Annotated in this window: 52 protein-coding genes and 1 riboswitch (2 of these 53 cut by a window edge); of the genes, 14 read left to right on the forward strand and 38 right to left on the reverse strand. The window is 70.5% G+C overall.

Annotation, left to right across the window (positions count from 1 at the left end; genetic code table 11):
* A protein-coding gene (locus ACIBK0_RS06105) for an amidohydrolase (RefSeq protein ID WP_399076155.1) crosses the window boundary here: on the reverse strand, positions 1-392 show its 5' portion. The gene continues 1,225 nt to the left of window position 1, outside the view; 392 of the gene's 1,617 nt are visible here — the first part of the coding sequence; its start codon is at positions 390-392; its stop codon lies off the left edge, out of view.
* Positions 393-552: 160 nt separating this feature from the next.
* Positions 553-993 carry an Lrp/AsnC family transcriptional regulator gene (locus tag ACIBK0_RS06110; RefSeq protein ID WP_399076157.1) on the reverse strand — a complete coding sequence of 147 codons (441 nt, stop codon included), beginning with the start codon at positions 991-993 and terminating at the stop codon, positions 553-555.
* Between the two features lie 267 nt (positions 994-1,260).
* Here ACIBK0_RS06110 and ACIBK0_RS06115 point away from each other — a divergent pair, with 267 nt between their 5' ends.
* The gene (locus tag ACIBK0_RS06115; protein ID WP_399076159.1) at positions 1,261-1,698 is read left to right on the forward strand and encodes a hypothetical protein; all 438 of its coding nucleotides are present in this window, start codon (positions 1,261-1,263) and stop codon (positions 1,696-1,698) included.
* Positions 1,699-1,711: 13 nt separating this feature from the next.
* On the opposite strand, the gene ACIBK0_RS06120 is transcribed toward ACIBK0_RS06115, so the two are convergent.
* The 3 genes from ACIBK0_RS06120 to ACIBK0_RS06130 form a co-directional block, all read right to left on the reverse strand.
* Positions 1,712-2,824, reverse strand: coding sequence for a phosphotransferase family protein (locus ACIBK0_RS06120; RefSeq protein ID WP_399076161.1), 1,113 nt, complete (start codon positions 2,822-2,824; stop codon positions 1,712-1,714).
* Between the two features lie 49 nt (positions 2,825-2,873).
* Positions 2,874-3,986 (reverse strand): hypothetical protein, encoded by a 1,113-nt coding sequence (locus ACIBK0_RS06125; RefSeq protein ID WP_399076163.1) that lies wholly within the window; start codon positions 3,984-3,986, stop codon positions 2,874-2,876.
* 524 nt (positions 3,987-4,510) lie between these two features.
* A complete protein-coding gene (locus tag ACIBK0_RS06130; RefSeq protein WP_399076165.1) occupies positions 4,511-5,683 on the reverse strand; it encodes an acyl-CoA dehydrogenase family protein in 1,173 nt (390 codons plus the stop codon).
* A gap of 309 nt (positions 5,684-5,992) precedes the next feature.
* On the opposite strand from ACIBK0_RS06130, the gene ACIBK0_RS06135 reads away from it, so the two are divergent.
* Positions 5,993-7,237 (forward strand): glycoside hydrolase family 18 protein, encoded by a 1,245-nt coding sequence (locus ACIBK0_RS06135; protein ID WP_399076167.1) that lies wholly within the window; start codon positions 5,993-5,995, stop codon positions 7,235-7,237.
* Between the two features lie 53 nt (positions 7,238-7,290).
* On the opposite strand, the gene ACIBK0_RS06140 is transcribed toward ACIBK0_RS06135, so the two are convergent.
* Together ACIBK0_RS06140 and ACIBK0_RS06145 are read right to left on the reverse strand one after the other, a co-directional pair.
* Positions 7,291-7,950 (reverse strand): TetR/AcrR family transcriptional regulator, encoded by a 660-nt coding sequence (locus ACIBK0_RS06140; RefSeq protein WP_399076169.1) that lies wholly within the window; start codon positions 7,948-7,950, stop codon positions 7,291-7,293.
* Between the two features lie 135 nt (positions 7,951-8,085).
* On the reverse strand, positions 8,086-8,232 hold the full coding sequence (locus tag ACIBK0_RS06145; protein ID WP_189188089.1) for an SCO1431 family membrane protein: 147 nt from the start codon (positions 8,230-8,232) through the stop codon (positions 8,086-8,088).
* Positions 8,233-8,458: 226 nt separating this feature from the next.
* Between ACIBK0_RS06145 and ACIBK0_RS06150 the strand changes: the two genes are divergently transcribed.
* Positions 8,459-9,955 (forward strand): M1 family metallopeptidase, encoded by a 1,497-nt coding sequence (locus ACIBK0_RS06150; protein ID WP_399076172.1) that lies wholly within the window; start codon positions 8,459-8,461, stop codon positions 9,953-9,955.
* A gap of 40 nt (positions 9,956-9,995) precedes the next feature.
* Here ACIBK0_RS06150 and ACIBK0_RS06155 read toward each other — a convergent pair whose 3' ends face one another.
* The 3 genes from ACIBK0_RS06155 to ACIBK0_RS06165 all read right to left on the reverse strand — a co-directional run bounded on the left by ACIBK0_RS06155 (position 9,996) and on the right by ACIBK0_RS06165 (position 14,166).
* Positions 9,996-11,348: a peptidase C39 family protein gene (locus ACIBK0_RS06155; protein ID WP_399076174.1), complete on the reverse strand. Its 1,353-nt coding sequence runs from the start codon at positions 11,346-11,348 to the stop codon at positions 9,996-9,998.
* Between the two features lie 235 nt (positions 11,349-11,583).
* A complete protein-coding gene (locus tag ACIBK0_RS06160; protein ID WP_399076176.1) occupies positions 11,584-13,125 on the reverse strand; it encodes an amino acid permease in 1,542 nt (513 codons plus the stop codon).
* A gap of 84 nt (positions 13,126-13,209) precedes the next feature.
* On the reverse strand, positions 13,210-14,166 hold the full coding sequence (locus ACIBK0_RS06165) for a hypothetical protein (RefSeq protein ID WP_399076178.1): 957 nt from the start codon (positions 14,164-14,166) through the stop codon (positions 13,210-13,212).
* Positions 14,167-14,396: 230 nt separating this feature from the next.
* Here ACIBK0_RS06165 and ACIBK0_RS06170 point away from each other — a divergent pair, with 230 nt between their 5' ends.
* Both ACIBK0_RS06170 and ACIBK0_RS06175 read left to right on the forward strand, forming a co-directional pair.
* Positions 14,397-15,050 (forward strand): uridine kinase, encoded by a 654-nt coding sequence (locus ACIBK0_RS06170; protein ID WP_399076180.1) that lies wholly within the window; start codon positions 14,397-14,399, stop codon positions 15,048-15,050.
* Positions 15,051-15,515: 465 nt separating this feature from the next.
* Complete coding sequence (locus ACIBK0_RS06175; RefSeq protein WP_399076182.1) at positions 15,516-17,381, forward strand: AAA family ATPase; 1,866 nt, start codon at positions 15,516-15,518, stop codon at positions 17,379-17,381.
* A 139-nt stretch (positions 17,382-17,520) separates the two neighbouring features.
* Here ACIBK0_RS06175 and ACIBK0_RS06180 read toward each other — a convergent pair whose 3' ends face one another.
* The 10 genes from ACIBK0_RS06180 to ACIBK0_RS06225 form a co-directional block, all read right to left on the reverse strand.
* Positions 17,521-18,606, reverse strand: coding sequence for a hemolysin family protein (locus ACIBK0_RS06180; protein WP_399076184.1), 1,086 nt, complete (start codon positions 18,604-18,606; stop codon positions 17,521-17,523).
* The gene (locus ACIBK0_RS06185) at positions 18,603-19,928 is read right to left on the reverse strand and encodes a hemolysin family protein (protein WP_399076186.1); all 1,326 of its coding nucleotides are present in this window, start codon (positions 19,926-19,928) and stop codon (positions 18,603-18,605) included. The genes ACIBK0_RS06180 and ACIBK0_RS06185 overlap by 4 nt, the downstream gene beginning before the upstream one ends.
* A gap of 199 nt (positions 19,929-20,127) precedes the next feature.
* On the reverse strand, positions 20,128-20,583 hold the full coding sequence (locus ACIBK0_RS06190; protein ID WP_399076188.1) for a PH domain-containing protein: 456 nt from the start codon (positions 20,581-20,583) through the stop codon (positions 20,128-20,130).
* Positions 20,584-20,597: 14 nt separating this feature from the next.
* Positions 20,598-21,455 carry an ATP phosphoribosyltransferase gene (gene hisG / locus ACIBK0_RS06195; RefSeq protein WP_399076190.1) on the reverse strand — a complete coding sequence of 286 codons (858 nt, stop codon included), beginning with the start codon at positions 21,453-21,455 and terminating at the stop codon, positions 20,598-20,600.
* A gap of 45 nt (positions 21,456-21,500) precedes the next feature.
* Complete coding sequence (locus ACIBK0_RS06200) at positions 21,501-21,773, reverse strand: phosphoribosyl-ATP diphosphatase (RefSeq protein WP_028803646.1); 273 nt, start codon at positions 21,771-21,773, stop codon at positions 21,501-21,503.
* A gap of 33 nt (positions 21,774-21,806) precedes the next feature.
* On the reverse strand, positions 21,807-22,292 hold the full coding sequence (ribH, locus tag ACIBK0_RS06205; protein ID WP_028803647.1) for a 6,7-dimethyl-8-ribityllumazine synthase: 486 nt from the start codon (positions 22,290-22,292) through the stop codon (positions 21,807-21,809).
* 80 nt (positions 22,293-22,372) lie between these two features.
* Entirely contained in the window at positions 22,373-23,662 is a 1,290-nt protein-coding gene (locus ACIBK0_RS06210; RefSeq protein WP_399076193.1) for a bifunctional 3,4-dihydroxy-2-butanone-4-phosphate synthase/GTP cyclohydrolase II, read from the reverse strand.
* Positions 23,659-24,303 (reverse strand): nicotinamide riboside transporter PnuC, encoded by a 645-nt coding sequence (locus tag ACIBK0_RS06215; RefSeq protein WP_399076195.1) that lies wholly within the window; start codon positions 24,301-24,303, stop codon positions 23,659-23,661. Before ACIBK0_RS06215 ends, ACIBK0_RS06210 begins: the two co-directional genes overlap by 4 nt.
* Positions 24,300-24,902, reverse strand: coding sequence for a riboflavin synthase (locus tag ACIBK0_RS06220; RefSeq protein ID WP_399076197.1), 603 nt, complete (start codon positions 24,900-24,902; stop codon positions 24,300-24,302). The genes ACIBK0_RS06215 and ACIBK0_RS06220 overlap by 4 nt, the downstream gene beginning before the upstream one ends.
* A 152-nt stretch (positions 24,903-25,054) precedes the next feature.
* Positions 25,055-25,185: riboswitch (FMN riboswitch) on the reverse strand.
* Between the two features lie 464 nt (positions 25,186-25,649).
* Entirely contained in the window at positions 25,650-26,837 is a 1,188-nt protein-coding gene (locus ACIBK0_RS06225) for an ROK family transcriptional regulator (RefSeq protein WP_399076199.1), read from the reverse strand.
* A 486-nt stretch (positions 26,838-27,323) separates the two neighbouring features.
* Here ACIBK0_RS06225 and ACIBK0_RS06230 point away from each other — a divergent pair, with 486 nt between their 5' ends.
* Positions 27,324-28,535 (forward strand): MFS transporter, encoded by a 1,212-nt coding sequence (locus tag ACIBK0_RS06230; protein ID WP_399076201.1) that lies wholly within the window; start codon positions 27,324-27,326, stop codon positions 28,533-28,535.
* On the opposite strand, the gene ACIBK0_RS06235 is transcribed toward ACIBK0_RS06230, so the two are convergent.
* Complete coding sequence (locus ACIBK0_RS06235) at positions 28,495-28,956, reverse strand: acyl-CoA thioesterase (protein ID WP_399076203.1); 462 nt, start codon at positions 28,954-28,956, stop codon at positions 28,495-28,497. The genes ACIBK0_RS06230 and ACIBK0_RS06235 overlap by 41 nt on opposite strands.
* Before the next feature lie 123 nt (positions 28,957-29,079).
* Positions 29,080-30,345 carry an alginate lyase family protein gene (locus tag ACIBK0_RS06240; protein WP_399076205.1) on the reverse strand — a complete coding sequence of 422 codons (1,266 nt, stop codon included), beginning with the start codon at positions 30,343-30,345 and terminating at the stop codon, positions 29,080-29,082.
* 121 nt (positions 30,346-30,466) lie between these two features.
* Between ACIBK0_RS06240 and ACIBK0_RS06245 the strand changes: the two genes are divergently transcribed.
* A complete protein-coding gene (locus tag ACIBK0_RS06245) occupies positions 30,467-31,861 on the forward strand; it encodes a uracil-xanthine permease family protein (RefSeq protein ID WP_399076207.1) in 1,395 nt (464 codons plus the stop codon).
* On the opposite strand, the gene ACIBK0_RS06250 is transcribed toward ACIBK0_RS06245, so the two are convergent.
* Entirely contained in the window at positions 31,843-32,958 is a 1,116-nt protein-coding gene (locus ACIBK0_RS06250; protein WP_399076725.1) for a glycoside hydrolase family 6 protein, read from the reverse strand. The two genes, ACIBK0_RS06245 and ACIBK0_RS06250, sit on opposite strands and share 19 nt — an antisense overlap.
* A gap of 171 nt (positions 32,959-33,129) precedes the next feature.
* Here ACIBK0_RS06250 and ACIBK0_RS06255 point away from each other — a divergent pair, with 171 nt between their 5' ends.
* Both ACIBK0_RS06255 and ACIBK0_RS06260 read left to right on the forward strand, forming a co-directional pair.
* On the forward strand, positions 33,130-33,804 hold the full coding sequence (locus tag ACIBK0_RS06255) for a DUF5995 family protein (protein ID WP_399076209.1): 675 nt from the start codon (positions 33,130-33,132) through the stop codon (positions 33,802-33,804).
* 88 nt (positions 33,805-33,892) lie between these two features.
* Positions 33,893-34,822, forward strand: coding sequence for an LLM class F420-dependent oxidoreductase (locus ACIBK0_RS06260; RefSeq protein WP_399076211.1), 930 nt, complete (start codon positions 33,893-33,895; stop codon positions 34,820-34,822).
* Between the two features lie 27 nt (positions 34,823-34,849).
* On the opposite strand, the gene ACIBK0_RS06265 is transcribed toward ACIBK0_RS06260, so the two are convergent.
* A complete protein-coding gene (locus ACIBK0_RS06265) occupies positions 34,850-36,559 on the reverse strand; it encodes a flavin monoamine oxidase family protein (RefSeq protein ID WP_399076213.1) in 1,710 nt (569 codons plus the stop codon).
* Positions 36,560-36,611: 52 nt separating this feature from the next.
* The gene (locus ACIBK0_RS06270; RefSeq protein WP_399076215.1) at positions 36,612-37,439 is read right to left on the reverse strand and encodes a carbon-nitrogen hydrolase family protein; all 828 of its coding nucleotides are present in this window, start codon (positions 37,437-37,439) and stop codon (positions 36,612-36,614) included.
* Between the two features lie 375 nt (positions 37,440-37,814).
* Here ACIBK0_RS06270 and ACIBK0_RS06275 point away from each other — a divergent pair, with 375 nt between their 5' ends.
* Positions 37,815-38,357, forward strand: coding sequence for a Repetin (locus ACIBK0_RS06275; protein WP_399076727.1), 543 nt, complete (start codon positions 37,815-37,817; stop codon positions 38,355-38,357).
* Between the two features lie 23 nt (positions 38,358-38,380).
* Here ACIBK0_RS06275 and ACIBK0_RS06280 read toward each other — a convergent pair whose 3' ends face one another.
* From ACIBK0_RS06280 to ACIBK0_RS06315, 8 genes are all read right to left on the reverse strand, one after another.
* Positions 38,381-38,761: a DUF742 domain-containing protein gene (locus ACIBK0_RS06280; protein ID WP_399076217.1), complete on the reverse strand. Its 381-nt coding sequence runs from the start codon at positions 38,759-38,761 to the stop codon at positions 38,381-38,383.
* A gap of 7 nt (positions 38,762-38,768) precedes the next feature.
* A complete protein-coding gene (locus ACIBK0_RS06285) occupies positions 38,769-39,260 on the reverse strand; it encodes a roadblock/LC7 domain-containing protein (RefSeq protein WP_399076219.1) in 492 nt (163 codons plus the stop codon).
* The gene (locus tag ACIBK0_RS06290) at positions 39,250-41,610 is read right to left on the reverse strand and encodes a nitrate- and nitrite sensing domain-containing protein (RefSeq protein WP_399076221.1); all 2,361 of its coding nucleotides are present in this window, start codon (positions 41,608-41,610) and stop codon (positions 39,250-39,252) included. Before ACIBK0_RS06290 ends, ACIBK0_RS06285 begins: the two co-directional genes overlap by 11 nt.
* 189 nt (positions 41,611-41,799) lie before the next feature.
* Positions 41,800-43,284, reverse strand: a complete 1,485-nt coding sequence (locus tag ACIBK0_RS06295; protein ID WP_399076223.1) for an HAD-IA family hydrolase — start codon at positions 43,282-43,284, stop codon at positions 41,800-41,802.
* A gap of 67 nt (positions 43,285-43,351) precedes the next feature.
* On the reverse strand, positions 43,352-44,428 hold the full coding sequence (locus tag ACIBK0_RS06300) for an ABC transporter ATP-binding protein (RefSeq protein ID WP_399076225.1): 1,077 nt from the start codon (positions 44,426-44,428) through the stop codon (positions 43,352-43,354).
* Between the two features lie 3 nt (positions 44,429-44,431).
* Positions 44,432-45,244: an ABC transporter permease gene (locus ACIBK0_RS06305; RefSeq protein ID WP_399076227.1), complete on the reverse strand. Its 813-nt coding sequence runs from the start codon at positions 45,242-45,244 to the stop codon at positions 44,432-44,434.
* Positions 45,232-46,134, reverse strand: coding sequence for an ABC transporter permease (locus ACIBK0_RS06310; protein ID WP_399076229.1), 903 nt, complete (start codon positions 46,132-46,134; stop codon positions 45,232-45,234). Before ACIBK0_RS06310 ends, ACIBK0_RS06305 begins: the two co-directional genes overlap by 13 nt.
* Positions 46,131-47,288 (reverse strand): ABC transporter substrate-binding protein, encoded by a 1,158-nt coding sequence (locus tag ACIBK0_RS06315; protein WP_399076231.1) that lies wholly within the window; start codon positions 47,286-47,288, stop codon positions 46,131-46,133. Before ACIBK0_RS06315 ends, ACIBK0_RS06310 begins: the two co-directional genes overlap by 4 nt.
* A gap of 211 nt (positions 47,289-47,499) precedes the next feature.
* Between ACIBK0_RS06315 and ACIBK0_RS06320 the strand changes: the two genes are divergently transcribed.
* Positions 47,500-48,240 (forward strand): GntR family transcriptional regulator, encoded by a 741-nt coding sequence (locus ACIBK0_RS06320; protein WP_399076233.1) that lies wholly within the window; start codon positions 47,500-47,502, stop codon positions 48,238-48,240.
* A 92-nt stretch (positions 48,241-48,332) separates the two neighbouring features.
* Here the strand turns inward: ACIBK0_RS06320 and ACIBK0_RS06325 are convergent, their stop codons facing one another.
* The gene (locus ACIBK0_RS06325; RefSeq protein ID WP_015661832.1) at positions 48,333-48,785 is read right to left on the reverse strand and encodes an Lrp/AsnC family transcriptional regulator; all 453 of its coding nucleotides are present in this window, start codon (positions 48,783-48,785) and stop codon (positions 48,333-48,335) included.
* A gap of 10 nt (positions 48,786-48,795) precedes the next feature.
* Positions 48,796-50,289, reverse strand: coding sequence for an amino acid permease (locus ACIBK0_RS06330; protein WP_399076235.1), 1,494 nt, complete (start codon positions 50,287-50,289; stop codon positions 48,796-48,798).
* A gap of 326 nt (positions 50,290-50,615) precedes the next feature.
* On the opposite strand from ACIBK0_RS06330, the gene ACIBK0_RS06335 reads away from it, so the two are divergent.
* The 3 genes from ACIBK0_RS06335 to ACIBK0_RS06345 are packed head-to-tail and all read left to right on the forward strand — an operon-like array spanning position 50,616 to position 53,511.
* Positions 50,616-51,728 carry an LLM class flavin-dependent oxidoreductase gene (locus ACIBK0_RS06335; protein WP_399076237.1) on the forward strand — a complete coding sequence of 371 codons (1,113 nt, stop codon included), beginning with the start codon at positions 50,616-50,618 and terminating at the stop codon, positions 51,726-51,728.
* Positions 51,725-52,561, forward strand: coding sequence for an SDR family NAD(P)-dependent oxidoreductase (locus ACIBK0_RS06340; protein ID WP_399076239.1), 837 nt, complete (start codon positions 51,725-51,727; stop codon positions 52,559-52,561). The genes ACIBK0_RS06335 and ACIBK0_RS06340 overlap by 4 nt, the downstream gene beginning before the upstream one ends.
* Positions 52,558-53,511, forward strand: a complete 954-nt coding sequence (locus tag ACIBK0_RS06345; protein WP_399076241.1) for a GDSL-type esterase/lipase family protein — start codon at positions 52,558-52,560, stop codon at positions 53,509-53,511. Before ACIBK0_RS06340 ends, ACIBK0_RS06345 begins: the two co-directional genes overlap by 4 nt.
* A 25-nt stretch (positions 53,512-53,536) precedes the next feature.
* On the opposite strand, the gene ACIBK0_RS06350 is transcribed toward ACIBK0_RS06345, so the two are convergent.
* From ACIBK0_RS06350 to ACIBK0_RS06360, 3 genes are all read right to left on the reverse strand, one after another.
* Complete coding sequence (locus ACIBK0_RS06350; RefSeq protein WP_399076243.1) at positions 53,537-53,935, reverse strand: hypothetical protein; 399 nt, start codon at positions 53,933-53,935, stop codon at positions 53,537-53,539.
* A gap of 31 nt (positions 53,936-53,966) precedes the next feature.
* A complete protein-coding gene (locus ACIBK0_RS06355; protein WP_399076245.1) occupies positions 53,967-54,491 on the reverse strand; it encodes a GNAT family N-acetyltransferase in 525 nt (174 codons plus the stop codon).
* A gap of 85 nt (positions 54,492-54,576) precedes the next feature.
* Positions 54,577-55,376, reverse strand: the 3' portion of a protein-coding gene (locus ACIBK0_RS06360) for a GuaB1 family IMP dehydrogenase-related protein (protein WP_399076247.1). Its footprint extends 643 nt past the window's final position; 800 of the gene's 1,443 nt are visible here — the last part of the coding sequence; the start codon falls outside the window, past its right edge; it ends in the stop codon at positions 54,577-54,579.

The raw sequence follows: 55,376 nt of genomic DNA on the forward strand, positions 1-55,376 counted from the left end.
GCGCGCGTCGGAGGGCGGCCGCCGGACCAGCGAGCCGCGTCCCAGCCGTGGCCGAGCAGGACCGGGTCGGTGGGGCGGGCGGCGGCGAAGTCGCGCACGCGGGCGAGGGCCGCGTCCAAGGAGGTGGTGTCCGACAGGTCGAGGCCGGTGAGCGCGAGCCCGGTGGAGGTGGTGTGCACATGTGCGTCGGTGAACGCCGGGGCGACCAGGGCGCCCTCGAGGTCCACAACCTCATCGACCCCGTCCGCGAAGGCGTCGGCCGCGCCTTCGGAGCCGACCCAGGCGACCTGCCCGCGCTCGACGACCATCGCTGTCGCGAAGGGGTCGGCGGGGCTGTGGACTTCGCCGCGGCGGAGCAGGACCGTTTTCGATGGGGCGGTGCGTTCACTCATAACGGACAGTTTCCCGCCCGAGCCCTCCGGTGCCGTACTCGGGGCACGTTTGCGGGCTGCCCGGCGCTGCCGGCCGTACCCACGCCGCCCCACGCTCTGCTTCGCTCGCGCGTCGGGCGCCCCCGTCGCCTCGCGGAACCATTGCCCACGGCAGCCGCGGTCAGATGCGGGGCGGCCGTGCCTCGTACGGCGTGGACAGCACCACCGTCGTGCGGGTCGACACGCCCGCGAGCGAGCGCAGCCGGGCGAGAAGCTCCTCCAGTTCGTGCGGGGTCGAGACGCGCACCTTGAGGATGTAGTTCTCATCGCCCGCGACGCTGTGGCAGGCCTCGATCTCGGGGACGCCGCCGAGGCGTTCCGCGATGTCGTCCGGGGCGCTCGGGTCGAACGGCTTCACCGAGATGAAGGCGGTCAGCGGCAGCCCCACGGACTCGGGGTCCACGACAGCGGCATAGCCGCGGATGACGCCGCGCTGCTCCAGCCGGCGCACCCGCTGGTGCACGGCGGACGTGGACAGGCCCGTGGCCTTGCCCAGGTCGGTGTAACTCATCCGCCCGTCTGCGACGAGCAGCTGCACAATTTGTCGGTCCAGCTCCTCCATGGCGCAAGAACCTACAGGGCCCTTGATCTCCCCGGATACCTCACCGGCGCAGGTCATACCCGGTTTGTGATGTGGCAGGGAGCCTCCTGTGAGCCGTCCGGGGGACAAATCCACCACGCCGGGCACCTGCGGGCGGCATGTGACGAACGCCACAGTGCCACAACCAGGTCCGTGATGTTCTCGTGATTACCGCAAAGACCGGACGGGAAGTGCTTGCTGTGGTCGAGGCCGCAGTGCCTTGTCGGCCCACCCGAGGGGGAGAAACCCATGCAGAGTCTTAAGCGCCCTGGTCGTGCCGCGTCCAAGCGGCAGCAGCCCGTTCTCGAACCCGCGCCGGAGGGCGTCGAACCGGACGCCCTGGACGGCGAGGAGTTCGACGCGTACGACACCTTCGAGATGTACCGGGTCATCTGCCCGGACTGCGCGCAGCCCATCGCGCTGCTGGCGGACGAGGAGGTCCTGCCGGAGCACGCGCTGTGCGCCTCGCCGTGGAACCCGTTCGGGCTCACGGTCTGCTCCGGTACGGGCCGCACGGCGGCCGACGCTCGGCCCGCGGACGAGTCCGCGGAACTCCAGGAGCAGGACACGGCGCTCCTGTTGACGCTCCCTCAGGGCCTCGACTGGCGGACGCAGCCGTTCTCGCACGTCGGCGGCCCGGGTTCGCGCCCGATGCGGGTCCCCGAGATGCGGAGCCAGGCCGCCTGACCGGCCCGCGCCCTCACCGACCGACGCCCGGTCCCTCCCAGTAGCTGCCCTGCATCATGGCCCGCAGGCTGCCGTGGTGCAGGATCAGTGTGTCCGGGTCCGGCGGTACGGCGACCTCGCCGAAGTGCGCCTGGCGATAGGCGACTCGAAGCATCACGATCGCGTGCCGCAGTGCGGCGTACAGCGTGTAGAAATCCATGTCGCGCGGTACGTGGCCGGTGAGTTCGGCATAGCGCCGCTCCACGCGGTCGCGGCGCAGGAAGTCGGGCAGTCCGCTCTGGCCGAAGCTCACCGTCAGGTCCTGGAAGAAGCGGTGCAGATAGACGGTCCAGCCTAGGTCGACCTCGCGCGGGGCCTGCGCCGCCATCTCCCAGTCGAGCACCGCCACGGGTTCGAATCCGTCGTAAATGACGTTCCCGATGCGCGCGTCGCCCCAGTTGAGCACCGCTTCGCCCTCGTCGCGCGGCCACAGGTGGTCGAGCCGGTCGAAGGCGCTCTCGATGAGAGGCGAGCGCGACAGCCCGTCAACCACCCATTCGTAGTAGGCGCGTTGGGAGGCGACGTGACGGCGCAGCGGGCTGCCGTCGCCGGGCAGCGCCAGGAAGTCGGCTTCTCGTAGCGGAACTTGGTCGTGCAGTCGTGCGAGGAGCCCGGTGGAGGCCCCCTCCAGCCGCTCACGCTCCTCGTCGCTCGCCGCGTGCAGCCAATTCCCCTCGTACGTATAGGGCATGACGTCCGGGGGCACTCGCCCCTCGATCCGTTCCATGACGAAGAACGGCGCCCCGAGGGGCCCGGGGTCCTCCTCCAGCCACAGCACGCGCGGCATCGGCAGATCGGTGCGCTCGGCGACGAGGCGCATCGTGCGGTACTGCCGCGGCATGTCGTAGACGGGGAAGACGGTGTACGCCGCCGGGTCGGCCGCGAGTCTCAACGCACAGGCGCGCAGAGGTGGTTCGGGGTGCTCGATGTCGAAGAGCAGGGTCTCGCTCGACATGCCGTTGGACGCGGGGACGGTGACGTTCTCCGCCTTGGCGCCGGGCAGCCGCGTGGAGAGCCAAGCCGTCAGCCGCTGTGCGAGCTCCTGCGGGTCACGTGTGGTCGTACGGGGGCGCGGTGCCGTGGCCATGCCACCACTCCAATCAAGGCGTGAACGGGATCCAAGACCCCACGGGCACTCAGGGTGCGACCGAGTCGAAACCGGTGAAGCCGCTCGGGTCGTGGCGGCCGAACGAGCCGTGCTCGAAGATCCCGTAGCCGACCTGCCCGTCCAGCGTGAAGCGGGCGGCATGGTCGATCACCCCGTACGCGGCAAGGGGGTGCGCGGCCGGGTCCGAGAGGTCATAGACGCGCCGGTCGGTCCAGCCGCGGCCGCGCCAGGTGCCGTGCTGCCAGTCGTCGGCCGGCGGATAGCCCGCCCCGACCGCGAGCGGCGACGAGGCCAGCACCTCCACGCCCAGTTCCAGGGGCTTGCGGTCCACCGGATCCATGAGGTGGATGACGGCGGAGGAGGGGTGGCGGGTGCCGGGGCGATAAGTGATGTCGGCCTGGGGCCGGCCGAGCTGGAGGTCGCGCGCCCCAGGGCGTACGAGTGTCGCGTCGTTGAGCGACCGGTAGCCGTCGGCGTCCTCCTGGGTGATGACCATCAGGAAGCGGTCGTCGAACCGGACCGGGCACCAGAGCCAGTGGAAGCCCTCGGTCGGATTGTCCTCCGCGAGCCGGCCGCCCTCCTCCCCCGGGATCGGGCGCACACCCCAGCTGCGGTCGCGGGTGCCGGTCCACTCGCCCGCCGAGACCGGTATCTCGTCGCCGTCGACGCGGATGATCCCCTCGACGCCGCCCGCCTGCACGAAGCGGCGCCCCTCCAGGGTGAGCCGGCCGCCGCGGCGCTGGATGTGGTGCGGTTCCCAGAGCGCCGGAAAGCCGGCGGACCAGGTGAGGTCGTACGACAGGGTGTCGTCGTCCGACCGGAGGCGCAGGCGGCGCAGCGGCTCCTCCACGGTGATCCGCAGCGGTCCTACGGTGAGGTTCATCCGGTCGTCGCCGAGCGCGTCCGACGCCCGCACCGCGTGCAGGCGGTCGCCGCGGCGCAGGGTGGCGTACGCGTCGATCACTCCGACGTTCGGATAAACGCCGAGGCCCAGGATCAGCAGCGCCCGGCCCTGGTGGTCCAGAACGTGGAAGATGCAGCGGTCGTATGCGTTCCGGTCGCCGGTCGCGACATGCTTCATGGACAGGGGCACCTGGTGCACGGGGTACTCGTCGAGTGCAACGGGGCGGTCGTCGGGCACGGCAAGCCTCCCTGGACGCACGGCAGTTGACGCCGCTCGGAGGGGTACGGCCCCGAACAGCGAAGTTGACGGTACGTCAGATAATCGTCCGGGGCCAGATATCGCACCGTGCGACGCAGCCCCCGTACGGGCCCGTCGCGAACTCACTCTCGAATCCACGGGCGGGTGACCTGCTCACCCGCCGGCGCGTTGCCCTGGTATGACCCCCACATATTCTGCGACCGTGCGTCGGCGCCGGATCATCGTCCCCGCTCCGGCAGAATCGGTTCGGCAGGGGCCGGCCCCTGCCCAGGATCCCCCCATCTACCGCGCCCTGATGCGCACCTGGGCCGATCGCGGACGCATGCTGCCGGGGCGCCACGACCCGGAGTGGGTCCGGCTGGCGGCACCCTCGCCGATCTACGGGTACGGGGAGTTCATCATCGGCCGAGGCCCACGGGGTGAGGGGCAGTTCGACACGAGCCGCGACCCCCGCGGCGACGGGCCACTCGGCGCGGGTCCCGACCCACGCAGCGCCGGGCCGCTCAGCGCGAGTCGGGACCCGCGAGGTGACGGGCGATGACCATCCGCTGGATCTGATTGGTGCCCTCGACGATCTGGAGGACCTTGGCCTCGCGCATATACCGCTCGACCGGGAAGTCGGCGGTGTACCCGTAGCCACCGAGTACCTGGACGGCGTCCGTGGTGACCTTCATCGCCGTGTCCGTGCACAGCAGCTTGGCCATGGCCGCCTGCTTGGAGAACGGCCGGCCCGCGTCGCGCAGCCGTGCCGCGGCCAGATAGAGCGCCCGGCCCGCCTCGATCTGCGTCGCCATGTCGGCGAGCATGAAGCGCAGCCCCTGGAAGTCCGAGATCGGCCGCCCGAACTGCTGTCGGCCGGTGGCGTACGACACGGCCTCGTCGAGGGCCGCCTGGGCGACACCGATGGCGCAGGCCGCGATGCCCAGCCGCCCGGAGTCGAGCGCCGACAGGGCGATGGCGAAGCCCTGCCCTTCGTCGCCGATGCGCCGGTCGTCGCTGACCCGCACCCCGTCGAAGTGGACCTGGGCGGTGGGCGAGCCCTTCATGCCCATCTTCTTCTCGGGCGGCGCCGCACTCAGCCCCTCGGCGTCACCGGGCACCAAGAAGGCCGTGATGCCGCGGGGACCGTCGCCTCCGCTGCGCGCGAGCACGGTGTAGAAGTCGGCGATGCCGCCGTGCGTGATCCAGGCCTTGGTGCCCGTGATCACCCAGTCGTCACCGTCACGTACGGCCTTGGTCCGCAGCGAGGCGGCGTCCGAACCGGAGGACGGCTCGGAGAGGCAGTACGCGCCGAGGAGGCCGCCGCCGAGCATCGCGGGCAGGTGTTCGACCTGCTGTTCCTTGGTGCCGTAGTTCGCCAGGGCGTGACAGGCGAGGGAGTGCACGCTGACGCCGAGACCGACGGTGAGACGGGCCGCGGCGAGCTCTTCGAGGGCCTGGAGATAGACCTCGTACGGCTGATCCCCGCCGCCGTACTCGCTGCCGTAGGGCAGTCCGAGCAGACCCGACTCGGACAACAGGCTGAAGACCTCGCGCGGGAAGTGCCCGGCGTCCTCCTCCTCGGCCGCCTTCGGGGCGATCTCGCGCTGCGCGATGTCGCGGACGAGCGAGATCAGATCCCGGGCCTCGTCCGTGGGCAGTTGACGGTCCACCGGCTGCGGGGCGCGGTCGGGCATGGCGACGCTCTCCTCCCTGTCGGGCACATCGGCGGACGCACGCCTGGGTGGGGCGGCTCCGCCGGGGTCTCACGGGCCTCAGCCGATGCTCCCCTTCCGGGTTACGGAAGCTGCTGATCAGCGGTTGTGGCGCTGTGAGTATGCCCGATCGGAGGCATCGCGTCACCAGTTAACGACCGCTTACTAAAAGAAAGGGAAATTGGTCCGAACCATTGACGCACTGGTCTAGTCCTCCTACTCTTCCCCCACGCCTTACCGCGTTCATGCCAAACGGCGCGCGTTCCCCTCTCCCCCACGAGGAGACACCCGATGCTCAGTACGCACCGCCCCCGCGCCCGCTTGCGGGCACTCCTGTCCTCGGCCTGTTGCGCCGTCCTCGGCGCGGGGCTGCTGGCCGGCGCCGGCACGGCGACCGCCACCCCGAAGACCGGCACCCCGCAGGCCGCCGCGGCCGGTTCCAAGGTCGTCGGTTACTTCACCGAATGGGGCGTCTACGACCGGAACTACCACGTCAAGAACATCGAGACCTCCGGCTCGGCCGCCAAGCTGACCCACATCAACTACGCGTTCGGCAACGTCACCGGCGGCAAGTGCGCCATGGGCGACTCCTACGCGGCGACCGACAAGGCGTACACGGCCGACCAGTCCGTGGACGGCGTCGCCGACACCTGGGACCAGCCGCTGCGCGGCAACTTCAACCAGCTGCGCAAGCTGAAGAAGAAGCATCCGAACCTCAAGGTGCTGTGGTCCTTCGGCGGTTGGACCTGGTCGAGCGGCTTCGGCGAGGCCGCCAGGAACCCGGCCGCATTCGCCCAGTCCTGCTACGACCTGGTCGAGAACTCCAAGTGGGCGGACGTCTTCGACGGCATCGACATCGACTGGGAGTACCCGAACGCCTGCGGCAACACCTGCGACACCAGCGGCAAGGCCGCGTTCAAGAACCTGATGTCCGCGCTGCGGGCGAAGTTCGGCAGCGGCAACCTGGTCACCGCGGCGATCACGGCCGACGCCACCGCCGGTGGCAAGATCGACGCGTCGGACTACGCGGGAGCCGCACAGTATGTCGACTGGTACAACCCGATGACGTACGACTTCTTCGGCGCCTGGGACGCGACCGGACCGACGGCCCCGCACTCGCCGCTGAACTCGTACACCGGTATCCCGAAGGCGGGTTACTACACCTCCGCGACGATCGCGAAGCTCAAGGGCCTCGGCATCCCGGCCTCCAAGCTGCTGCTCGGCATCGGCTTCTACGGACGCGGCTGGACCGGTGTGACACAGGCGGCGCCGGGTGGCACGGCGACCGGTCCGGCGACGGGAACGTATGAGCAGGGCATCGACGACTACAAGGTGCTCAAGACGAAGTGCCCGGCGACCGGCACGGTCGGCGGCACCGCATACGCCAAGTGCGGGAACAACTGGTGGAGTTACGACACTCCGTCGACCGTCGCGGGCAAGATGAGCTACAAGAACACGCAGGGCCTGGGCGGCACCTTCTTCTGGGAGCTGAGCGGTGACACTTCCAACGGCGAACTGATCAAGTCGATCAACTAGCCATTTCCGCACGGGCTTTGGGGCGGGGGTCGGTGACGATCCCCGCCCCTCGCTCATGCGTCGCGGCGTGCGTCCGGCGGGGCCAGGTAGGAGGGGTCGAGCTCCTCGACGGCACGCATGGCGCCGCCCAGCATCTTCACGAGCAGCTCGCGCATGGTGTCGCGCGGCAGTATCGGGTGGCCGATCCAGTCCAGAGTGGCGCCCTCGACGCTGTAGAGCCAGCCGAGCAACGCCATGCGGGGCAGCGGCGCGATCTTGCGCCTGCCGTACGCGCCTTCGGCGATGGTCTCGACGATGACTTCGCGCACGCCCTCACGTATGGCCTGCACTTCGGTGTCGAAACCGACTCCGCCGGTGATGATCGTGCGGTACGCGGCCTGGTTATGCTCGGCGTAGCGCAGATAGCCGTCGATAGTGCGGTGAACTCGCTCCACCGGGGGCAGTTCGAGGCCGCCGGCCGCCCGGGAGACCAGGTCCGCGACCGAGTCCTCGACGATGGCGAGGTAGTAGCCGCGCTTGGACTTGAAGTAGTAGTAGATGAGCCCCTTGGCGACATGTGCCTGCCGTGCGATGTCGTCCATCGACAGCGCGTCGTACGACGTGTCGGCGAACAACTTCCGTCCGATGGCGATGAGTTCGGCGCGGCGTGCCAGTGAGCGGTCGGTGCCGCGCGCCCGTGGACGGTCGGCGCCGCGCTGTTGACTATTATTCAATTCCGGACCTGGTCTCCAACTGCCGGCGGGACACCGGCAGTATGGCAGACCTGTGCCACCTGCTTGTTCGACTCCGATCGACTGCCTCGATCGCGAGGGCGTCGCCTTCCGGAGGGCCGCCTCGCGGGGCTCAGCTCACAGCAGGCCGAGCTGCGTGACGAGCATGGCCAGGACCACGACGAAGGTCCAGCCCGCGACATGTTCGAGGATCTTGGGGCCGTCGTCCTTGGGGCCGCCGGTGCGGGCACGAAGACGGGTGGCGGTGGCGGAGGTCGCGGTCATGGCATCTCGCTGACGTAGTGGTGCGGTGTGGTCCCCCCGCCTCACATCGGCTCCCCACCGACTCGACCACCTTGCCACCGAAGCGGGTTCCCGCGGTAGAGACCTTGGTCACGCCACGAGGGCCGATCATTTCGACGTGCTTCGAATGCCGCGGGATTTCCACAACGATGCGAGGGAGCTGTGCGTCTCCTCACACGACAGCGGTCAGTCAACCGAAAGGTCCCTGATGAGCACGTTCCGGACGCCTCGCCGCAGAGCTCGCCCGGCCCTGGTGGCGGCGATCACCGTGGCAGCCGCCTTAACGGGTCCGGTCTCGCAAGCCGCTTCCTCCCCGTCCCCGCATGCCGCGGCCGGCGCCCCCTCCCCGGGAGCGGCAGGCCTCGGCGACCCGATCTTCCCGCTCGACGGCAACGGCGGATACAAGGTCGACCGCTATCTCCTCGACTTCGACTGGCAGGCGCCGAAGACGCCTTTCGAGGCCGCCACGACGATCAGCGCGACCGCCACCCAGGCGCTGTCCCGCTTCGACCTGGACTTCGCCGGGAACACCCTGCACACGGTGACCGTCAACGGGAAACCGGCCACCGCCGAGCGCGACGGCGACGAGCTGGTGATCACCCCCGCGAAGCCCCTCGCCCAGGGCAAGGCCTTCACCGTCAAGGTCACCTACACCGCCGACCCGACCCGGATACGCCACCGCGACGACGCCATCGAGGACTACGGCTGGATCCCCACGCCGGACGGCACGGTGCTGTATCCGCAGCCCAACGGCGCCAAGATGATCTTCCCGTCGAACGACCACCCGAGCCAGCGGGCGCCGATCACCTTCCGCATCACCACGCCGCCGGGCCTCAAGGCCGTCGCCAACGGCGAGCTCACCGACCGCACCGAGCAGGCCGACGGGCGCGTGAAGTGGACGTACGACTCACAACAGCCGCTGGCGACGCAGCTCGCACAGCTGGCGATCGGCAAGTTCACCTTCGTCGACGGCACGGGCCCGCACGGGCTGCCGATCCGCGACGTGGTCCCGGACGACCTGGTCGCATCGACCGAGCAGTACCGCAAGCTCACAGCCGACCACATCGCCTGGCTGGAGGAGCGGCTCGGCCCGTACCCCTTCAACCGGTACGGCCTCCTCGTCGGCGACACCGACCTGGGCGTGGCCCTGGAGACGCAGACGCTCTCCCTGATCCCCAAGGCCGACCTGCTCGGCGACCAGGTCAGCGCCGAGCGGAACCTGGTCCACGAGCTGACCCATCAGTGGACCGGTGACAGCGTCGGCATCAAGACCTGGTCCGACCTGTGGCTGAGCGAGGGCCACGCCCGCTTCTACGAGCGGCTGTATTCGGAGGCGCACGGCGGCGTGAGCTTCGAGGACACCATGAAGACGGCGTACGCGAGCCACGACCAGTGGCGCCACGACTACGGCGCCCCGGCCGAGCCGACCGAGCCGAACCTCTTCAAGCGCATGCGGTACGACGGCTCGGCGCTCGTGCTGTACGCGCTGCGCGAGAAGGTCGGCCAGGAGACGTTCGGCAAGATCGAGCGCGCCTGGGTCACCAAGTACCGCGGAAAGACCGCCGGCACGCAGGACTACATCGACCTGGCGTCGAAGGTCTCCGGCCAGGACCTCGACAGCTTCCTGCACCCGTGGCTGTACGGCGCGAAGACCCCGCCGATGCCGAACCACCCCGACTGGGTGGTCGATCCGGTCCAGAGCTGAGCGGACGGGCGGCCCCCGCACGGGGAGGGGCCGCCTTCCTTCAGCGAACCCCTACCGCCGCCAGCGCCTTGCACTGCCGCGCCGACGGATGCGCCGGGAAGTACAGATAGCAGACGCCCCCCGTGCCGGAGACGACCTTCCCTGAGGCGTTGTACCGCTTGGTCCGCAGCCAGATGTTCTCCCACTCACGCCGCTTGTAGACGCGGCGCACCGCGTCGTCGCTCGGCGAAGCCGGGTCGTTGGCGATGACATCGCCGTCCGCGGTGAACCCGATGACGGTCATCAGGTGGCCCGAGGTGCCGTACCCCGCCCCCGTCAGCTCGGACTTGAGGAAGGACTGGGACGTTATGGCCGGGATGCCGGCGGCGATCAGCGTCTCCAGGTCGGTGAGCGAGCCGAGGCGGGTCACCACGCCCTGGAGGTCCTTGTACGTCGCCGCGTAGGCGGCGTTGAAGGGCCAGTTGCCGCAGCCCGCGTACTGGTAGTCGTATGTGAAGCGGGCCGCGTGGCACACCTGCGGGTCGCTGTAGTCCGGGTTCACCCAGGCCAGTTGCTCCGCGGTGGGCCCTCGTCCCCAGTACTCGATGATCATCTGCGAGGAGGTGGGGCTGCACCAGGCCTCGCCGCCGTTGTCGTACTCGGGGTACTGGCCCGCGTGGATCTCCTGCGAGTAGCGCGGGACGCCCAGTTCCTGGGCGAGGCCCGGCGTGGAGGCCGGGACGGTGAAGCGGTCGGGGATGTCGGAGCCCATCGCGCCGAGCCGCCACACCGTGGGCGTGATCCGGGTGCCCGGGGTGCGGTAGAGGGTCAGCCGCAGCCGGTAGGAGACGAGGCGCAGGCCCGAGGCGGCGTCGTCGATGGAGAAGGTGTCCGTCCAGATGCTGCTCTTGCCGTCGCTCTGATCGTCGACGGAGGTCCGCCTGATGTCCTGGTCGCCGGCCGCCCAGCGGCCCATCACATACCAGGGGGTGTCCGTGCCGTCGGAGTACGTGCCCGTCAGCTCGACCTGGAGCCAGGTGCCGGCCGGGGTGTCCGCGTTCCAGGAGGCGATGGCCTCGGTGGACGGGACCGCGAGCCGGTGGACCGGGGAAGTCCAGGTCGCGTACTCCCAGGTGGCAGTCTTACCGGTGTGCGGGTCCGGGTAATCAAAGGTGCCGACCGGGGCTGCGAGCACCAGGCCAGGACGGACGCCCGCCACGGCCCGCGTGCCCTGCGCGCTGCCGCTCCGCCAGTCGGTGTACGAGGTCCAGGCACGGTTGTCCACGAGCGATGAGGGTGCTTCCGCCGACCCGGCCGGGGTGGCCGCGGCCGCGGGTCCCGCGGCACCGGCGGCCGCCGCGGCGACCGCTGCGGCGAGGACGGCTCTGCGGGACGGCTCTGAAGCTCTGGTCATGGGTGGGTGACCCCCAGTTCGTCCGGAAGCGACGGTTCAGGCGCACGGCTGCAAGCGGCGAGTTCAGACTGTGGGCAGTGCATCGCCGTGGGCCAACTATGGACGCCGGGGACCGACTTCTGCCAGCACTTCGGCCCGCGCCGCACCCACCAATATTGGTCGGGACCACTGGCATGACCTGCGAGGCCTCGACCCCGGTGCGGCGGTGCCGTGTACCGGGGTCGAGGACGGGCCGTCAGATGAGGTCCATCGCCGCGACCTCGTCGGGCCGCCCGTAGCTGACCGGCCCCTGGAAGCGGCGGCGTGCCGTGGCGAACCACCACACCGTGGCGATGATCAGCACCACGGCCAGGGCGATCGACGCATAGTTGAAGGTGTCGCCGGTGACCGGCGACACCTGCGGCAGCATGAACAGCACGCTGCTGGCGAGGATCCAGATCACGGCCACCCAGCCGACCGCCTTGCTCCAGCGGCCCAGGTGCCACGGGCCGGGCTGGAACTCGTCGCCGAGCCGCAGCCGCAGGAAGATCGGCACGGCGTAGGCGAGGAAGAGCCCGACGACGTTCACGCTGACGATGGCGGTGAAGGCCGTGTGCGACCACCAGCCGGGGACGACAAGGACCAGCGAGCAGGCAACCGCGAGCCAGACGGCCTTGACGGGGGTACGGGTGCGCGGCGAGACCGAGTGCCACCAGCGGGAGCCCGGCATCGCGCCGTCCCGGGAGAAGGCGAAGATCTGCCGGGTGTTACTGGTCAGATTGGCCAGACCGCAGAAGAGCATGGCCCCGATCACGATCAACAGGATGGCCTTCGCCGTGCCCATGCCAAGCCCATCGATGAGAATCTGCACGGGAGGCGCCGAAGAGCTCGCCACTTGGTCATAGTCATGAATGCTGTACACGAGGGCGAGTATGAGGATCAGTCCGGTGATCGCCGAATAGCCGATCGCCCGCGTGATCCCCTTGGGCGCATTGACCGTGGCCCGCACCGTTTCCTCGGACATGTGGAAGCTGCCGTCGAAGCCCGTGAAGGTCCAACTGGTGACCAGCAGGCCCAGCATCCCTCCGTAAAGACCGTTCGTGAAACCGGTGTTGTTCACGAAATGCGTGACGAACGAGGCCGACTGATGGTCGTCGGGCATCACGATCAGTGTGCTCACGATCACCAGGAGCCCGATGAGCAGCCACCACACGGAGATCCGGTTGAGCAGGGCGACCAACTGCACGGTGTAGGTATTGGCCAGACCCTGGAGCACGATGATCAGCGCCGTGATCATGACCGTCTGCTGGGCGGTCGGCTCGTACGAGTGCCACTGCAGGGCGATGAAGGCCTGGATGAAGGTGGCGGCCGCGTATCCGGTGGCGGCCGTGCCGCCCACCTGGCCGACGAAATTCAGCCAGCCCGTGTACCAGGACCAGGCACCCTTGTGGCGCTTGGCCAGCTTTCCGGCGGAGAAATAGAGCGCCCCACTGGTCGGATAGGCGGAAGCCACCTCCGCCATGGCGGCGCCGATGAACAGCACCATGACGGAGACGCCGATCCAGCCGAAGACGAGAATGCGCGGACCACCGGCATTCATGCCGAATCCGAAGGACGAGAAGATTCCCGAGATGATATTGATGATGGTGAAGGATATCGCGAAATTGTCGAACGCCTGGAATCGGCGTGTGAGCTTTCGCGGATATCCCATCGCATGAAGTGTCGCGTCGTCGTCGAGCGCGGCGAAATCCTCGCCGGCGTGACCTTTCGCGCGCGGGGCCGATATCCGTTCTGACACAACTGACCTTTCTGTGGGGGTGGGCCGGAAGGCTGGGGTGGCCGGGAGGCCGGCCCGAGGGCCGGACGGTCGGTCCGGGTCGGCTCAGGCGGCTCCCGGCACGGGCAGGCCGCAGGAGCGGCGGGCGCGGGAGAGCTGCTCCTCGGGGTCGCCGAACACACTCCAGGGCATCCGGCAGGCGTAGGGCCCCATGGCCATGAAGACCGCGCGCGCCTCGAACTCGCGCTGGGCCATGAACAGCGCGTGGGCCAGATACGCCAGGTCGAGCACCGGCGTGAAGCGGTAGCCCGGCACTTCGGGAAGCCAGTTCTGATAGATCGCGAGCGCGGTGGAACGCCACTGGGGCTGCTCCCAGGTGCGGTCGACGAGAAGCTGCGAGGGGTTGTAGCTCTCCACCAGGGCCACCAGCGGAAGCAGCCGCAGCGGCGAGGATGCGGGAGCGCGCTGGCTCAGGAAGGCGGCGACGTCCCAGGCTGCGTTCACCGAACCGCCGTACCGGGTGAAGAAGAACGCCAGGAAGCGATGGTGGCCTTCACGATTCCAGGGATCGAGGCGGAGGATGTGCGAGAACAGCTGCCAGGGGCCCGGCGGCTGTGTGAGCAGGCCCTGCGGGGCCGGGTCGCGCAGGTCGTGCAGCCGGGCCATGGCCAGTTTGGCGACCCACGGCGTGGGATCGGCGGGGGCCATGGTCGCGGCCCGGTCGCACGCGGTCAGCGCGATGCGCTCCAGAGCCTCGGCCCGGTCGTCCTTGGCGTCCGCCGCGCGCAGCGCCCGCAGCACGGCCACGCGCGCCCACATCAGCGCGGCCTCGGGGGCCGGCTCCTCGGCCAGCCAGCGTTCGGCGAGGTCGGAGTCGGCGGCCTCGGAAGCCAGGACGAGGGAACGATGTGCACGCAGTCCGAAGTCGCCGCGGGTCTCCGTCAGGGCTTCGTGGGCGCTCAGATAGCGGCCGGCCCGGACGTCCACGCAGACGCTCGCGAGTCTGCGGTCGTCGGCCGCCGGATGCCACACATACTGCCCCTCGAATAACCCCGCGGCCATCTTCCCCTGTCCATCCCCGTGCGACGCTTCGCAGTTGCGCAACAGGCACCCTACTCAGCATCAAGGGGAACCGGAACGGCATTTACGAAATACTGGTTTCGCGTCGTCCACGGTTATGGAGGGAACGAAAGGAGTTCTTGAGGATTGTTCAATGAATAGTTCAATGCGGCACTATTCGGCACCCATGGATACGCCGTGGACACCATCCGGATAGAATGTTCCCCAGGAATATGCTGACATCTCATCGCACCCCGGGAAGCCCCATTCACGACCTTGCCGCGCAGCTGCGCCGACTGCCTCCTTCCTGCGGCCCCGCCCGCCTCATCGCCATCGACGGGCACGCGGGCTCCGGGAAGACCACATTCGCCGGGCAGTTGGCGGAGGCACTGGACGACGCGCCCGTGCTGCACCTCGACGACATCGCGACGCACGAGGAGCTCTTCGCCTGGACGGAGCGGCTGCTGCCCCAGGTCGTCGAGCCGCTGCGCCGGGGCGAGACCGCGCACTACACCCCGTACGACTGGATCGCCCGGAGCTTCGGGCCGCCCCGCGCGCTGCCGCCCGCGCCCGTGATCCTTCTGGAAGGCGTCGGCGCCGGTCGCCGCGCGCTGCGCCCGTTCCTCGCACGACTGCTGTGGATGGAGTTGCCGCGCAGCGAAGCGTGGACGCGCGGGCGGTTGCGGGACGGAGAGGCGCAGCGCGAGTTCTGGGCCGGATGGGTCCGCGCCGAGCGCCAACACTTCGCCAAGGACCCCTCAAGACCGTTCGCCGATCTTCTGGTGCAGCAGTGTCCCGAGGGGTACGAGGTGCTGCCGGGGCCTACTGAGACCTCAGGAGCGGAGCACATCATCACTCACGGTGACGGGCCATCCGCAATGTGCTGAACTCGTGAAGACCCCTACATGAGAAGTTCCGTCAGTGCTTCAACTCGGCTTGACCGGGGGGCCGTACAGGACTTACGTTCTGAATGTGCGGTCTTTCGAAGCCGCCCGCAGTCGCGAAGCCCCCGGTTGTTCCCCCGTGATCGGGGGCTTCGTTCTGCCCACACCCTCTTTTCCGGGCGCTGCGCGCCGTGATTCGCTCACCCTCGGTCACCGTGCGAAGTGCGCCCCATCTGCTCCCACCTCGTGGAACGGGGTGTGGCGGCACCCTACGGTCCGCGTATGCACCGCAGGTACGATGCCTCTCGGTGCGACCTTCGGACGGCTGCTCTGCGCACCGATGCAACTCCCGTCCGTGGCACGGCGGTTCGACCAAGGCTGCCGACGGGCACCGGCCCGGCGGCGAGGGGGTGTCCTGATCGACGAGACACTCCCTGACCATCGGGGGCACGGTTTGTGGGGGACGTGATGGACTTCGGCACGCAGGGCCCCGAGGCCCCGGCCGACCTCGCCTGGATGCGAGGTGTGGATGCCTACACGATGGGGGCCTATCCGCAGGCGGAGGAGGAGTTCCGCGCCGCGGTCCGGATGGACCCGGGAATGGCGGACGGCTGGCTCGGACTGCACGCGCTCCGGGTGGACACGACGACCGCGCTGCTGCGGATGTTCCGGCACCGGGACCGCTTCGGGGAGCAGCGCACCAGGCATCGGCGCACGCTCAACTCCTGGTACTGGCTGGGCTGGTGGGTTCAGCCCGTGCTGGAGAGCCCGCGCGATCTACTGCTCGCGCACGCCTCGCACTGGCTCGACGGGCGTCATGTCCCGGAGCTGGACCGTGCGCTCGCGGGTCTGCCGCCCGTCGACGCGGACCCCCAGGTACGGTTCCTGCACGCGTGCCGCGCCTATCTGGTCAAGGACTGGGAGCAGCTGGTCCGGCACACCGATCCGTTGATCGACGATCCCATGCTGGGCATAGAGGCCGGCCTCTTCGGCGGGATGGCCCGGGTCCGTCTGGAGATGTACGGCCAGGCGGAGCCGCTCCTGTCCTCCGCGCTGATGCGCTGTCGCAGCGAGCAGCCCCAGCGCAAGGAGCTGCGGTACTGGCTGGCGCGGGCGCACGAGGGCACCGGGCGGTCCGCCGCCGCACTGCCCCTGTACCGGGCGGTGCACCGGGTCGATCCCTCCTTCATGGACACCTCGGCACGGCTCGCGGCGATCTCCGAGGGCGACGGGTACGACGATGCCGCCGCCGACCTGGCGGCGATCACGCTCGCCGGGGTCGGGCAGGACGTGATGGAGGGCCCGGACGGTGTGGATCCGCTGTTCGGCGCGGAGGGGCGGGACCTGAAGCTCTCGGAACCCGATCTCGCGCCACCGGGCGGGCTGCCTCCGGAGACCGACGCGGTGCGCGAGAAGGCCGTGCTGCCGGTGCAGCCGCTGCCCGCCGGACCGACCGACCCCGCATTACTCGAAGAGGCGCTCGCCGAACTGGAGCGCATGGTGGGCCTGGAGCCCGTGAAGCGCCAAGTCAAGGCGCTGTCGGCGCAGTTGAACATGGCGAGGCTTCGCACCCGGCAGGGTCTCCCGGTCCAGCCGCCGAAACGGCACTTCGTCTTCTCCGGCCCTTCCGGCACCGGCAAGACCACCGTGGCCCGCATCCTCGGCCGGGTCTTCTACGCGCTGGGGCTGCTCGGCGGCGACCATCTGGTGGAGGCGCAGCGGGCGGACCTGGTCGGCGAGTATCTGGGCCAGACGGCGGTCAAGGCCAACGAGTTGATCGACTCGGCCATCGGCGGCGTCCTCTTCGTGGATGAGGCGTACTCGCTGTCCAACTCCGGATACGGCAAGGGCGACGCATACGGCGACGAGGCCCTGCAGGTACTTCTCAAGCGGGCCGAGGACAACCGCGACCACCTCGTCGTCATCCTCGCCGGCTACCCGGAGGGCATGGACCGCCTCCTGGCCACCAACCCCGGCCTCTCCTCCCGCTTCACCACCCGCGTCGACTTCCCCTCCTACCGTCCCCTCGAACTCACCTCCATCGGCGAGGTGCTGGCCGCGGAGAACGGCGACGTGTGGGACGAGGAGGCGCTGGACGAGCTGCGCTCGATCGCCGGGCACGTCGTCGACCAGGGGTGGATCGACGAGCTCGGCAACGGGCGATTCCTGCGCACGCTGTACGAGAAGAGCTGCGCGTACCGCGACCTTCGGCTGTCGCTCTATCCCGGGGCGCTGTCCCGCGACGACTTGTCGACACTGCGACTGCCGGATCTGATGCAGGCGTACGGGGAGGTTCTGTCGGGGCGGGGGCCGCAGGATCCGTCGACGATGTGACCGGGGGTGGCTCCGGGGGTGGTTTTCGCCCCCTCCGCCCCTGCCCGTCCCGTCCATGTGGCCTGCGCCCCCAGACCCCCGCCACCAGACTGCGCAGTTCCCCGCGCCCCTTGACGGCCCGCGGGGAACTACGCGTGGGTCAGCTCGCCAGCGCCTCCTCCGGCGTCTCGCTCGGGCGTGGTTCCGAGACGCGCAGCGGAGGAGCCTCCCGGTGGGCCGGGTCGCGTACTTCGCCGACCAGCAGTTCCAGCACGTCCTCCAGGGCCACGAGCCCCAGGACCTTGCCCGACGCGTCGGCGACCTGGGCGAGGTGCGTCGCGGCACGACGCATCACGGTCAACGCGTCGTCCAGCGGAAGCTCGCACCGCAGGGTCGTCATCGGGCGCCAGATCTGCTGCGGCACCGCCCGCTCGGACTCCTCCAGATCGAGTACGTCCTTCACATGGAGATAGCCCATGAAGGCGCCGTTCTCGGCGACCACGGGGAACCGGGAGTACCCGGTGCGCGCGGTGAGCGCGACGACCTGGCCCGGAGTGACCGAGGGCCCCACGGTCACCAGGGAGTCGCGGTTCAGGAGGACGTCGGTGACCGGGCGCGACCCCAGCTCCAGGGCGTCCTCCAGGCGCTCCTGCTCCTCCGGTTCCAACAGGCCCGCCTGGCCCGAGTCCTCGACCAGACGGTTGAGCTGCTCACTGGTGAAGGCCGCCTCGACCTCGTCCTTGGGCTCCACACGGAACAGCTTGAGGATCAGACGGGCGCAGGCGCCCAGGGCGACGGTGACCGGCCGGCACAGCCGCGCGAAGGCGACCAGGCCGGGGCTCAGCCACAGCGCCGTCTTCTCGGGCGCGGCCATCGCCAGGTTCTTCGGCACCATCTCGCCGATGACGAGGTGGAAGAAGACGACGAAGGCGAGCGCGATGACGTACCCGAGGGGGTGGATCAGCCCGTCCGGCAGATGGATCGCCTCGAAGACCGGCTCCAGCAGATGGGCGACGGTCGGCTCGGCGACCGCGCCGAGCGTCAACGAGCAGATGGTGATGCCGAACTGGGCCGCGGCCATCATCTGCGGGAGCCGCTCGAGGCCGTACAGGACCTGTCGGGCCCGCGCCGTCCCCAGCGGTTCGATCTGGCTGCGCCGTACGGACACGAGCGCGAACTCGGCGCCGACGAAGAAGCCGTTGGCAAGCACCAGCAGCCCGGCGAACAGGAGTTGAAGCAGGCTCATCGGACGGCCTCCGCAGCGGGCGCGGTCCGCACCAGGCGGACGCGTTCGGCGCGGTAGTGCCCGACCTGGCGCACCGACAGGCGCCAGCCCGGGAGTTCGGCCTTGTCGCCGGGGGCCGGGATCCGGCCGAGCAGATCGGCGACGAGGCCCGCGACGGTCTCGTAGGGGCCCTCGGGCACATCGAGGCCTATGCGCTGCAGAATGTCCACCCGGCAGCTGCCGTCGGCGTCCCACGCGGGCCGTCCGTCCTCGGGCGGCGCCACCGCGAGTTCGGGCAGATCCAGCCCGTCGTGTTCGTCACGGACCTCGCCGACGAGCTCCTCGACGATGTCCTCCAGGGTGACCACGCCCGCCGTGCCGCCGTACTCGTCGACGACGACGGCGATCGGCTGCTCGCTGCGCAGCTGCTCCAGAAGGGGCTGCACGGGCAGCGTCTCCGGGACGAGCAGCGGGGCCTGGGCGATCCGGCCGACGGGGGTGCGCCGCCGGTCGTGCGAGGGGATCGCGAGGGCATCCTTGAGGTGCACCATGCCGACGATCTCGTCGATCCGCTCCCGGTAGACGGGGAAGCGGGACAGGCCGGTGGCGCGGGTGAGGTTGACGACGTCCTCGGCGGTCGCCGACGACTGCAGCGCGCTGACCTTCACGCGCGGGGTCATGACGTGCTGCGCGGTCAGGTCGGCGAGCGAGATCGTCCGTACGAAGAGATCCGCGGTGTCCTGCTCCAGGGCACCGGCCTGCGCCGAGTGCCGGGCGAGCGAGACGAGTTCGCCGGGGGTGCGGGCGGAGGCCAGCTCCTCGGCGGGCTCGACGCCCAGGGCGCGTACGAGCCGGTTGGCGACCGCGTTGAGGGCGGCGATCACCGGCCGGAACAGCCGCGAGAAGACGTGCTGCGGGCCCGCGACGAAGCGGGCGACCTGCAGGGGCTTGGACACCGCCCAGTTCTTGGGCACGAGTTCGCCGATGACCATCTGCACGGCCGAGGCGAGCAGCATGCCGACCACCACGGCGACACCGGACACGGCGCCTTCGGGGATGCCGATCGCGGTGAACGGGCCGTGCAGCAGCTCGGCGAGCGCCGGTTCGGCGAGCATGCCGACGACAAGCGAGGTGATGGTGATGCCGAGCTGGGTGCCGGAGAGCTGGAAGGACAGCTCCTTGAGCGAGTTCACGACGGTCAGAGCCCGTCGGTCGCCGTCAGCCGCTGCCTTCTCGGCATCGGGGCGCTCGACCGTGACGAGGCCGAACTCCGCCGCGACGAAGAAGCCGTTGGCGAGAATCAGCAGGAACGCCGCCCCAAGGAGCAGCAGGGGGATGGTCATGCCGCCGCCTCGATATGTCGGGAGGGGGCGGCGCAGGTACTACAGGACGATCCGTCCATCGCTGGAGGGAGTCACTCCTCGGGTAGCAGGAAGCCTCTGAACGCCGGGTGGCACATCAGAGACGGAGGCGCAACGAAAACGCCTCCGCCAACAGATTAATCAAGACATGGGCCCAGGGGGCAGGGTGGAAGGCTGAGAGTCAGCCCTCATGTTTCTCGGGGTCGCCGATGGAGCGGGCCTCGGCGAGCGCACGCAGGGCGCGGGCGTCCTCGATCGCGCGCTGTTTGGCGATGCCCGGCTGGATGCCGAGCGCGGGCAGGCTGGTGCCGTCACTGAGGTCGAGGAACACCCAGGGGTCACCGGGGCGCAGGTTGACCTGGAGGATCTCCGCCCAGTCCAGGTGCCGCCTGCTGGTGATGTTGACGACAGTGACGCCGGTCTCGTCGGCGACGACCTTGGGCCGGGAGAGCAGCAGCAGCACCCCGAAGAGCAGCGCCGCGGTGAAGACGAAGCTGACCCGCTCCCCCGGGCTGAGTTGCTCCAGGAGCATCGCGACCGTCGTGATGACCACGAAGATCGCGGCGCCCGCGGTGAGCAGTACGGCCCGGGTGCGGGACGGGCGGAAAGTGACGGGAAGGGCGGGAAGGTCCGACATGTCCGGCAGTCCCGTCAGAGCCGGCAGGCGTGGATGGCCGTGGTCAGGATGGCCCGCGCGCCGAGGGCGTACAGGTCGTCCATGATCCGCTGGGCCTCCTTGGCGGGGACCATGGCGCGCACGGCGACCCAGCCCTCGTTGTGCAGCGGCGAGATGGTCGGCGACTCCAGGCCCGGGGTGAGCGCTACGGCCTTCTCCAGGTGCTCGGCGCGGCAGTCGTAGTCCATCATCACGTACGTCCGTGCCACCAGGACGCCCTGGAGGCGGCGCAGGAACTGCTGCACCTTGGGCTCGGTGTCCTCGGCGGTGTCGGCTCCGACCCGGCGGATGACGACGGCCTCGGACTTCATGATCGGGTCGCCGAACACCTCGAGGCCCGCGTTGCGCAGCGAGGTGCCGGTCTCGACGACATCGGCGATGACCTCGGCGACGCCCAGTTCGATGGCGGTCTCGACGGCGCCGTCGAGGTGGACGACGGAGGCGTCGATGCCGTGGTCGGCGAGGTGCTTGGCGACGATGCCCTCGTAGGAGGTGGCGACCGTCATGCCGGAGAGGTCCGCGATGCCGCTCGCCGTGCCCGGCTTGGTGGCGAAGCGGAAGGTCGAACGGGCGAAGCCGAGCGGCAGGATCTCCTCCGCGTTGGCGCCCGAGTCGATGAGCAGGTCGCGGCCGGTGATGCCGATGTCGAGGCGGCCGGAGGAGACGTAGATCGCGATGTCGCGGGGGCGGAGGTAGAAGAACTCGACCTCGTTCTCCGGGTCGACGATCCTCAGCTCCTTGGACTCCCGGCGCTGCTGGTAGCCGGCCTCATGCAGCATCTCCGCCGCAGGGCCTGACAGGGAACCCTTGTTGGGGACGGCGATGCGCAGCATGAGGTCGGCTTCCTTTGCGTGAAGGGGTTGAGGGAACAGCGGGATTTACAGGTGGGCGTACACGTCGTCGAGGGAGATCCCGCGCGCGACCATCATCACCTGGACGTGGTAGAGCAGCTGCGAGATCTCCTCGGCGGCGGCGTCCTTGCCCTCGTACTCGGCGGCCATCCAGACCTCGGCGGCCTCTTCGACAACCTTCTTGCCGATGGCATGGACACCCTTACCGACCAGCTCGGCGGTGCGCGAAGTGGCGGGATCGCCGTTGGCGGCCTTGTGCTGGAGCTCGGTGAAGAGCTCCTCGAACGTCTTCTTGGACATGGTGTGCCCACCCTACGCGGTCACCGAGGTTCCTCAGCGCCAGGGTTCAGATACTGAGCGCAGCGTGGCCGCGGTCGCCACCGCGGCCGTCACCGCCTCGTGCCCCTTGTCCTCGTTGGACCCCTCGATGCCCGCGCGGTCCAGGGCCTGCTCCTCGGTATCGCAGGTCAGCACGCCGAAGCCGACGGGGACGCCGGTGTCGATGGAGACCTGGGTGAGGCCGTTGGTGACGCCCTGGCACACGTAGTCGAAGTGGGGGGTTCCGCCACGGATGACGACGCCGAGCGCGACGATCGCGTCGTAGCCGCGGCCCGCCAGCACCTTGGCGACGACCGGCAGCTCGAAGCTGCCGGGGACCCGAAGCAGGGTCGGCTCGTCGATCCCCAGCTCGTGCAGGGCGCGCAGCGCGCCGTCCACGAGGCCGTCCATCACCTTCTCGTGCCACTGTGCCGCGATGACCGCGACGCGCAGGTCGCCGCAGTTGCGTACGGACAGTTCAGGTGCACCCTTGCCGCTCACGTCTCTCCTCAGTGCCGCTGTGCTGTGTTGCCGATAGTGCGGTTGTTGCCGACAGTGCCGTTGTTACCGGTATGCCGTCGTTACTGGTTGCCGCAGGCGGACACGGTGGTCGTGTCCAGCCAGGGCAGGTCGTGCCCCATCCGGTCCCGCTTGGTGCGCAGGTAGCGGAGGTTGTGCTCGCCCGCCTGTACCGGCATCGGTTCTCGCGCGGTGACCTTGAGGCCGTGCCGGACGAGCGCGTCGGTCTTGTCGGGGTTGTTCGTCAGCAGGCGCAGGCTGTGCACGCCGAGGTCCTCCAGGATCTGGGCGCTGGCGCCGTAGTCCCGGGCGTCGGCGGGCAGGCCCAGCTCCAGGTTGGCGTCGAGGGTGTCGCGGCCCTGCTCCTGAAGTTCGTACGCGCGCAGCTTGGAGAGCAGGCCGATGCCGCGCCCCTCGTGGCCGCGCAGGTAGACCACGATGCCGCGGCCCTCGGCCTGGATGCGCTCCATGGCCGTCTGCAGCTGGGGGCCGCAGTCGCAGCGCAGCGAGTGGAAGACGTCTCCGGTGAGGCACTCGGAGTGGACGCGGACGAGGACGTCCTCGCCGTCACCGATCTCGCCGTGGACGAGGGCGACGTGCTCGACGCCGTCGACGGTGGAACGGTAGCCGTACGCCGTGAACTCGCCGAAGGCGGTGGGCAGGTGGACCTCGGCCTCGCGGCGGACGGTGGGCTCGGCGGTGCGGCGGTAGGCGATCAGGTCCTCGATGGAGATGATCGTCAGGCCGTGCTTGCGGGCGAAGGGGATCAGCTCGGGCAGTCGGAGCATGCGGCCGTCCTCGCCCGCGATCTCGACGATCGCACCGGCGGGGCGCAGGCCCGCGAGACGGGCCAGGTCGACGGCGGCCTCGGTGTGGCCGTTGCGGACCAGGACGCCACCGGGCTTGGCGCGCAGCGGGAAGATGTGGCCAGGGCGCACGAAGTCGTCCGCCTGGGCCCTCCCGTCGGCCAGCAGCTGAAGCGTGGTGGCACGGTCGGATGCCGAGATGCCGGTGGTCACACCGTGCGCGGCGGACGCGTCCACCGAGACGGTGAACGCGGTCTTCATCGACTCGGTGTTGTCGTCGACCATCTGCGGGAGCCGGAGCCGCTCCAGCTCGTCCCCCTCCATGGGCGCGCAGATCAGCCCACGGCACTCGCTCATCATGAAGGCGACGATCTCGGGGGTCGCCTTCTCGGCGGCGATGACGAGGTCGCCCTCGTTCTCCCGGTCCTCGTCGTCCACGACCACGACGGGGCGGCCCGCCGCGATGTCGGCGATGGCCTTCTCGACCGGGTCGAGCGCGAAGTCCTCGATGTTGTCGGTGCTGTACCAGACCGGCGCGGTGGTCATGCCGGGGCTCCTTCCAGGACGGGCTGCCCGGCCTTGCGGGAGCGCAGCCACCAGTCGCGCATGCCCCACAGGACGAGCGCGCCGTACAGGACGTAGACGAAACCGGAGAAGGCGAAGCCGTTGGCGAAGTTGAGCGGCACGCCCACCAGGTCGACCAGCAGCCAGGCGAACCAGAACTCGACCATGCCGCGCGCCTGGGCGTACATGGCGACGATCGTTCCGACGAAGATGTACGCGTCCGGCCAGGGGTCCCAGGAGAGGGACGGGTACGCGAAGAACAGGCCGGCGACCGCGACGGTGCCGACGGCCGCGGCGCCGATCATGTAGCTGCGCTCGCGCCAGGTGGCGAAGCGGACGGCGATGGAACCGTCCGCCGCCTGCCCCTTGCCGCGGTTCCACTGCCACCAGCCGTACACCGCGACGATCATGACGACGACCTGCTTGCCGGCGCTGCCGGAGAGGTGGGCCGTCGCGAAGGCCGCGAAGAGGATGACGCCGGACAGGAACTGGACGGGCCAGCTCCATATGGAGCGGCGCCAGCCGAGCGCGAGGGCGATCAGACCGATGACGTTGCCGATCATGTCCGACCACTTGATGTGCTGATCGAGGAGGACGAAGGCCTCGGAGTTCAGCCAGTTCACTTGGCTGCTCCCTGCGTGCCCAGCAGCCGCTCGACGTACTTGGCGATGACGTCGACCTCGAGGTTGACCGGGTCGCCGGGCTGCTTGAGGCCGAGCGTGGTCAGCGTGAGCGTGGTCGGGATGAGGCTGACGGTGAAGTAGTCGGGGCCCGCGTCGACCACGGTCAGGCTGATGCCGTCGACGGTGATGGAGCCCTTCTCGACCACATAGCGCGAGAGGTCCGCGGGGAGCGAGATCTTGACGATCTCCCAGTTGTCGGACGGCTTGCGCTCGATGACCGCGCCCGTGCCGTCGACGTGCCCCTGCACGATGTGCCCGCCCAGGCGCTCACCCACGGCCATCGGGCGCTCCAGGTTGACGCGGGAGCCCACGGTCAGGGCACCGAGGCTGGAGCGGTCCAGGGTCTCCGCCATGACGTCGGCGGTGAATTCGTCGCCCTCGTGGTCGACCACCGTGAGACAGACGCCGTTGACGGCGATGGAGTCGCCGTGCTGCGCGCCCTGCGTGACGACGGGGCCGCGCAGCCGGAAACGGGAGGCGTCGTCGAGGTTCTCGACGGCGGTGACCTCACCCAGCTCTTCGACGATTCCGGTGAACACTTCCCGGGTCCTCCTGCCTCATGGGGCACGGACTCCGGGGCCTGTCGATGACGACAGAATGAGCGAACGACGACACCGGGGACGACGCCGAAAGGAGACTCGTCCCACGGGACAAGTCGCAACTGACGGCGGCGCGCACGAATGCCCGCCCGCCGCGCACTGCCTCCCATCCGGACTTTAACCGTCGGTCCAGGAATTTCACCTGGTCAACCGGCCGCTGGAAGCGACCGGGTCGCGGACTGTAACCGCCGGTTCGGAATTTCACCGACCCCGGAGTGCGCTGCTTCTGGTACAGGGCCAGTGTGCCACGCCTGATCGACGCCCATGCGGGCGAACGCCTGTGGGGTGGCTCACAGGCCATATGGATGGACTTCTCGCGCGCCGCGCGACCGGTCAACTTCCGCTCCGGCGTACGCCCTTGATGATGGTCCGTACCTATTGACGGTGTGGTCTAGTCCATTTAAGGTCGGCGATCATCGCGTCGTCGAAACCGGTTTGTCGACACCGAATGGTCGCCCCCGATCGACCCGGCGGCGGTGACGGAGGCCCTTGCCCCGCCGCCGGGTCTCCAACGCGGGTGGGGACCAAGCGGTTTTCGCCCCCTCCACCCCTGCCCGTCCCGACCTGGGGCTGCGCCCCGGACCCGCCGGGTTGTTCTTCGGCTGCGGGAGGGTGGGGGTTTGTCGCACAGTTCCCCGCGCCCCTGAAGGGCGTGGGGGCGAGAACCTTCAGGCCCCGCTCCCGGGGCTACCGTGACGGTGGTGCGAAGAGTTCGTCCTGGGCGCCGTCCCGGGCGGTCAGGAGGGCGCCGCGCAGCACCGCGCCGCCGCCCAACGCACTCGCCCGCACCTCCGTCGGCAGCGGCGACATCCGTACGAGCCGTTGCTCGACCCGCGCGGCGAGAACATCCCCGCCCGCGCGGCCGACCTCGCCGCCCAGAACCACACAGCCGGGGTCCAGTACGGCGATGACGGAGGCGGCGCCGACGGCGAGACGGTCGGCGAGGGCGTCGAGGAAGCGGGAGGAGTCCGGCGCGTCGGGGGTGGAAACGGCTGCCCTCACCAGCGCCGCCGCGTGTGGTTCGTGCGGAACCGGCTCCGCCGCGACGCCGTACCGCGCCGCGAGCCCGGTGACGGCCGCCGCCCCCGCCAGCGAGTGGAAGCCGCCCTCGCAGTCGGTCGCCGAGGGGAGGGTCGAGGTCCCGGGCACGGGCAGGAAGCCGATTTCGCCGGTGCCGCCGGAGGCGCCGCGGCGGAGCCGGCCGTCGAGGATCACCGCGGCACCGGTGCCGTGCCCCAGCCACAGCAGCACGAACGTGTCGCGGTCGCGCGCGGCACCGTCGCGCTGTTCGGCGAGGGCGGCGAGGTTGGTCTCGTTCTCGACCAGGACACGTGCGGGCAGGCGCTCCTGGAGGGCGGCCACCAGACGGCGGTGCCACTCGGGCAGACCGGAGGAGTCGCGCAGTTCACCGGTGCCGGGGTCGATCAGGCCAGGGGCGCCGATGCCGACCGTGTGCAGTCGCTCCGCCCCCGCCTCCTTCGCCGCCCGCTCCACCAGCGTCACCGCCTGCTCGACGGCGGGCCCGGTGCCGGTGTCGTCCGCGATGGGCACCGACGCCCGGGCCAGCTCCGCACCGAGAAGATCGGAGACGACGACGGAGACCCCCTCGGTGCGCACGTCGAGGGCGGCGAGGTGGGCCCTGTCGGCGACGATCCCGTACAAGCGGGCGTTCGGGCCGCGCCGCTGCTCCCCCGACTCCCCCACCACGGAGATCAGCCCGGCTGCCGTGAGGCGCTCGACGAGGTCGGCGACCGTGGGCCGGGACAGTCCGGTGAGCTGCTTCAACTGCCCTGCCGTCAAGGGGCCTTCCTGCTGCAGCAGCCGCAGGGCGAGCCGGTCGTTGATGGCCCGGGCGGTGCTCGGTGATGCGGGCATGCGGGGATCCTCCCAGATCACGGCTTCCTTCCGGCCCGCGGCCTCTTCCCGGACCACGGGGTCCTTCCGGCCCACGGGCTCTTCCCGGACCACGGGGTCCTTCCGGCCCACGGGCTCTTCCCTGCTCACGGGCTCCCCGCGACCCACGGGATCCTTCCGGCTCACGGGCTCCTCTCGGCCCACGGGCTCTTCCCGGACCACGGGTTCTTCCCAGACCACAGGTTCCTCCCGGATTACGGGATCCTTCCGGCCCACGGACTCCTCCCGGACCGCGGACTCCTCCCGGACCGCGGGCTCCTCCCGGATTACGGGATCCTTCCGGCCCACGGGCTCTTCCCGGCTCACGGGCTCCTCCCACACCACGGGTTCCTCCCGGATCAGCGGAGGGCGTGGCCCCCCGGCCTTAATCCCGCTATTTATCAGGCAGGGTTCCTGATAGTTTACGGCGGCAGTACGGGGAGGACGTCCGGGAGGGGCAGCGGCACCATGGGTGAAGTGGGCTACGACATGCGCGAGTTGAAGCGGGCACGGTACGCCGTGGCCGCCGTGTTCGCGGTGCACGGCGCGGTGACTGGCTCGTTCGCGACCCGCGTGCCCTGGATCCAGGACCACGCCTCGGTGGGCGCGGGCCAGCTCGGCATCGCGCTCGCGTTCCCGGCGATCGGCGCGTCCGTCGCGATGCCGCTCGCGGGCCGGATCAGCCACACCTTCGGCGCCCGCACGGCACTGCGCGGTCTGATCTCGCTGTGGACGCTGGCCCTGATCCTGCCGTCGCTCGCACCGAACCTGTACACACTGTGTCTGGCGCTCTTCATCTACGGCGCCACGGCGGGCATGGCGGACGTCGCGATGAACGCCCTGGGTGTGGAGGTCGAGAACCGCCTCGACAAGTCGATCATGTCCGGGCTGCACGGCATGTGGAGCGCGGGCGCCCTGATCGGCTCGGCGGCCGGCACCCTCGCCGCGCATCTGGGCTCGGACGCACGCCTGCACCACGCGCTGGCGGCGGCGGTACTGACCGTCCTCGGCCTGGTCGCCTGCCAGTGGGTGCTGGACATCAAGCCGACCGAGGACGAGGAGCCCCCGCCGCGCTTCACCCTGCCGCCCAGGTCGGCGCTGCTCATCGGTGCGGTCGGGTTCTGCGCGGTGTTCGCGGAGGGCGCGAGCCTGGACTGGTCCGCGGTCTATCTGCGCGACCAACTGGCCACCTCGGCGGGTCTCGCGGCGGCGTGCACCACGGGCTTCACGCTCACCATGGCCCTCGCGCGGATCGCGGGCGACCGGATCGTGGACCGCTTCGGCGCCGTCCGCACCGTACGCGTCGGCGGCCTCTGCGCGGCGCTCGGCGGACTGCTCGTCGTGGTGGCGGGAAGCCCGGCCGTAGCCATGGGCGGCTTCGCCCTGCTCGGCCTCGGCATCGCCGTCGTCGTCCCCCTCTGCTTCGCCGCGGCCGGACGCAGCGGCCCCAACCCCAGCCAGGCCATCGCGGGCGTCGCCACCATCACGTACACCTCGGGCCTGATCGCGCCGGGCGCGATCGGCACACTGGCGCAGGCGACGAGCCTGGTGGTGTCGTTCGGACTGGTGACGGTGCTGGCGTGCGGGCTCATCGCGTTCGCGGGCGTGCTGCGCGCGGGTGACCGCAACCGGCCGAAGGTCAGCCCTGCGAGCGCAGCAGTTCCCGACCCAAGGCCCTGAACCGGTCGCTCCACGCCGTCGGACGCAGCGTCCCCGCGTCCAGCCGGACCAGCACCCTGGTGCCGTGCGCGTACGTCACCGAGCCGTCGGCCGAGCAGAAACGGAAGCCGTACGTCAGTCCGGTGGTGCCGAGCCGCTCCAGCCAGAGGTGGACGGCGTACGCGCCCGGACGGTTGACCGGGGCCTCGTAACTGATCCGGAGCTCCTTGACGGCGTTGCAGAAGTCGCCTGCCGCCTCCCAGTCGCCCTCGAAGCCGAAGCCGCGCTCGTTCCACAGCACCGTCCAGGCTCGCTCGACCATCACGGGGTACCGGGCGTTGTGCAGCAGCCCGAGCGCGTCCAGGTCGTCGAAGTGGACGGTGACGGGTATCAGCCGCCCATAGGCAAGGACGGGGGCGGCGGGTGGTGCTTCGGCGGTCACGGGCGGGGCTCCTGAGGGTGCGGGACGGGACGGTGGGGGCACCCCATCCTAAGCAGCCGCTCAGGAGCCCCTGTCGGTGCGGGGCAGGGCGGCTCTCCGGTCGCCCTGCCCTTCCTGCGCAGGTCAGCCCGCGATCGAGTCCAGCTGCTCCGCCGCCGGTCGCAGCGCCCACAGGTCGCCGCCGGGCGGCGTTTCGAGCTTCGGCACGGCGGCCTTCGCGGCCCTGTCCCCCGCGTCGGCGGCCGCGTGCACGACGTCGCTCGCCGCGAACCGGTGGAACTCCAGCTCCGGGTGGGCCCACGGCTCGGCGCCCGTCGCCGCGGGCAGCAGATAGTCGACCGCCTTGAACAGGCTCTGGCCGTCCGGCCCTTGGTACGACCAGAGGTTCACACCCAGGTGCCGGCCGATGGCGGCGAGACGGGTGTATGCGACCAGGTCGAAGGTCGAGTAGTGCCAACTGCGGGTGCGGGCCAGTTCCTGGGGCTGACTGCCGTCGGCGGCGATCTGCGGATCGATGCGCAGGGCGCGCGCGTCGAGAACGGTCCGCCGGGCCAGGTCGTTGTCGCCGGTCGCGTACGCCAGGGCGGCGAGCAGCATGTCGTAGAAGGTGCCGTGGTTGTTCTTGGCGGTGCCCTCCTCCTTACCGAAGGCGCTGTTCGCCAGCCAGTCGCGGAAGTCGGTGTTCCAGGCGCGCATCGCGGTGCGGTCGCTCTTGGACCAGCCGGGGGCGCCCGTCTCCAGGATCGCGAGGGCGTCCAGGACGCTCGTGTAGGACTGCGAGAAGTCGATGATGCCGATGGCCCGGCCGTCGTACTTGCAGGGGATGAACTGCCCGTGGTTCAGGTTCGGGTTCATCCGGGTGTCCGGGGCGAGGAACCAGGTGCGCAGGACGGTGGCGGCCTTCTCGGCGTACTGCTTATTGCCTGTGTAGTACCAGGCCAGCGAGAGGTCGTAGGCCGAGTCGAAGACCTTCTCGACGTCCTGGCGGTCGGTGCCGGTGTCGACCTCGGGATTGCGCTGGCCGTCACGCTGGACGTAGGGGCAGCCCCAGGGGTTGTCGGCGGTCCTGGGCTGCGAGGGCCACCAGTACGGGGCCTGGCTGAGGTAGTCGTGGACATCGCCGCCGGGTGCGGGCTTCGGCTTGTCGACGACCGTCCAGGGGCCCTGGTCCAGCCAGTTGTCGGCGCGGCCCGTCAAGTCCTCGAGTGTGCGCTTGAGTTGGGCATCTCCGTGATCCAGACGGACCTTCGTCTGCTGCAGGCGCGCGCCGTCGAGCACCGCCGTCCGCGGGACCTTCGGCGCTGCATGTGCCGCGGCGGAGGGAACGACCGCGGCCGTGAGAGCGACCACGGCCGCCAGAACCACACCCAGTCGGGGTCTTGCACTCATCCAGCACTCCGATCAGAAATATGAACGCAGTTCATGAGGAGGACCGTGTGAGCGTAGGGCGGCTGGTTACCCCTGACAATGGTCCGGACAGATTCACGTACAGAGAAAGCGAAGCCACACCATGGACCTCGGCGTGCGCTGGAAATTGCACGGCGACGGGCGCACGCCCGCCCCCGGAGCGGTCGTCCGCCCCGATGAACGCCTCTCCTGGCCCCGCACGGTCGGGCTCGGCGCCCAGCACGTGGTCGCCATGTTCGGGGCGTCCTTCGTCGCACCCGTCCTCATGGGCCTCGACCCGAACCTCGCGATCATGATGTCCGGCGTCGCGACGGTCATCTTCCTGCTCGCCACCCGCGGCCATGTGCCCAGCTACCTGGGCTGCTCGCTCTCCTTCGTGGGCGTCGCGGCCGTGATCCGGGCACAGGGCGGCACCAGCGCGACGGTCACCGGCGCGGTGTTCGTGGTCGGCATCGCGCTGTTCCTGGTGGGACTCGCCGTGCGGCGCTTCGGGGCCCGGATCATCCATGCCACCATGCCGCCGATCGTGACCGGCGCGGTCGTCATGCTGATCGGCTTCAACCTGGCGCCGGTGACCGCGTCCACGTACTGGCCGCAGGACCAGTGGACAGCGCTCCTGGTGATGCTCTTCACCGGTCTGGCCGTCGTCTGTCTGCGCGGTTTCTGGTCACGGATCGCGATCTTCCTCGGACTGCTCTTCGGGTACGGGATCTCCTGGGCCTTCGACCGGATCTTCGGCAAGATCCACTCGGTGGACGCGAGCGGCAAACTCACCGACCACTGGCGGCTCGATCTGTCGGGCGTGAGCAAGGCGGACTGGATCGGTCTGCCCACCTTCCACGGGCCGTCCTTCCAGTGGTCGGCGATCCTCGTCGCGCTGCCCGTCGTGATCGCGCTGGTCGCCGAGAACGCCGGTCACGTCAAGGCCGTCGGCGAGATGACCGGCACCCGGCTGGAGGACAAGCTGGGCACCGCGATCTCCGCGGACGGCGTCGCCTCGATGCTCTCCACGGCGGTCGGCGGTCCGCCCAACACCACCTACTCCGAGAACATCGGCGTGATGGCCGCGACCCGTGTCTATTCCACGGCCGCCTACTGGGCCGCCGCGGGCTTCGCCCTCCTCTTCGGCCTCTGCCCCAAGTTCGGCGCGGTCGTGGCGGCGATCCCGGGCGGCGTCCTCGGCGGCATCACCGTGATCCTGTACGGCATGATCGGCCTGCTCGGTGCCCAGATCTGGCTCAACGCCGGGGTCGACCTGCGCAACCCGCTGAACCTGGTGCCGGCCGCCGCGGGCATCATCATCGGCATCGGCAACGTCACCATGCAGTTCACGGACAACTTCTCGCTGAGCGGCATCGCCCTCGGCACCCTCGTCGTGATCACCGGCTACCACGCGCTGCGGGCGATGGCTCCGGCCCACCTCAAGACCCAGGAGCCGCTGCTGGACGAGGGCACCTCCTCGTACGACGAGGCCGAGGATCAGCGCGCCAGCTCATAGGCGTACTCCGCCGAGAAGGACCCCGGCGTGCCCTTGCAGCCGTCCGACTCGCCCGGCAGCTTCACCCACAGATAGGCGTCGATCCTGGCCTCCCCGGTGTTCAGGGTCGGCGCCTGTCCGATCCTGCGGCCCGACGGATCGCACCACGCGCCGTCGGTCGGGGCGCCGTTGCCGTTCCGGCTGGTGTCGATGACGGCGCCCAGGCTCGCCGGGCCGCCGAGAGCGGACAGCACCTGTCGGGCGTACGCGATCTCATCGCTCGTACGGTGGAAATTGGACACGTTGGTGAAGACGCCGTCGGAGGAGGCCGCTGAGGCGGCACCCGCCTGGTCGAGCAGCGAGGCCTGTTTGGCGGCGGGGTTCCAGTCCGAGTGGCCGGCGTCGTAGTAGACCCGGGCCTTGGGGTTCGCGGCCTTGAGGACGCGGCCCGCGCGGGCCAACGAGGCGAAGCGGTCGGCCTGTTCGCCCTCGGTGAGGCAGTCGGACTGGGCGATCGAGTCGGGCTCCAGGACGACGATGACCTCGCCGGAGCCCAGCCCCGCTGCGAAGTTGTCGATCCAGCCGTCGTACGCGGCGAGGTCGGGCGCGCCGCCCTCCGAGGCGCCGCCGCAGTCCCGCTGCGGGACGGCGTACGGCACGACGACCGGGACCCGGCCCTGCGCGGCGGCGGCCGACGTCACCGCCCTGACCCGTGCGGTGATGGTGGACGGCGTGAAGTCCGCGAACCAGACCGCTGCCGGACGGTCGGCTATCCGGGACTCGATCACATCGCGCCGGGCGTCGCCGGGATGGGTCTTGACCCAGTCGAGGACCTGGGAGTCGGGGTGGCGGTAGAGCAGGGCGGGGGCGGCCACGGTCCCCTGCTTCTGCTTGCTCGCGGAGGGCTTCGGGCCGGGCTTCGGGGGCGGGGACGCAGACCGGGCGGGGGACGGCGCGACCGACGTGCGCGACGGCGTCGGCACGGCGGGCAGCGGACGGAGGCTGGGCGAGCGGGTCACCAGTGGTTTGGCGTCGTCGGAAGGGCGCCCGTCGTCGAGCGCGGACACCATGCCGGTCACCGTACCGACCGCGACCACGACCGAGGCCGCCGCGACCATGGCACCGCGCCGGGCCGCCCGCCTGCGCTCGGCCCTGCGCGCGGCCAGGCGCTGGGCACGTAAGCCTGACACGTACTGCTCCCCCCTCCCGCCCCGGAGGCGTTCCCCCGTTCTGGGGACGCGTCCGGCCCGGCGGCACTCCCGCCAGCCTAGGACTGGGACGCTGCCCCCATGGCGCAGTTGGCACAGTCGATTACTCCCGTGGACGCGGTCGTCTCCCGTATGCGCGCCCTGGACGCGACCCTGCCCGAGCGGGACGGCGTCGCGGTCTTCAACCGCGTCTACCTCGCCGTCACCGAGGAGGTCGACCGGCACCTGGACGCCGGGGCGTTCCCCGACCCCGAGGCCGCGATCACGCTGGACGTGCGGTTCGCGGAGCGCTACCTGAAGGTGGCCGAGCAGGGGTGCCCGCCTGCCTGCTGGCGGCCGCTGCTGCAGTTCCGGCGCCATCCCGGTGTACGTCCGCTGCAGTTCGCGCTGGCGGGCATCAACGCGCACATCGGGCACGATCTGGCGCTGGCCGTCGTGGACGCCTGTCGTACGCTCGGCTGCGAACCGGCCGATCTGGAGGACGAGTTCGACCGCGTGGGCGATCTCCTCATCTCGATGGAGGAACGCATCCGCGAAGATCTGATGCCGGGCCCCGACCTGCTCCAGATCGCCGATCCGCTCACCCATCTGCTCGGCTCGTGGAGCCTGGAGCGGGCGCGCGACGCCACCTGGTCGGCGGCGCGGGCCCTGTGGGCGCTGCGCGGCCTGCCCGACCTGGCCGAGGAGTTCGGCGACCGCCTCGACGCGGCGGTGGGCTTCGCCGGCCGGATGCTGCTCACCCCGCTGCCGGACTGATCCGGCCACATCATCGCGCACGTCGCGGAACGTGACGTAGTAAGAGATACGTTGCTGATCGATACGCCTGATGCAAAGGAGCACCAGCATGGCCACTCGGCTCGGCCTGAGTCTTCCGCAGACGCACCAGTACGACATCGGACGCGATGTGCCGGACGTGGCCCGCGCGGCCGAGGAGATCGGCTACGAGAGCCTGTGGGTGTTCGAGCGCGCCCTGTTCCCGGAACCCGCGACGCAGGGGCTGTACAACATGCCGGGAGTGCCCTGGCCCGAGGCGTACCGCGGCCTGGCCGAACCGCTGGTGACGCTGACCCTGGCCGTGCCGGCCACGCGGCGGGTCCGGCTCGGCACGAGTGTCCTGGTCGCCCCGCTGCACGGTCCGTTCCAGCTGGCCAGGGCTCTCGGCACGCTCGACGCGGCGAGCGGTGGCCGGGTCGTGGCGGGCTTGGGCACGGGCTGGTCGCTCGACGAGTACGCGGCCGCGGGCGTGGCCCCGTTCGAGGAGCGCGGCAAGGTCCTGGACGAGGTCGTCGATGTCTGCCGCGCGGTATGGGGCCCCGACCCCGTGCGCTACGAGGGCCGCCTGACGAAGATCGCGTCGGCCGTGGTCGCCCCCAAGCCCGTTCGGCCGATCCCGATCCTGCTCCCCGCCTTCACCAAGAAGTCGCTGTCCCGGCTTGTCGAGCGCGGCGACGGCTGGATGCCGGTGGCCATGGGGGCCGAGCAGCTCGCCACGCAGTGGCAGGGGGTGCGGAACTTCGCGGCCGAGCGGGGACGCACGGAGCCGATCCAGTCGGTGGCGCGGGTGAACCTCCAGTACACGGCCAAGGCCTACGACGGCTCGGACCGCGCCCCCTTCCAGGGCGACATCGACCAGATCGTGACCGACCTCGCGGCCCACGCCGAGGTCGGCCTCGACGAGTTCTTCCTCGACTTCGGAGACACCCCGCGGGACGCCCAGGAGCTCAAGGACCTGGCCGCCGAGGTGTACACGGCGGCGCGGGCGGCCGGAATCTGACCACCGCCCGCGGAACCCGATCCGGCCTCAGTCCTCGGGCAGCTCCACCGGCGCGATCTCGTCGTAGACGTCGCCGGGCCCGGGGTTGGTCGGGTCGGTCGTCCCGCCCAGCTGGTGCATGACGCCCCAGACCGCGTTCAGCGCGGTCTGCACGGCGCCCTCGGCCCAGCCGGCCGTCCAGGAGATGTCGTCGCCCGCGAGGAAGATGCCCCGCTTGTCCTCGGGCAGCCCGTCCTGCATGAAGTGGGTGAACAGGCGCCGCTGGTAGCGGTAGTGGCCCGGCAGGTTGGCCTTGAACGCCCCCATGAAGTAGGGCTCGTTCTCCCAGGACACGGTCACCGGGTTGCCGATGATGTGCTTCCTGATGTCGACCTTCGGGTAGATCTCGCCGAGCGACTTCAGCATGACCTCCATCCGCTCGCTCGCGGACAGCGGCAGCCACTTGAGGCTGTCGTCGCACCACGTGTACGAGAGGCAGATGACGGCGGGCTTGTCCGGGCCGTCGTCGAGGAGGTAAGTCCCGCGCGTCATACGGTCGGTGAGCGTCATCGACATGACGTCCCGCCCGGTCGGATTTCCCCTGTCGTCGACGGCCTTGTCCAGCCAGAACGGCCGGTCCACAGGCACGAAGAGCTTCGAGGACTCCATGTAGTGGGTCCGCTCGATCGCCGTCCAGTGGTCGATCGGGAAGAGCGAGTCGTCGCAGGTGATCTTCGACAGCAGCATCCAGGACTGGGCGGTGAAGACGGCCGCCTTGAACGTACGGATGTCGCCGTTCGCGTCCGTCACCGTGATCTGGTTGCCCGCGGTGCGGTGCAGCCGGGTCACGGCCGGGCGCGGGGTGCCGTCGTGCAGCTTGGCCAGCGACGTCCCGTACGCCCAGTGGACGATCTTCTCGGGCTCGCGTTCCCACAGCCGCAGCGGCAGTTGCTGGGAGCCGCCGACGATGCCGCGGTGGTGGTCGTCGGCCTCGGTGTAGACGACGCGCAGGATCTCCAGGATGGAGTTCGGGAAGTCGGTGTCCCAGCCGCCCGTGCCGAAGCCGACCTGGCCGAAGATCTCACGGTGGCGGAAGGACTTGAAGGACTCCGACTCGCAGAGGAAGCCGTAGAAGGTCTGGTTGTCGAGCTTCTCGACGAGCTTCGCCCAGATCTCGCGGATGCGCGGCACGTCGCGCTCCCGCATGGCCTGGTTCATGTCGGAGAAGTCGGCGCCGTCTTCGAGGCAGGCGTTCCAGGCGTTCATCACGTCGCGGTAGACCTGCGGCAGGTCGTCGACGGTGGTCGCGTAGTGCGACTCGCCCTTGAGGTCGACGACCGTCGAGGGCGTCGACTCGGCCAGCGGGTTGGGGAACGGCCGGGTCTCCAGGCCCACCAGGTCGATGTAGTGCTGGAGGGCGGTGGAGGACGGCGGGAAGCGCATGGCGCCCATCTCGGCGGTGAGCGAGGGGTCGCACCCCTCGAAGCCCACCGTCCGCAGCCGGCCGCCGATCTCGTCGGCCTCGTACACGACGGGCTTGAGGCCCATCTTCATCAGCTCGTACGCGGCCACGATGCCGGAGAGGCCGCCGCCGATGACCGCGACCTCGGTGCCGTGCTCGGTCGCGGGTATCTGGCCGAGGCCCGCGGGGTGGGCGAGGAAGTCGTCGTACGCGTAGGGGAAGTCCGGGCCGAACATGGTGATCGGCGGCTGCTGCACATCGGCGTGCTGGACGGCGTTGGGCACCGTGGACGTCATGGGGTACGGACTCCTTGCGCGAAAGCTGTTTGAGGGGAGAGTGCGGCCGGACTCAGATCAGCGACCCGTAGAGGCCGGGGCGGCGGTCCTTCAGATACGGGTTCGCCTCGCGCGAGGCCGCGAGGAAGCCGGGGTCGGCGTCGGCGAAGACCAGTTCCTCGCCGCGGCCGGCCCGGGCGCGGGCGACCCCGTCGGGCCCGGCCAGCGTGGAGAGGCCGACGAACTCGAACTCCCCCTCCGGCCCGGTGCGGTTCACGTACGCGACGTACATCTGGTTCTCGAAGGCGCGCACCGGGACGACGGACTCGGCGACGAACTGGAACGGGTGCATCTGCGCGGTCGGCACGAGCAGGAGGTCGGTGCCGGCGAGGGCGTGCGCGCGGACGTTCTCGGGGAACTCGACGTCGTAGCAGATCATGAGGCCGACCCGCAGGCCACCGAGCTCGGCCTGCACGACCGGCTGCTCGCCGGGCGTGAAGTGGTCGCGTTCGAAGCAGCCGAAGAGGTGAGTCTTGCGGTAGTTCGCGAGACGGGTGCCGTCGGCGGAGATCAGCTGCGCGGAGTTGAAGACCTTCCCCCAGCCTTCGGCCGGGGGGACCCCCATCTCGCTTCGCTCGCCGGAGCGCTCGGGGTAGCCGTAGGCGACGGCCACGCCGTGCCGGGTGGCGATCTCGGCGATCGCGTCGGCCGAGCCACCGTCGGCGGGCTCGGCGAGGCGGGCGATGTCGTCACCGATCGCGTAGCCGGTCAGGAACATCTCCGGCGCCACGAGCAGCCCGGCGCCGGCACCGGCGGCGCGGCCCGCGGCCTCGTCGAGCACCTTGAGGTTCTCGACGACCGAGCCGGGACGGCCGGAGCTCTGGAGCAGGGCTGTGCGCATGCGTGTTCCTCACCGGTACGGAGGGTTTGGGGTAAGCGGCGCCGGGCGGTGCGGGGCCGTGCCCGCACTTCGCCGGGGTCGCTTGGATAGACGGTACGGGCGGCGGCCTCGACCGGACAAGAAGGACCCGTTGCGCGCCACTGAACGAATCGTTGCGTGCCCCAGGGGCCCGGCGGCGATTCGTTGCGCACCCTCGTACGTAGCCCGAATCCCCCGTGGGCGTAGCCCGGATCCGCCTTGAGGCGCAGGTCACAGGCGTGGCCCCCGCCGGACGGCGGAGGGGCGGTGACGTCCGCGGCACGATGTGCCCGCCGAGCGTCGGCGGAACAGTGGTGACTGTCCGTTTCACCTGCAGAAAGGACTGTCATGAGCCGCCTGGACCGTCGTACGAAGCTCATCGCGCTCGGTACCGCCGTGCTCCTCTCCGCCGCGGCGGCCGGATCCGCCGCCGCGTCCGGCACCGGGCATCAGGACAAGCGGGAGGCCGCCGCGCTCACCGGAACCGCCAAGCTGTACCGGTCGGCGGGCGACGACATCACCTTCTCCTTCGACGCCCACCTCGCGGCCAAGGACAACGACAACCCGCTGAAGGCCACCGGCACCTTCGCGTGGAGTCACTACATCGACGGTGACGGGGCCTGGGCCAAGGCCAGGGTCGACTGCCTGCTCACCGGGGGCAAGGTCGCCGTCGTCTCCGGAGTGATCACCGACTCCGACCTGCCCGGTGCGAAGGGCAGGCGGGTCGGCATCACGGTCCACGACCTCGGCCACCACGACCGGCTGGGCTACAGCTGGGCGTCGGTCGGCAGTCCGGTGGAGACCAAGGACCTGCCGAAGTGCGTCGGTTCCGCGCCCTTCGAGAAGGTGAAGCAGGGCACGGGCGACTACACGGTCGTGCCCTGGCAGCCCGCGTTCTAGTGCTTATGGCTCGGGCCCGGTTCTCACAGCTCGCGGAGCCGCTCCACGATCTCGCGCAGCAGCTCCGGGTCGGCCGCCGGTCCGCCGGGCGCCGGCCGCCGCGGTGCGTCGATGCGCACCAGACCGGCCTCGGCCAGGTCGCCGAGCAGCACACGTACGACGGTCAGGGGCAGGTCGGCGTCCGCGGCCAGTTCGACGACCGGCCGGGCTCCGCGGCGCACCAGGTCGAGCAGGGCGGCGCGGGCGTGGTCGACGCCCGGCTGTCCCTCGTCCGTCCGCGCGGCCGTGACCTGCGACATCAGATCGATGGTGTGCCGGTCCGAGGGCCGGGTCCGGCCCCGCGTCACGGTGTAGGGCCGCACCATCGAGCCGGTTTCGTCCTCGTACCAATGGTCGTCGGTCACGGGCGGATCAGGGGCCCGCGGGGTCGGCGGCCGATCGTACGGCGGCGGCCATGTGGCGGCCGACGCGGCGGACGAGCAGCGCCATCTCGTGGGCGAGCTGTCCGACGTCCGTCTGCACCTCGCTCAGGACGGCCAGCCGACTGCCGTCACCCGCCGGGGTGATGAAGAGGTAGGCGTCGTCGAGCATCACCATGGTCTGGCGCACCTCCCCCGCGGCGAAGCGCTCACCGGCCGACCGGGCGAGACTGTGGAAGCCGGAGCAGACGGCGGCGAGATGCTCGATGTCCCCTCTGCGCATGCCGTCCGAGCAGCTGAGCGGGAGGCCGTCGGCGGTGAGGAGCACGGCCTGGCGGACGTGGTCGGTTCGGGCCACGAGGTCGTCGAGCAGCCAGCCGAGATCGGTGCCGGGCTGTTCGGGGTCGATGCCGGGCGGTTCGGGGGTGATGCCCGGGAGCTCGGAGAGCTGGGCGGGGTGCTCGGGGGTCTGGTCAGGGCGCATTGTCGGCGGCCGTTCCTTCCTCGGTGTCGGTTCGCTGCGCGGGGCCGGGTTCCGTCGGCAGGCCCTTGCGGCCTCGGTCGAGGCCGCGCTGGAAGGCGCCGAAGACCGCGCGGATCTCCTCGGGCGTGACCTCGCGCTCCGACGTCCCGTCGGGTGCCGGAACCTCGGTGCGCAGCTCGGGGGCGAGGGAGGTCTGGCGGACGCGGGTGGGCAGGGCGGGCGACTCCGAGGCCGGACCGCTCTCCGGCATACGGCCCAGGCTCAGGACCTGCTCCTGCTCTCGTTCCTGCGCCCGATCCCGCTCCCACTCCTGGCCATGCTCCCGCTCCTGCTCGTGCTCCTGCTGCGCCGCGCGCTGTTCCTGGAGGACCGCGGTTCCCCTCCGGGAGGGCAGCGCCCGCCGCTCCGCGTCCGCCACCGACTCCGGCCGCTCGGGTTCGATCGGCGCGAGGACCGCCTCCGGCAGCAGCACCACCGCCGTCGTACCGCCGTACGGCGACCGGCACAGCGTGACCTCGATGCCGTGGCGTGCGGCGAGCCGCCCCACCACGTACAGCCCCAGCCGGTCGTGGCGGGTCGGGTCGAAGTCGTCCGGCGTGGTGAGGGTGCGGTGGGCTTCCTCGAGCTGCTCGGGCTCGAGGCCGAGGCCCCGGTCGTCGATCTCCAGGACGAAGCCACCCCCGGCCCGGCCGGTGCGCAGGGTGACCTGGGTGTGGGGCGGCGAGAACACGGTGGCGTTCTCGACGAGTTCGGCGATCAGATGGGCGACGTCGGCGACGGCGTCCGCCGCGACACCCACCTCCGGCATCGGCGGGATCACGACGCGCGCGTAGTCCTCGATCTCGCTCACCGCGGAGGACACCACGTGGGCGATGGGTACGGGCCGCCGCCATTTGCGGCCGGGCGCCGCGCCGGACAGGATGATCAGGCTCTCGGCGTGCCGCCGCATGCGGGTGGTGAGGTGGTCGATCCGGAACAGGTCCTCCAGGACGTCCGGGTCGTTGGTGCGCCGCTCCAGCGTGTCGACGAGTTTGAGCTGGCGGTGCACGAGCGCCTGATTGCGGCGGGCGATGTTGAGGAGCACGGCGAACAACCCGCGGCGCAGGGTGGCCTGCTTGACGGCGGCCTCGACGGCCGCGAGGCGGGCGGTGTTGAAGGACCGGCCGACCTGTCCGATCTCGTCGGCACCCGCCTCCCCGTCGGCCAGCGGCGGAGCCTCGGCGGCGGCGTCCACGTCCTCGCCCGCGCTCAACCGCCGCATCACGTCCGGCAGTTGGCGGGAGCTCAGGAGGTCGGCGGCGTCCCGCAGCGTTTCCAGGCGGCGCGAGATACGACGGGCGCCGCGCACGGCGAACCACAGGGACACTGCCACGGCGGCGAGTCCGAGCACTCCGACGACGGCGGCCTTGGCCAGCTCCCGGTAGGCGAACTCCCGCCCGCGCTCCGCGGAGTTGACGGCCGACCGGGTGCACATCTGCATGTAGCGCTTGACGGCCCGGTCGGTGGTGGTGCGCCAGGAGTCGGCCGCGACGGCCTCGCCCGCACGCTGCGCGCCCGCCCGCAGCAGGGCGTCCTCGCCCCGGGTCAACTGCCGGTGGAGGCCCCCGCGCTGGAACTCCTCGAAGAGGGAGCGCGAGTCGGCGGGCAGGTCGGGCACATACGTCCGCTCGAAGACCCGGCGGTCCTCGATCGTCGCGGTCAGCGTGTCGTACTGGCGGTCGCTGAGCGATCCGGCAGCCCGCGCCCCGGCGACGAGGGCGTCCTCGCGCGACACGAACTCCCGTACCCGCACCAGCTCGATGACGACCTGGGCCTCGCGCGCGAGCTGACCGGCCTGCAGCGCGGTGAGCGCGGACTGGACGTCGAAGCCCGGTTCCACGAGTGTGCTGTACTCGCTGACCGCCCGGTCCCAGGAGATGGCGCGGGACAGCACGCGCTCCCGCAGCCCCTCCAGCCCGTCGACGGAATGGAGCATGGCGTCGAGCGCCTGTCGCTGCCGGTCGGACAGCCGGCCGCGGTCCCCGTCCCGGATCGCGTCCCGCATGGCGGTCACGGCGCGGTCGGTGCGGCGCTGCTGCTCCAGCAGCTCGACGGCCGCCGCCGTACCTTGATTCGCCCCCAGGTACGCGGCCGCAAGCCGCCGTTCGATCTGGATCTGGCCGACCGCCGTGTCGACCGGTGTGCCGAAGTCGACGTACACCCCCTGGACCCGGACGAGCGCGCGCAGTTCGCCGGTGACGGACACCATGGCGAAGCTCCACAGCGCCATGAGGGCGATCATCGGAGCGAGCGCGAGCGCCACGATGCGCGTACGGACCGTGGTGGGACGGCCGAAGGGCCAGCGGCGCATGGTCTCCCCAGGACGACAGGACGGTCGGGCGGCCGGGCGACGCGTGGTTACCCATCGGTGTTACCCGCTGGTAGCGAGCGCGGATCAACCTACGGGATGACGCACCCGGATCGCAATGGCTTCCTGAACTGACTGTTTGTTCCATACGAGGGGAGTGCTCGGTCCACTCAACGCCCGGTGCGTGCGCGGTCAGTCGGCCCGGGGCACGGTGAAGGTGGTGACGACGGCGGCGTGGTCCGACGGCCAGTGGTTGCCGGCGACGTCGGGCCAGGGGCGCGGGGTGCCGCTGACGAACGTGCGCGAGTCGCGCACCCGCAGGCCGCGATGCAGGATGAAGTCGATCCGGTCCTGCGGCTCGGGCCGCCCGCTGCCGTCCTCGTGCTCCACGTGGATCGGCGACCAGGTGTGCCCCGGATCCCGTACGGGGTCGGGGTGGGCCTCGCGGTAGGAGTCGCGCAGGCCCGCCTCCTCGGCGGCCTTGGTCACCGGCCACTCGACGTCCGGCCAGTCCAGGTGCGAGGGCGCGTTGAAGTCACCGACCAGCACCACGGGGGTGGCCTCGGTGGCGGACTCCGCGATCCGCCGGAGGATCTCCCGCATCTGCTCCAGCCGTACGGCTTCGTGGGCGATGAGTTCGCCGGCCGGGAGCCGGTCGAAGGCGGCCTCGTACGGCCCGTACGGCGTGTAGTCGAGGTGGGCGCTCCAGACGTCGACCTCCTGTCCGCCGTCCAGCCGGATCCGGACGCCGGTCCCCCCGTAGAAACCGACGTCCGGATCGCCGAGGCGGGCGGTGATCGGATAGCGGCTGATGACGCCGAGGTTCTCGCCCGCCCGGTGGTGGTGCCAGCCGAGCGCCACGGCGAGTTCCTCCGCAGAGTTCCCGTACGTCTCCTGAAGACCGACCACGTCCGCGCCCGTCTCCGCGATGGCCTTGAGCTGCTTCTCGCGGTGGTCGTCCACCTTGGTGCCGCCGTACCAGAGGTTCCAGCTCATCACCCGCAGCTCGCGGGGCGCGACCATGGCGCGCAGCCGTGCCGGGGTCACCTCCTCCAGGCTGGCGAGGACGGTGCGCCCGGCCGCGGGGGCGATCGGCGCGAGGGAGGGCACCGCGAGCACGGCGCAGCCCGCCGCCTCGGCGGAGGCGACGCCCGTCCGGGTGTCCTCGACGGCGACGCACGCGGCGGGCTCGACCCCCAGGGCGCGGCAGGCGGCGAGGTACGGGTCGGGGGCGGGCTTGGTGCGCTCGGTGTCATCGGCGGTGACGGAGACGGCGAAGTGTCCGGCGCCGAGGGCTTCCAGCACGGTGTCGGCGACCGCGCGCGGGGATGCGGTGACGAGGGCGGTGGGGACGCCCTCGTGCACCAGTTCCTGGAGGAGTCGCAGGGCTCCCGGCCGGGGCACGACGCCGGTGCGGACACGGTCCGCGAACTCCCGGTGCAGCTCGCCGGCGATCTCCTCGGCCGGGGCGTCCGTGATCCCGCCCAACCAGGCCGCGGTGTATTCGACGGGCCGCCCGAGCACCTCGGCCTGGTCGGCGCCCGTCAGCGGACGCCCGAGCCCGTCGGCCACCTGCTCCACCGCCTCCCACCACAGCCGCTCGGTGTCCACGAGCGTGCCGTCCATGTCGAACAGGACGGCCTGGAGCGTGAGTTGGGGGGTGGTGCGGTGGGTCACGGTGCTCTCTTTCGTCGGTGGGGCGGTCTCGGTGGCCGGGCTCCGGCGTGCGAAACCCGGCCCTTCTTCAGTTCGTGCGCTCGGCGACCAGCACCGCCCGCTCCGGCAGTCCCACCGTCACGGCGGCACCCGATCCGAGCGCCGCGGCCTCGTGCGTGGGCAGGTCGGCCTTGACCTCGGTGCCGTCCGCGAGCCGCACGGTGACCCGGGTGGCCGCCCCGAGGAAGGCGGTCGCCACGACGCGCGCGTCACCGGCGTCGTCCGAGCGCACCCGCACCGCCTCGGGCCGTACGAGCACATCCACCTCCGGTACGGCGGGCGCGTCCCCGTCCACCGGCAGCCGCTGACCGAGCACCTCGACCGTCTCGCCGTCCAGGTGTCCCGGAATCCGGCTCATCGTGCCCACGAACTCGGCGACGAAGGCGGTGGCGGGACGCCGGTACAACTCGGCGGGCGCGGCGCACTGTTCGAGCTTCCCGGCCCGCATGACCGCGACCCGGTCCGCCATGGACAACGCCTCTTCCTGATCGTGCGTCACGAACAGGGTGGTGATGCCGAGTTCCTGCTGGAGACGGCGGATCTCCTCGCGAAGCGTGAGCCGCACCTTGGCGTCCAGCGCGGACAGCGGCTCGTCGAGCAGCAGCACGCGCGGCCGCAGGGCGAGCGCGCGAGCGAGTGCGATGCGCTGCTGCTGGCCACCGGAAAGCTGGTGCGGGAACCGCTCGCCCTTGTCGGCGAGACCCACGAGGTCGAGCAACTCGGCGGCACGGGAGCGCCGTTCGGCCGTACGTACCTTGCGCATCCGCAGTCCGAAGGCCACGTTGTCGAGGGCGCTCAGATGCGGGAAGAGGCTGTACGACTGGAAGACCATCCCCGCGTCACGACGGTGCGCCGGGACGCGCGTGACGTCCTCGCCGTCGACCAACACCTCACCGGAGTCGGGGTGTTCGAATCCGGCCAGCATGCGCAGCGCGGTGGTCTTGCCGCATCCGGACGGGCCGAGCAGGGCGAGGAGTTCGCCGGGCTGAACGGTGAGGTCAAATCCGTCGAGGGCGACGGTCGGGCCGAACTCCCGGCGCAGGCCCCGGAATTCAACGGTGGCGGCCTTGGCGTCGGCGGCCTTCTCAAGCGTGGTGACGGTCATGGTTCATCCCCGGGAAGCGGTACGGGAGCGCCCGCCGAGCCCGGCGAGCGAAAGAAGCAGGGCCCAGGTGACGAGCAGACTGAGCACGGAGACGGCGACGGACAGCTGGGCCTGCGAGCCGCCGACGCTGTAGATCCACACGGCGAACGGCTGGAAGCCGAGCAACTGGGCGACCGTGAACTCGCCGAGGACCAACGCCAGCGTGAGGAAGGAGGCGTTGAGCAGCGCCCCGCGCAGATTGGGCAGCACGACCCGGACCAGCGCCTGCGGCCAGCCCGCGCCGCAGCTGCGGGCGGCCTCGACGAGGGTGCGCACGTCGATGGCGCGCAGTCCGGCGTCCAGCGCCCGGTACACGAAGGGCAGCGCCATCACGACGTACGCGAGGACGAGCACCATGGGGAAGTCGGGGTTCTGGATCGCCACGAACGTCTGGAACAGCGGGGTGCGCGAGAGGTGCTCGGGCCCCCACTTCAGCACGGTGGCGATCCCGGCGACGAAGGCGATCGGCGGCACGACCAACGGCAGGGAGCACACCACCTCGACCACCGGCCGCAGCCGAGGCGCCCCGAGCCGCAGCGCGACCATCGCGGGCACCATCAGGAGCAGCACCATGGCGATGGTGGCGGCGGCCAGTTCCAGCGAGAGCAGCAGGCTGGAGACGAAACCGTCGGTCGAGACGATCTGGCTGTACGCGTCGAAGGTGACGCCCTGGCCCGGCACGTCGACCGTGAAGATCACCGACGCGGCGAGCGGGACCAGGAAGTAAAGCGCGGCGCAGCCGAGGACGACCCAGCGCCACAGGTTCAGGCGAGCCATCGCGCACTCCGTCGTTGCAGGGGCAGATACACGGCCATGACCAGGCCCGCGACAAGGACCATGTCGAGGCTGAGGGCGAGCGCCACGTTCTCCTGGCCGACCAGCACGTTGCCGGAGATGGCGTCGGCGATCTGCAGTGTGACCAGCGGAACCGCGCTGCCCACCATGGCAGCGGCGGTGGCGTACGCGGCGAACGCGCTGCCGAAGAGCAGCACCAGGCCGCCGAGCAGCGAGGGCGCGAGGACGGGCAGCGCCACGTGCCGCCAGTACTGGACGGCGGTGGCGCCGTTGTTCTGCGCGGCCTCGCGCCACTGGGAGCGCAGGCCCTCCAGGGCGGGGGTGATGGTGAGGACCATCAGCGGGATCAGGAAGTACAGGTAGACGATGACCAGACCCCAGAAGCTGTAGAGGTTCCAGCCCTTGTCGGTCAGGCCCAAGTGCCGGGTCAGCACACCGGAGTTGCCGAGGGTGGCGACGAAGGCGAAGGCCAGCGGAACCCCGCCGAAGTTGGCTAGGACGCCGGACGCGGTGAGCACGGCCTCGCGCAGCGCGCGCCGGCGCGAGGTCACCACGGCCTGGGCGAGCGGCAGTCCGAGGACGGTCGCAATGCCCGCGGAGACGGCGGAGAGTTTGACGCTGCCGATCAGGGCGGTGAGGTACGCGCCCTGCAGCGAGCCGGTCAGATTGGCCGCGGTGTACGACGTGGCGCCGGTGGCCTGGTCCTTGACCGTGAAGGCGCCGTTCAGCATGGCCAGGGCGGGAATCCCGAAGGCGATGCCCACGACGACGAGCAGCGGGGCGACGGCGAGCCAGCCGGGCGCGCGGCGCCGCCGCTGGTCAGCAGCGGCGGGCGCCACGTCGGCCGGGGCCTCGGTGAGGACGGTGGTCATCCGGAGACGGCCTTGCCCCAGCCCTGGGCGAGAACGCCCTTGGCCTTGCTCTGCTGGGCCTCGGTCGGGAAGCTCGGCGTGCCCGAGACCTCGGGGAGCTTGGCGGCGGCGGTCTTGTCGAGCGTGCCGGCCTTGTCCATGGCGGTCATCAGGGCCGGGCGGGCGTAGCCCTTGAGCCAGAGGTTCTGGCCCTCGGCGCTGTACAGGTACTCCTGCCACAGCCGAGCGGTCGCCGGGTGCGGGGCGTCCTTGTTGATGGCCTGCGAGTAGTACTGGGAGAACTGGCCGTCCGTCGGGACGGTGACCTTCCAGTCGACGCCCTTGGACTTGAACTCGTCGGCGTAACCGGCGTTCAGGTAGTCCCAGTCGATGCTGATGGGCGTCTCGCCCTTCTCGACGGTGGCCGGCGTCGACTCGACGGGCGTGTAGTTGCCGTTCTTCTTCAGCTTGGCGAAGAAGTCGAGGCCGGGCTGGATGTCGTCGAAGGAGCCGCCGCTCGCGAGCGAGGCCGCGTACACACCGCCGAAGGCCGAACCCGACTTGGTGGGGTTGCCGTTGAGGGCCACCTGGCCCTTGTACTGCGGCTTCAGCAGGTCCTTGAAGGTCGTCGGGCACTCCTTGACCTTCTTGGCGTCGCAGCCGATGGAGATGTAGCCGCCGTAGTCGTTGTACCACTGGCCCTTCGGGTCCTTCTGCCCCTCGGGGATGTCACCGAAGGCGCTCACCTTGTACGGCGCGAGCAACCCCTGCTGGGCGGCGCTGAGCGCGAACGAGCTGCCCAGGTCGAGGACGTCGGGCGCGCGGTCCTGGCCCTTGCGCGACGTGACGGCGTTGATCTCGTCCTGGCTGGCGCCGTCCGGGTTCTCGACCTCGACCTTGATGCCGTACTTCTTCTTGAAACCGTCGATCAGGGCGCCGTAGTTGGCCCAGTCGCGGGGCAGCGCGATCGCGTGCAGCGTGCCCTCCTTCTTGGCGGCCTTGACCAGGGCGTCGAGGCCACCGAAGTCCGCGGCCGAGGTCGCGGTGGCCGCGGACTTGCCGTTGGCGGTGGTCGCCTTGTCGTCGGGAGCGGCGCCACAGGCGCTCAGGGCGAGTGCGGCGGCGACGGCGAGGCCGCCGGTGAGGACGGCGGTCCTCGGCAGGAACACGGTCACGGTCTCTCCAGGAGTACGCACGAGGGTGGGGTGGGACGGAAAACTTGTCTGAACAAGTTGGCCCAAGTAGGCCCGGAGATGGTGTCCCGTTCGTAAACTTTGGCGAAACCGTGACCCGCGATTCCCTGCACAATCCCGCTCCGCGCAGATCACGGCTGTATCTCGATTAGGCTGGTCACGCTGTGCACAGAAGTCGAATCAGAGGGGAAGCATGGCGGCGCGACACGAGGAGATCGCCGACGAGCTGCGGCGGGCGATCGACCGCGAGGAGTACACGGTGGGCAGTCTGCTGCCCGCGGAGACGGACCTCGCTGCCCACTACGGCGTCTCGCGCGGCACGGTTCGTCAGGCCGTCGCGGCCCTGACCGCCGAGGGGCTCATCGGCTCCCGCCAGGGCGCCCGCCGGGTGGTCCTGGCCAGCCGCCGCAGCCAGAGCTTCGCCGAACTGCGCAGCTTCGCCCAGTGGGCGCGCGCGATGGGGCGCGAGGCTACGGGTCATGTGGTGTCCCAGGAATACCGGCCGGCGACCGCGGAGGACGCCGTACGCCTCCAACTACCCGAGAAAACATCCGTGTTGCACGTCCTGCGCATCCGCGGCCTGGACGGCGAGCCGGTCCTGCTGGAGCGGACCGTGTACGCGGACTGGATCTCCCCCGCCGTCGAGGCCATCGAGCCGGAGTGCCCCTCGGTCACCCAGCGGCTCTTCGAGGACACCGGTTTGGTCTTCGCCTACGGCGAGCACGTCATCGACGCGGTGGCGGCCGGCGCCCAGGACGCCGACCTCCTGAGCATCCGCCGCACCAGCCCGCTCCTGCGCGTCCGCCGCGTCACCACCACACGCGAAGGGCGCCCGGTGGAGTGGTCGGACGACCGCTACCGCTCGGACGCGGTCAGCTTCAGCGTTCACAATTCCATCGGCAACAACGCCCTGGCCCGCAAGACGGCGGAGTGAGCGGCAGCGCCTCGTCGAGGTCGCGGGCAACGTCGCGACAGCCACACACGGTCCGCCGCCGCGAACCGGCCCCACCGGCCCCTCGGAGGCACCTACGTGGGCGACCCGGAAGAAAACCGCCGCAGCAAAGGCGAGAGCACCAGCACGGACTTCGTACGCTCCACGAAGGGCTCGCCCGCGATCCGCTCAAGGACCCGCTCGAAGTGCCGCATGTCGGAGGCGAAGACCTGCACGACCGCGTCCGCCTCCCCGGTGACGGTGGAGGCGGCCACGACTTCCTGATACCGCTCGAGCCCTCGCTGAATCGTCTCCGGCGAGGTGTTCCGGCGGCAGTAGATCTCGACGAACCCCTCGGTCTCCCACCCGAGCGCCGCCGGGTCCACCCGGACGGTGAATCCGGTGATGGCGCCGGTGGCACGCAACCGGTCCACCCGTCGCTTCACGGCCGGCGCGGACAGTCCGACCAGTTGGCCGATGTCGGCGTAGGAGCGGCGGGCGTCCTCGGCGAGGGCGTGCACGATGCGTTCGTCGAGATCGTTCAGCACTGCGGGTGGTTCACTTTTCTGCGAGTGGTTCTGCGGTTGCGGCTTCCGCGGTGGCGACACGGGACCGGCGGTAGCCGTAACTGAAGTAGAACACGAGCCCGACGGCCATCCAGACCCCGAAGACCACCCAGGTGACGGTCGACAGGCTGCCCATCATCCACACGCACAGGGCGAAGCCGATCGCGGGCAGCACGGGCGACAGCGGAACCCGGAAGGTGCGCCGCATGTCCGGGCGTGTCCGGCGCAGCACGACAACGGCGATGTTGACCAGCGCGAAGGCGAAGAGCGTACCGATGCTGGTGGCATCGGCGAGCTGGCCGAGCGGAATCGCGGCGGCGAGGACGCCGCAGAACAGCGAGACGATCACGGTGTTGGCACGGGGCGTACCCGTCCTCGGGTCGACCCGCGCGAAGACCTTGGGCACCAGCCCGTCACGGGACATCGCGAAGAGGATGCGGGTCTGGCCGTACAGCACGGTCAGGACGACGCTCGCGATGGCGATGACGGCGCAGGCGGCCAGCAGCGTGCCCCAGAAGGTCTGCCCGGTGACGTCCTTCATGATCTCGGCGAGCGCGGCCTCCGAGTCGTTGAACCGCTGCCAGGGCTTCGCTCCGACGGCGACGGCCGCGACGAGGACGTACAGGGCTGTCACGATGACCAGCGAGAGCATGATTGCGCGCGGCAGGTCGCGCTGCGCGTTCTTCGCCTCCTCACCGGCGGTGGAGGCGGCGTCGAAGCCGATGTACGAGAAGAAGAGCGTGGCCCCGGCGGCGCTGACGCCCGCCATGCCGAGCGGCATGAAGTGCTCGTAGTTGCCGGACCGGAAGCCCTGGATGCCGATCGCGCAGAAGAGCACCAGCGAGGCGATCTTCACGCACACCATGATCGTGTTGGCGCGCGCCGACTCCTTCGCCCCGCCGAGCAGGAACGCCATGGCGAGCAGCACCACGATCAGCGCGGGCAGGTTGAAGATGCCGCCGTCGCCGGGCGGCGCGGACAGGGCGTCCGGGATGGTGACGCCGATCGTGCCGTCGAGCAGCTCGTTCAGGTACTCGCCCCAGCCGACCGCGACCGCGGCCACCGACACGCCGTACTCCAGGACCAGACACCAGCCGCAGATCCAGGCGATCAGCTCGCCCATCGTTGCGTACGCATACGAGTACGAGGACCCCGAGACCGGGATGGTGCCCGCCAGCTCGGCGTAGGAGAGGGCGGAGAAGAGCGCCGTGAGACCGGCGATCACGAAGGACAGGGTGACCGCGGGCCCGGCCTTGGGGACGGCCTCGCCGAGGACGACGAAGATGCCGGTGCCGAGCGTGGCACCGATGCTGATCATGGTCAGCTGCCACAGTCCGAGGGAGCGCCGCAGGGTGCCACCCTCTCCCTGGCCGCCCTCGGCGATCAGGCGTTCCACAGGCTTGCGGCGCATGAGGCGCGCGCCGATCCCCGGGGACGGTGGGGCGGATGTGGTGCGGGACTGCGGGGGTGCGCCTTGGTCGAGCACGCGCTGGCTCCTTCATCGCTGCCGGTCGGGACGGCGGAGACCGGCGGCACCCCTGCGAGCAGGAACCCACCGAGCGGGGTCCCCGCCACGCCTCTGTACAGCGCATGACCCTATGAGTCCGGCCTTCACGGGCGTAATGCAGCAACCTTGCGCATCTCCGCAAGATCGTTGCGTTCATCGCATCCCGGCGCATGTTCGTTGCGCGGGACCTTTCGATGGTTGCGCAAGGCGCCTTTCCGCGCCTGGACAGGTTCCTGAAGCCGTATGGATTGACACCTCGTCAGGTCTGCTTCATGGTGCTCGCCACTCGATACGGGAGGCACGGCATGGACCTGGATGTCCTGTACGAGATCGACGTACCGAAGCCCTGGAAGGGGCCGCACCCCTACGGTCAGCGCGCGGCCGAGCAGCGGGCGTACCGCGAGGCCGTGGAGCAGATCCGGCTGGCCGACCGGATGGGCTTCCGCACGGTGTGGGCGGTGGAGCACCACTTCCGCGAGGGGCGCTCGCACTGCCCCGCCCCGGAGGTGCTGCTGGGCCATCTCGCGGCGCTGACCGAGCGCATCCGGCTGGGCTTCGGCGTGACCCTCACGCCCTTCGGCTTCACGCCCCCGCAGCGGATCGCGGAGAAGGTCGCCGCCGTCGACGTACTGTCCGACGGACGCGTGGAGTGGGGCACCGGCCGGTCAACGCCCATGGAGCAGACGGCATTCGGCGTGGACCGCGCCAACTCCCGCGAGGACTGGCGCGAGGCCATCGAGATCGTCACCGGAATGTGGCGCGAGGAGTACTTCGCCTACGAGTCGCCGCGCTTCGCCTTCCCCCGCCGCATGGTCACCCCGAAACCGGTCCAGGACCCGCATCCGCCCTGCTGGATGGCGGCGACCTCGCCCGGCTCGGCCGAGGTCGCGGGCGCGAGCGGTCTCGGCCTGCTCTCGTTCTCGATCATGCAGCCGCTGGAGGCGATGGCCCGTCAGGTCTCCGCCTACCGCGCGGCGGCCCTCGCCCCGCACCCGATCACGGACGTCACGACGGACCGCGTCGCCGCGTACACCCTCGTCCACGCCGCGGACCGTCCGGGCAGGCGCGTCTGGGACTCGGTCGCCTGGTGGTACGAGAACCTCGCGCGCTTCACCCTGGACTGGGAGCTCCCCCATCTCTCCCCCCACGAGCGTGAGCGGGCCTTTCCGCTCCTCAGTCCGATCCTCCAAGGTGCCGTTCCTGTGCGGGAGTTCAACGACGGCGACATGATCCTCATCGGCGACGCGGAGACGATCGTCCGCAAGGCGAAACACTATGCGGACCTCGGCATCGACCAGCTCATCTGCTACGTCCAGTGGGGCTATCTGGAGCACCGGGAGATCCTGCGCACGATCGAGATCCTCGGGAAGGAAGTCATCCCCGAGCTGGCGGGGTACCGACCGAAGGCGGCGCCATGACCCCAGGCCCTACCACCCCTGACCCCTCGACCGCTGTGGACACGTCCCCGGTGCCCGACTACGCCTCCCTCCACCGCCTCGACGGTCGGCCGTTCGTCCTCCTGGGCGCCGGAAACGGCATCGGCCGCCAGACCGCACACGCGCTCACCTCACTGGGCGCCCGGCTGCTCTGCGTCGACGTGGACAAGGAACGCGCGGAGGCCGTCGCCGTCGAGACGGGCGGCGTACCGTACGTCGCCGACGCGACCGAACGGGAAGCCGTACGCAACCTCTTCACGTATGCCGTACGGGAGTTGGGCCCGGTCGGCGGAGTCGTCGACATCGTCGGCATGGCGCGGTACGGCCCCCTCGACGCGATGGACGACCAGGCCTGGGACTGGCACTTCGACATGGTGCTGCGACACGCGTGGCTCGCGGTCCAGTACGGCGGCCCGGCGGTCGCCGAATCCGGCGGTGGCCCCCTCGTCTTCGTCGCCTCCGTCTCCGGCCTGACCTCCGCACCGCTGCACGCCGCGTACGGCGCCGCGAAGGCCGGCCTCGTGTCGCTGGTCCGCTCGGCGGCGGTGGAGTACGGACCACGCGGAGTGCGGGTCAACGCCGTGGCGCCCGGGGCGGTCTGGACGCCCCGGGTGGCTGCGTTGCTGGGCACGGAGGGCCGCCGCCGCAACGCGGAGAACGCCCCGCTCGGGCGCATGGCCGAGCCCGCCGACATCGCCTCGGCCCTGCTCTTCCTGGCATCCCCGCTCTCCTCGTACGTCACCGGTCAGACCCTCGTCGTGGACGGCGGCGTCACGGTCAAGTTCCCGTACCCGACGATCGGCGGCCCACGATGACGAGCCTCCTGCGCGGCATCGCCTGGCGGTCGCACGACGGCCGTCCGCTGCGGGCCGACCCGGCCGACCGGGACCGGCTGCCGGCCGACACGTGGTCGCGGGCGCTCGTACCGGCGGGCGTACGCCTGGAGTTGAGGTGTCACGGGGCGTCCGCACTGCGGATCCGGTACGCGGCGTCGGAACCGTCCCTCGCGGACACCTACCGCCCCCACGCCCCCGTCTTCACTCTGCTGTCCGGCGACGAGGTGGCGGACGAGACCTCGGCGCACCCGACGTACGACGGCACGGCGGTTCTCCAACTCCCTCATCCGGACGGGGAGTTCACGGTCCACCTGCCGGAAGCCCTGTGCCCGGTGATCCGGACGGTCGACACGGACGCGGGCACGATCGAGCCCACTCCCGCACGCCCCCGCTGGCTCGTCCACGGCGACTCGATCGTCGAGGGCTGGGCGGCGTCCCGCCCGCACCTCGCCTGGCCCGCCATCGCCGGACGTGCCCTGGGCGTCGACACGGTGAACCTCGGCTACGCGGGCGCGGCGCGCGGCGAACTCGCCTCGGCCGAGCAACTGGCCTCGCTCGACGCCGACTTGATCACTGTCGCCTTCGGCACGAACTGCTGGGCGCGGACCCCGCATTCGGCCCCGCTGCTGCATGAGGTGACCCGCGCGTTCCTGGCGGTCGTCCGCCGGGCCCACCCGCACGTCCCCCTGCTGGTCGTCTCCCCCGTCGTACGCCCGGGCGCGGAGGCGACCCCGAACCGCCTGGGCGCCACGCTGACGGACTTGCGCAACGCGGTGGAGCGGGCCGCACGCGAGGTCCCCCTGCTCCCCGGAGGCCGACTCCTGGACGCCGCCCATCTGGTGGACGGCGTACACCCCGGCGACGAGGGGCACGCGCTACTGGCGGAGGCGGTGGTCGAGGCGATACGGAAGACGGAGCGGCGTCCCTGAGGGCGCGCGGCTCGGCGCCCCGGCGTCATCCCTCGTCCGGCCCCCCGGCGATCGCCCGCGCCTGCGCCACGTCCTCCTCGTCGAACCCCAGCTGCCCGGGCCGTCCGTACGCCGCCGCCTGCGCGTCGATCCAGCGCGTGTGGGCCTCCCACGCGGCCTGTTTGCTGGTGCCGAGGGCCGCACCGATCTGCGACCAGGAGGCGCCGGACTCGCGGGCGGCGCGGACGGTGAGCTGACGGCCGTACGCCGCCTTGCGGGCGACCACCTCGCTCAGTGCGAGGAGTTCGAGCAGCTCGGCCCGGTCGAGGGCCTCGGCGTCGCTCCCGGCCCCGGCGAGCGACTCCCGTACGCGCAGCTCGTCGAGGCGCGCCACAGCGGTCAGCAGGGTGTACTGCGGCTCTATGCTCTGCGGTGTCGTCGTCATGCCTTCAGCGTCGCGTCAGGCAGGCTTGACGTCAAGAGGGCTTGACGCTCCGCTCGGGGACGAACAGCTCCTTGACCAGGAACACGCAGGCGTCGGCGTGCTCGTGCCGCTCACCGTCGGCGCCCAGGTGCGCGTAGCGGTCCACGTACGCCGCGGTGGGCCGGTAGCCGAGCCGGACGTAGAGCGCGGCGGCACGCGGGTTGTCGTCGCCGACGCCGAGCCCCATGAGCCCGATACCGCGCTCGACCGCCCTCTCCTCGGCGGCACGCACGAGAGCACTGCCGATGCCCCGGGAGCGCAGCGACTCGGGCCACACGAACAGCCCGTTGAGCTCAGGACAGCCGGGCCACGCCGCCCGCACCTCGGGAGCCGCGCACCCGGTCCAGCGGATCTCCGCATGCCCCACGGGCCGATCGTCGAGCCAGGGAATCAGATAGGTACTGTCACCGGCCTCCTGGCGGGCGAAGCGCGCCCGGTGATTCCCGTCGACGCTGTACGACGGCATGAAGTGGTCAAGGACCGCGAGGTCCTCGACCGAGCAGTCCTCGATTCTCATCCGGTCGAGCGTAGCGAGTCCCCCCGCACACGTACGGCCCCTTTTCCCGCCGGGAAAAGGGGCCGTACGGGCAACAGAGAGCGCGTCAGTTCCAGCTGGCGTGCAGCGGCTTGCCCTCGGCGTAGCCGGCCGCGCTCTGGATGCCGACGACGGCCTTCTCGGCGAACTCCTCCAGAGAGTTGGCACCCGCGTAGGTGCAGGAGGAGCGGACGCCCGCGATGATCGAGTCGATCAGGTCCTCGACTCCCGGGCGGGACGGGTCGAGGAACATCCGCGAGGTGGAGATGCCCTCCTCGAACAGCGCCTTGCGGGCCCGGTCGTACGCCGACTCTTCGCTGGTGCGGTTGCGCACCGCGCGCGCGGACGCCATGCCGAACGACTCCTTGTACAGGCGCCCGTCGGCGTCCTGCTGAAGGTCGCCCGGGGACTCGTACGTACCGGCGAACCAGGAGCCGATCATGACGTTGGACGCGCCCGCGGCCAGCGCCATCGCGACGTCACGCGGATGACGGACACCGCCGTCGGCCCACACGTGCTTGCCGTACTTCTTGGCCTCGGCGGCACACTCCAGGACGGCGGAGAACTGCGGCCGGCCGACGCCGGTCATCATGCGGGTGGTGCACATGGCGCCGGGGCCCACACCGACCTTGATGATGTCCGCGCCCGCGTCGATCAGGTCCTTGACGCCCTCGGCGGCAACGATGTTGCCCGCGACGATCGGGACCTGCGGGTCGAGCGCCCGCACCGTCCTGATCGCGCTGATCATCGACTCCTGGTGACCGTGCGCGGTGTCGATGACGAGCGTGTCGACGCCCGCGTCGAGCAGCTGCTTGGCCTTGCCCGCGACATCGCCGTTGATGCCGACCGCGGCGGCGATGCGCAGCT

Source organism: Streptomyces sp. NPDC050564, from assembly GCF_044457265.1.
Taxonomy (GTDB): Bacteria; Actinomycetota; Actinomycetes; order Streptomycetales; family Streptomycetaceae; genus Streptomyces.

Excerpts from the sequence above, each read along its gene's own strand:
- hisG (WP_399076190.1), bottom strand. The coding sequence starts at position 21,455 with ATGCTGCGCATCGCCGTCCCCAACAAGGGTTCCCTGTCAGGCCCTGCG.
- ACIBK0_RS06115 (WP_399076159.1), top strand. The coding sequence starts at position 1,261 with ATGCAGAGTCTTAAGCGCCCTGGTCGTGCCGCGTCCAAGCGGCAGCAG.
- ACIBK0_RS06300 (WP_399076225.1), bottom strand. The coding sequence starts at position 44,428 with ATGACCGTCACCACGCTTGAGAAGGCCGCCGACGCCAAGGCCGCCACC.
- ACIBK0_RS06200 (WP_028803646.1), bottom strand. The coding sequence starts at position 21,773 with ATGTCCAAGAAGACGTTCGAGGAGCTCTTCACCGAGCTCCAGCACAAG.
- ACIBK0_RS06210 (WP_399076193.1), bottom strand. The coding sequence starts at position 23,662 with ATGACCACCGCGCCGGTCTGGTACAGCACCGACAACATCGAGGACTTC.
- ACIBK0_RS06320 (WP_399076233.1), top strand. The coding sequence starts at position 47,500 with ATGGCGGCGCGACACGAGGAGATCGCCGACGAGCTGCGGCGGGCGATC.
- ACIBK0_RS06190 (WP_399076188.1), bottom strand. The coding sequence starts at position 20,583 with ATGTCGGACCTTCCCGCCCTTCCCGTCACTTTCCGCCCGTCCCGCACC.
- ACIBK0_RS06345 (WP_399076241.1), top strand. The coding sequence starts at position 52,558 with ATGACGAGCCTCCTGCGCGGCATCGCCTGGCGGTCGCACGACGGCCGT.
- ACIBK0_RS06285 (WP_399076219.1), bottom strand. The coding sequence starts at position 39,260 with ATGCGCCCTGACCAGACCCCCGAGCACCCCGCCCAGCTCTCCGAGCTC.
- ACIBK0_RS06180 (WP_399076184.1), bottom strand. The coding sequence starts at position 18,606 with ATGAGCCTGCTTCAACTCCTGTTCGCCGGGCTGCTGGTGCTTGCCAAC.
- ACIBK0_RS06130 (WP_399076165.1), bottom strand. The coding sequence starts at position 5,683 with ATGCCCGACCGCGCCCCGCAGCCGGTGGACCGTCAACTGCCCACGGAC.
- ACIBK0_RS06310 (WP_399076229.1), bottom strand. The coding sequence starts at position 46,134 with ATGACCACCGTCCTCACCGAGGCCCCGGCCGACGTGGCGCCCGCCGCT.
- ACIBK0_RS06155 (WP_399076174.1), bottom strand. The coding sequence starts at position 11,348 with ATGACCAGAGCTTCAGAGCCGTCCCGCAGAGCCGTCCTCGCCGCAGCG.
- ACIBK0_RS06255 (WP_399076209.1), top strand. The coding sequence starts at position 33,130 with ATGGCGCAGTTGGCACAGTCGATTACTCCCGTGGACGCGGTCGTCTCC.
- ACIBK0_RS06350 (WP_399076243.1), bottom strand. The coding sequence starts at position 53,935 with ATGACGACGACACCGCAGAGCATAGAGCCGCAGTACACCCTGCTGACC.
- ACIBK0_RS06175 (WP_399076182.1), top strand. The coding sequence starts at position 15,516 with ATGGACTTCGGCACGCAGGGCCCCGAGGCCCCGGCCGACCTCGCCTGG.
- ACIBK0_RS06145 (WP_189188089.1), bottom strand. The coding sequence starts at position 8,232 with ATGACCGCGACCTCCGCCACCGCCACCCGTCTTCGTGCCCGCACCGGC.
- ACIBK0_RS06165 (WP_399076178.1), bottom strand. The coding sequence starts at position 14,166 with ATGGCCGCGGGGTTATTCGAGGGGCAGTATGTGTGGCATCCGGCGGCC.
- ACIBK0_RS06335 (WP_399076237.1), top strand. The coding sequence starts at position 50,616 with ATGGACCTGGATGTCCTGTACGAGATCGACGTACCGAAGCCCTGGAAG.
- ACIBK0_RS06265 (WP_399076213.1), bottom strand. The coding sequence starts at position 36,559 with ATGACGTCCACGGTGCCCAACGCCGTCCAGCACGCCGATGTGCAGCAG.
- ACIBK0_RS06150 (WP_399076172.1), top strand. The coding sequence starts at position 8,459 with ATGAGCACGTTCCGGACGCCTCGCCGCAGAGCTCGCCCGGCCCTGGTG.
- ACIBK0_RS06270 (WP_399076215.1), bottom strand. The coding sequence starts at position 37,439 with ATGCGCACAGCCCTGCTCCAGAGCTCCGGCCGTCCCGGCTCGGTCGTC.
- ACIBK0_RS06135 (WP_399076167.1), top strand. The coding sequence starts at position 5,993 with ATGCTCAGTACGCACCGCCCCCGCGCCCGCTTGCGGGCACTCCTGTCC.
- ACIBK0_RS06340 (WP_399076239.1), top strand. The coding sequence starts at position 51,725 with ATGACCCCAGGCCCTACCACCCCTGACCCCTCGACCGCTGTGGACACG.
- ACIBK0_RS06240 (WP_399076205.1), bottom strand. The coding sequence starts at position 30,345 with ATGAGTGCAAGACCCCGACTGGGTGTGGTTCTGGCGGCCGTGGTCGCT.
- ACIBK0_RS06260 (WP_399076211.1), top strand. The coding sequence starts at position 33,893 with ATGGCCACTCGGCTCGGCCTGAGTCTTCCGCAGACGCACCAGTACGAC.
- ACIBK0_RS06170 (WP_399076180.1), top strand. The coding sequence starts at position 14,397 with ATGCTGACATCTCATCGCACCCCGGGAAGCCCCATTCACGACCTTGCC.
- ACIBK0_RS06120 (WP_399076161.1), bottom strand. The coding sequence starts at position 2,824 with ATGGCCACGGCACCGCGCCCCCGTACGACCACACGTGACCCGCAGGAG.
- ACIBK0_RS06230 (WP_399076201.1), top strand. The coding sequence starts at position 27,324 with ATGGGTGAAGTGGGCTACGACATGCGCGAGTTGAAGCGGGCACGGTAC.
- ACIBK0_RS06110 (WP_399076157.1), bottom strand. The coding sequence starts at position 993 with ATGGAGGAGCTGGACCGACAAATTGTGCAGCTGCTCGTCGCAGACGGG.
- ACIBK0_RS06355 (WP_399076245.1), bottom strand. The coding sequence starts at position 54,491 with ATGAGAATCGAGGACTGCTCGGTCGAGGACCTCGCGGTCCTTGACCAC.
- ACIBK0_RS06305 (WP_399076227.1), bottom strand. The coding sequence starts at position 45,244 with ATGGCTCGCCTGAACCTGTGGCGCTGGGTCGTCCTCGGCTGCGCCGCG.
- ACIBK0_RS06245 (WP_399076207.1), top strand. The coding sequence starts at position 30,467 with ATGGACCTCGGCGTGCGCTGGAAATTGCACGGCGACGGGCGCACGCCC.
- ACIBK0_RS06290 (WP_399076221.1), bottom strand. The coding sequence starts at position 41,610 with ATGCGCCGCTGGCCCTTCGGCCGTCCCACCACGGTCCGTACGCGCATC.
- ACIBK0_RS06225 (WP_399076199.1), bottom strand. The coding sequence starts at position 26,837 with ATGCCCGCATCACCGAGCACCGCCCGGGCCATCAACGACCGGCTCGCC.
- ACIBK0_RS06250 (WP_399076725.1), bottom strand. The coding sequence starts at position 32,958 with ATGGTCGCGGCGGCCTCGGTCGTGGTCGCGGTCGGTACGGTGACCGGC.
- ACIBK0_RS06185 (WP_399076186.1), bottom strand. The coding sequence starts at position 19,928 with ATGACCATCCCCCTGCTGCTCCTTGGGGCGGCGTTCCTGCTGATTCTC.